Annotated in this window: 53 protein-coding genes (2 of these 53 cut by a window edge); 19 read left to right on the forward strand and 34 right to left on the reverse strand. The window is 55.5% G+C overall.

What is annotated here, in order from left to right:
- Together ACT3RQ_RS09055 and ACT3RQ_RS09060 are read left to right on the forward strand one after the other, a co-directional pair.
- On the forward strand, positions 1 to 923 hold the 3' portion of the coding sequence (locus tag ACT3RQ_RS09055) for an ABC transporter substrate-binding protein (protein WP_444621815.1). Its footprint begins 598 nt before the window's first position; the window shows 923 of its 1,521 coding nt (coding positions 599-1,521); its start codon lies off the left edge, out of view; its stop codon occupies positions 921 to 923.
- 13 nt (positions 924 to 936) lie between these two features.
- Entirely contained in the window at positions 937 to 2,700 is a 1,764-nt protein-coding gene (locus ACT3RQ_RS09060) for an ABC transporter permease subunit (RefSeq protein WP_193056462.1), read from the forward strand.
- Positions 2,701 to 2,789: 89 nt separating this feature from the next.
- On the opposite strand, the gene bfr is transcribed toward ACT3RQ_RS09060, so the two are convergent.
- The 5 genes from bfr to lptF form a co-directional block, all read right to left on the reverse strand.
- On the reverse strand, positions 2,790 to 3,275 hold the full coding sequence (gene bfr / locus ACT3RQ_RS09065) for a bacterioferritin (protein WP_172118571.1): 486 nt from the start codon (positions 3,273 to 3,275) through the stop codon (positions 2,790 to 2,792).
- A 180-nt stretch (positions 3,276 to 3,455) separates the two neighbouring features.
- Positions 3,456 to 3,662: a bacterioferritin-associated ferredoxin gene (locus ACT3RQ_RS09070; protein ID WP_087109929.1), complete on the reverse strand. Its 207-nt coding sequence runs from the start codon at positions 3,660 to 3,662 to the stop codon at positions 3,456 to 3,458.
- A 201-nt stretch (positions 3,663 to 3,863) separates the two neighbouring features.
- Positions 3,864 to 4,328 carry an RDD family protein gene (locus ACT3RQ_RS09075; protein ID WP_444621814.1) on the reverse strand — a complete coding sequence of 155 codons (465 nt, stop codon included), beginning with the start codon at positions 4,326 to 4,328 and terminating at the stop codon, positions 3,864 to 3,866.
- On the reverse strand, positions 4,321 to 5,385 hold the full coding sequence (gene lptG, locus ACT3RQ_RS09080) for an LPS export ABC transporter permease LptG (RefSeq protein WP_444621813.1): 1,065 nt from the start codon (positions 5,383 to 5,385) through the stop codon (positions 4,321 to 4,323). Before lptG ends, ACT3RQ_RS09075 begins: the two co-directional genes overlap by 8 nt.
- Positions 5,385 to 6,458, reverse strand: a complete 1,074-nt coding sequence (gene lptF / locus ACT3RQ_RS09085) for an LPS export ABC transporter permease LptF (protein ID WP_444621812.1) — start codon at positions 6,456 to 6,458, stop codon at positions 5,385 to 5,387. The genes lptG and lptF overlap by 1 nt, the downstream gene beginning before the upstream one ends.
- Before the next feature lie 122 nt (positions 6,459 to 6,580).
- On the opposite strand from lptF, the gene ACT3RQ_RS09090 reads away from it, so the two are divergent.
- The 6 genes from ACT3RQ_RS09090 to ACT3RQ_RS09115 all read left to right on the forward strand — a co-directional run bounded on the left by ACT3RQ_RS09090 (position 6,581) and on the right by ACT3RQ_RS09115 (position 15,145).
- Positions 6,581 to 8,098, forward strand: coding sequence for a leucyl aminopeptidase (locus ACT3RQ_RS09090; protein WP_444621811.1), 1,518 nt, complete (start codon positions 6,581 to 6,583; stop codon positions 8,096 to 8,098).
- 153 nt (positions 8,099 to 8,251) lie between these two features.
- Positions 8,252 to 9,361 carry a branched-chain amino acid aminotransferase gene (locus ACT3RQ_RS09095; RefSeq protein WP_193056458.1) on the forward strand — a complete coding sequence of 370 codons (1,110 nt, stop codon included), beginning with the start codon at positions 8,252 to 8,254 and terminating at the stop codon, positions 9,359 to 9,361.
- Positions 9,362 to 9,430: 69 nt separating this feature from the next.
- On the forward strand, positions 9,431 to 9,862 hold the full coding sequence (locus ACT3RQ_RS09100; RefSeq protein WP_441677904.1) for a DNA polymerase III subunit chi: 432 nt from the start codon (positions 9,431 to 9,433) through the stop codon (positions 9,860 to 9,862).
- Positions 9,863 to 9,941: 79 nt separating this feature from the next.
- Positions 9,942 to 10,979, forward strand: coding sequence for a PDDEXK nuclease domain-containing protein (locus ACT3RQ_RS09105; RefSeq protein WP_172118565.1), 1,038 nt, complete (start codon positions 9,942 to 9,944; stop codon positions 10,977 to 10,979).
- A 53-nt stretch (positions 10,980 to 11,032) separates the two neighbouring features.
- Positions 11,033 to 12,223, forward strand: coding sequence for an MFS transporter (locus ACT3RQ_RS09110; RefSeq protein WP_444621810.1), 1,191 nt, complete (start codon positions 11,033 to 11,035; stop codon positions 12,221 to 12,223).
- Positions 12,224 to 12,286: 63 nt separating this feature from the next.
- Positions 12,287 to 15,145 carry a valine--tRNA ligase gene (locus tag ACT3RQ_RS09115; RefSeq protein WP_444680351.1) on the forward strand — a complete coding sequence of 953 codons (2,859 nt, stop codon included), beginning with the start codon at positions 12,287 to 12,289 and terminating at the stop codon, positions 15,143 to 15,145.
- A gap of 76 nt (positions 15,146 to 15,221) precedes the next feature.
- Here the strand turns inward: ACT3RQ_RS09115 and ACT3RQ_RS09120 are convergent, their stop codons facing one another.
- Both ACT3RQ_RS09120 and ACT3RQ_RS09125 read right to left on the reverse strand, forming a co-directional pair.
- Positions 15,222 to 16,526, reverse strand: a complete 1,305-nt coding sequence (locus tag ACT3RQ_RS09120) for an NAD(P)/FAD-dependent oxidoreductase (RefSeq protein WP_444639763.1) — start codon at positions 16,524 to 16,526, stop codon at positions 15,222 to 15,224.
- A 43-nt stretch (positions 16,527 to 16,569) separates the two neighbouring features.
- Complete coding sequence (locus ACT3RQ_RS09125; protein WP_444639761.1) at positions 16,570 to 16,665, reverse strand: twin-arginine translocation signal domain-containing protein; 96 nt, start codon at positions 16,663 to 16,665, stop codon at positions 16,570 to 16,572.
- Between the two features lie 267 nt (positions 16,666 to 16,932).
- Here ACT3RQ_RS09125 and ACT3RQ_RS09130 point away from each other — a divergent pair, with 267 nt between their 5' ends.
- On the forward strand, positions 16,933 to 17,499 hold the full coding sequence (locus tag ACT3RQ_RS09130; RefSeq protein WP_444639759.1) for a TetR/AcrR family transcriptional regulator: 567 nt from the start codon (positions 16,933 to 16,935) through the stop codon (positions 17,497 to 17,499).
- A 256-nt stretch (positions 17,500 to 17,755) separates the two neighbouring features.
- Here the strand turns inward: ACT3RQ_RS09130 and ACT3RQ_RS09135 are convergent, their stop codons facing one another.
- Complete coding sequence (locus tag ACT3RQ_RS09135) at positions 17,756 to 18,226, reverse strand: META domain-containing protein (RefSeq protein ID WP_444639757.1); 471 nt, start codon at positions 18,224 to 18,226, stop codon at positions 17,756 to 17,758.
- A 19-nt stretch (positions 18,227 to 18,245) separates the two neighbouring features.
- Positions 18,246 to 18,686 (reverse strand): lactoylglutathione lyase, encoded by a 441-nt coding sequence (gene gloA, locus ACT3RQ_RS09140; RefSeq protein WP_087109952.1) that lies wholly within the window; start codon positions 18,684 to 18,686, stop codon positions 18,246 to 18,248.
- Positions 18,687 to 18,962: 276 nt separating this feature from the next.
- Between gloA and ACT3RQ_RS09145 the strand changes: the two genes are divergently transcribed.
- Positions 18,963 to 20,033, forward strand: a complete 1,071-nt coding sequence (locus ACT3RQ_RS09145) for a metal-dependent hydrolase (RefSeq protein ID WP_444639755.1) — start codon at positions 18,963 to 18,965, stop codon at positions 20,031 to 20,033.
- 53 nt (positions 20,034 to 20,086) lie between these two features.
- Here the strand turns inward: ACT3RQ_RS09145 and ACT3RQ_RS09150 are convergent, their stop codons facing one another.
- The 4 genes from ACT3RQ_RS09150 to ACT3RQ_RS09165 all read right to left on the reverse strand — a co-directional run bounded on the left by ACT3RQ_RS09150 (position 20,087) and on the right by ACT3RQ_RS09165 (position 22,679).
- Positions 20,087 to 20,812 carry an MliC family protein gene (locus tag ACT3RQ_RS09150; RefSeq protein ID WP_193055221.1) on the reverse strand — a complete coding sequence of 242 codons (726 nt, stop codon included), beginning with the start codon at positions 20,810 to 20,812 and terminating at the stop codon, positions 20,087 to 20,089.
- A gap of 41 nt (positions 20,813 to 20,853) precedes the next feature.
- On the reverse strand, positions 20,854 to 21,366 hold the full coding sequence (locus ACT3RQ_RS09155) for a DUF3087 family protein (protein WP_193056451.1): 513 nt from the start codon (positions 21,364 to 21,366) through the stop codon (positions 20,854 to 20,856).
- A gap of 69 nt (positions 21,367 to 21,435) precedes the next feature.
- Positions 21,436 to 22,521: a 3-deoxy-7-phosphoheptulonate synthase gene (locus ACT3RQ_RS09160; protein ID WP_226912044.1), complete on the reverse strand. Its 1,086-nt coding sequence runs from the start codon at positions 22,519 to 22,521 to the stop codon at positions 21,436 to 21,438.
- A gap of 2 nt (positions 22,522 to 22,523) precedes the next feature.
- Positions 22,524 to 22,679, reverse strand: a complete 156-nt coding sequence (locus tag ACT3RQ_RS09165; protein WP_172118479.1) for a hypothetical protein — start codon at positions 22,677 to 22,679, stop codon at positions 22,524 to 22,526.
- A gap of 25 nt (positions 22,680 to 22,704) precedes the next feature.
- Here ACT3RQ_RS09165 and ACT3RQ_RS09170 point away from each other — a divergent pair, with 25 nt between their 5' ends.
- On the forward strand, positions 22,705 to 23,067 hold the full coding sequence (locus ACT3RQ_RS09170) for a hypothetical protein (protein WP_444639754.1): 363 nt from the start codon (positions 22,705 to 22,707) through the stop codon (positions 23,065 to 23,067).
- 13 nt (positions 23,068 to 23,080) lie between these two features.
- Here ACT3RQ_RS09170 and ACT3RQ_RS09175 read toward each other — a convergent pair whose 3' ends face one another.
- Genes ACT3RQ_RS09175 through rho form a run of 3 tightly spaced genes read right to left on the reverse strand, consistent with a single transcriptional unit; the run spans position 23,081 to position 26,678 of the window.
- The gene (locus tag ACT3RQ_RS09175; protein WP_444639753.1) at positions 23,081 to 23,818 is read right to left on the reverse strand and encodes an NAD(P)H-flavin reductase; all 738 of its coding nucleotides are present in this window, start codon (positions 23,816 to 23,818) and stop codon (positions 23,081 to 23,083) included.
- Positions 23,819 to 23,873: 55 nt separating this feature from the next.
- Positions 23,874 to 25,370, reverse strand: coding sequence for a 4-hydroxy-3-polyprenylbenzoate decarboxylase (gene ubiD / locus ACT3RQ_RS09180; protein ID WP_444639751.1), 1,497 nt, complete (start codon positions 25,368 to 25,370; stop codon positions 23,874 to 23,876).
- Positions 25,371 to 25,418: 48 nt separating this feature from the next.
- The gene (gene rho / locus ACT3RQ_RS09185) at positions 25,419 to 26,678 is read right to left on the reverse strand and encodes a transcription termination factor Rho (protein ID WP_172118483.1); all 1,260 of its coding nucleotides are present in this window, start codon (positions 26,676 to 26,678) and stop codon (positions 25,419 to 25,421) included.
- A gap of 701 nt (positions 26,679 to 27,379) precedes the next feature.
- Between rho and ppx the strand changes: the two genes are divergently transcribed.
- On the forward strand, positions 27,380 to 28,924 hold the full coding sequence (gene ppx / locus ACT3RQ_RS09190; protein ID WP_444639749.1) for an exopolyphosphatase: 1,545 nt from the start codon (positions 27,380 to 27,382) through the stop codon (positions 28,922 to 28,924).
- A 22-nt stretch (positions 28,925 to 28,946) separates the two neighbouring features.
- On the opposite strand, the gene tilS is transcribed toward ppx, so the two are convergent.
- The 18 genes from tilS to rpsB all read right to left on the reverse strand — a co-directional run bounded on the left by tilS (position 28,947) and on the right by rpsB (position 49,741).
- On the reverse strand, positions 28,947 to 30,233 hold the full coding sequence (tilS, locus tag ACT3RQ_RS09195) for a tRNA lysidine(34) synthetase TilS (protein ID WP_444639748.1): 1,287 nt from the start codon (positions 30,231 to 30,233) through the stop codon (positions 28,947 to 28,949).
- Entirely contained in the window at positions 30,214 to 31,167 is a 954-nt protein-coding gene (accA, locus tag ACT3RQ_RS09200) for an acetyl-CoA carboxylase carboxyl transferase subunit alpha (RefSeq protein ID WP_444639746.1), read from the reverse strand. The genes tilS and accA overlap by 20 nt, the downstream gene beginning before the upstream one ends.
- Positions 31,168 to 31,302: 135 nt before the next feature.
- Positions 31,303 to 34,809, reverse strand: a complete 3,507-nt coding sequence (gene dnaE, locus ACT3RQ_RS09205; RefSeq protein WP_172118487.1) for a DNA polymerase III subunit alpha — start codon at positions 34,807 to 34,809, stop codon at positions 31,303 to 31,305.
- Positions 34,810 to 34,874: 65 nt separating this feature from the next.
- A complete protein-coding gene (gene rnhB, locus ACT3RQ_RS09210; RefSeq protein WP_172118488.1) occupies positions 34,875 to 35,492 on the reverse strand; it encodes a ribonuclease HII in 618 nt (205 codons plus the stop codon).
- Complete coding sequence (gene lpxB / locus ACT3RQ_RS09215; protein ID WP_444639745.1) at positions 35,482 to 36,654, reverse strand: lipid-A-disaccharide synthase; 1,173 nt, start codon at positions 36,652 to 36,654, stop codon at positions 35,482 to 35,484. The genes rnhB and lpxB overlap by 11 nt, the downstream gene beginning before the upstream one ends.
- 16 nt (positions 36,655 to 36,670) lie before the next feature.
- Positions 36,671 to 37,438, reverse strand: coding sequence for an acyl-ACP--UDP-N-acetylglucosamine O-acyltransferase (gene lpxA / locus ACT3RQ_RS09220; RefSeq protein WP_172118490.1), 768 nt, complete (start codon positions 37,436 to 37,438; stop codon positions 36,671 to 36,673).
- Positions 37,435 to 37,878, reverse strand: a complete 444-nt coding sequence (gene fabZ / locus ACT3RQ_RS09225) for a 3-hydroxyacyl-ACP dehydratase FabZ (RefSeq protein WP_087109982.1) — start codon at positions 37,876 to 37,878, stop codon at positions 37,435 to 37,437. Before fabZ ends, lpxA begins: the two co-directional genes overlap by 4 nt.
- A 133-nt stretch (positions 37,879 to 38,011) precedes the next feature.
- Positions 38,012 to 39,049 carry a UDP-3-O-(3-hydroxymyristoyl)glucosamine N-acyltransferase gene (gene lpxD, locus ACT3RQ_RS09230; protein ID WP_087109984.1) on the reverse strand — a complete coding sequence of 346 codons (1,038 nt, stop codon included), beginning with the start codon at positions 39,047 to 39,049 and terminating at the stop codon, positions 38,012 to 38,014.
- Between the two features lie 58 nt (positions 39,050 to 39,107).
- On the reverse strand, positions 39,108 to 39,614 hold the full coding sequence (locus ACT3RQ_RS09235) for an OmpH family outer membrane protein (RefSeq protein ID WP_087109986.1): 507 nt from the start codon (positions 39,612 to 39,614) through the stop codon (positions 39,108 to 39,110).
- 59 nt (positions 39,615 to 39,673) lie between these two features.
- Positions 39,674 to 42,025, reverse strand: coding sequence for an outer membrane protein assembly factor BamA (gene bamA, locus ACT3RQ_RS09240; protein ID WP_444639743.1), 2,352 nt, complete (start codon positions 42,023 to 42,025; stop codon positions 39,674 to 39,676).
- A 100-nt stretch (positions 42,026 to 42,125) separates the two neighbouring features.
- Positions 42,126 to 43,484: an RIP metalloprotease RseP gene (rseP, locus tag ACT3RQ_RS09245; protein WP_444639742.1), complete on the reverse strand. Its 1,359-nt coding sequence runs from the start codon at positions 43,482 to 43,484 to the stop codon at positions 42,126 to 42,128.
- A 78-nt stretch (positions 43,485 to 43,562) separates the two neighbouring features.
- Entirely contained in the window at positions 43,563 to 44,759 is a 1,197-nt protein-coding gene (gene ispC, locus ACT3RQ_RS09250) for a 1-deoxy-D-xylulose-5-phosphate reductoisomerase (RefSeq protein ID WP_172118493.1), read from the reverse strand.
- Positions 44,756 to 45,577: a phosphatidate cytidylyltransferase gene (locus tag ACT3RQ_RS09255; protein ID WP_444621798.1), complete on the reverse strand. Its 822-nt coding sequence runs from the start codon at positions 45,575 to 45,577 to the stop codon at positions 44,756 to 44,758. Before ACT3RQ_RS09255 ends, ispC begins: the two co-directional genes overlap by 4 nt.
- Positions 45,570 to 46,361 carry a polyprenyl diphosphate synthase gene (gene uppS / locus ACT3RQ_RS09260; RefSeq protein ID WP_441677861.1) on the reverse strand — a complete coding sequence of 264 codons (792 nt, stop codon included), beginning with the start codon at positions 46,359 to 46,361 and terminating at the stop codon, positions 45,570 to 45,572. Before uppS ends, ACT3RQ_RS09255 begins: the two co-directional genes overlap by 8 nt.
- 86 nt (positions 46,362 to 46,447) lie before the next feature.
- Positions 46,448 to 47,005 (reverse strand): ribosome recycling factor, encoded by a 558-nt coding sequence (gene frr, locus ACT3RQ_RS09265; RefSeq protein WP_444621797.1) that lies wholly within the window; start codon positions 47,003 to 47,005, stop codon positions 46,448 to 46,450.
- Positions 47,006 to 47,009: 4 nt separating this feature from the next.
- Positions 47,010 to 47,783 carry a UMP kinase gene (gene pyrH / locus ACT3RQ_RS09270; RefSeq protein ID WP_172118496.1) on the reverse strand — a complete coding sequence of 258 codons (774 nt, stop codon included), beginning with the start codon at positions 47,781 to 47,783 and terminating at the stop codon, positions 47,010 to 47,012.
- 121 nt (positions 47,784 to 47,904) lie between these two features.
- On the reverse strand, positions 47,905 to 48,774 hold the full coding sequence (gene tsf / locus ACT3RQ_RS09275) for a translation elongation factor Ts (RefSeq protein WP_193055205.1): 870 nt from the start codon (positions 48,772 to 48,774) through the stop codon (positions 47,905 to 47,907).
- 217 nt (positions 48,775 to 48,991) lie between these two features.
- A complete protein-coding gene (gene rpsB, locus ACT3RQ_RS09280) occupies positions 48,992 to 49,741 on the reverse strand; it encodes a 30S ribosomal protein S2 (protein ID WP_193055204.1) in 750 nt (249 codons plus the stop codon).
- A 369-nt stretch (positions 49,742 to 50,110) separates the two neighbouring features.
- On the opposite strand from rpsB, the gene map reads away from it, so the two are divergent.
- The 7 genes from map to ACT3RQ_RS09315 form a co-directional block, all read left to right on the forward strand.
- A complete protein-coding gene (gene map, locus ACT3RQ_RS09285) occupies positions 50,111 to 50,902 on the forward strand; it encodes a type I methionyl aminopeptidase (RefSeq protein WP_172118499.1) in 792 nt (263 codons plus the stop codon).
- A complete protein-coding gene (locus ACT3RQ_RS09290; protein ID WP_444621796.1) occupies positions 50,902 to 53,577 on the forward strand; it encodes a [protein-PII] uridylyltransferase in 2,676 nt (891 codons plus the stop codon). Before map ends, ACT3RQ_RS09290 begins: the two co-directional genes overlap by 1 nt.
- Positions 53,578 to 53,709: 132 nt before the next feature.
- Entirely contained in the window at positions 53,710 to 54,906 is a 1,197-nt protein-coding gene (dapC, locus tag ACT3RQ_RS09295; protein ID WP_444621795.1) for a succinyldiaminopimelate transaminase, read from the forward strand.
- Between the two features lie 39 nt (positions 54,907 to 54,945).
- On the forward strand, positions 54,946 to 55,293 hold the full coding sequence (locus ACT3RQ_RS09300; protein WP_193055201.1) for a Spx/MgsR family RNA polymerase-binding regulatory protein: 348 nt from the start codon (positions 54,946 to 54,948) through the stop codon (positions 55,291 to 55,293).
- Positions 55,294 to 55,402: 109 nt separating this feature from the next.
- Positions 55,403 to 56,428 (forward strand): 2,3,4,5-tetrahydropyridine-2,6-dicarboxylate N-succinyltransferase, encoded by a 1,026-nt coding sequence (gene dapD, locus ACT3RQ_RS09305; RefSeq protein ID WP_172118502.1) that lies wholly within the window; start codon positions 55,403 to 55,405, stop codon positions 56,426 to 56,428.
- A complete protein-coding gene (gene dapE, locus ACT3RQ_RS09310; RefSeq protein ID WP_444639741.1) occupies positions 56,415 to 57,587 on the forward strand; it encodes a succinyl-diaminopimelate desuccinylase in 1,173 nt (390 codons plus the stop codon). Before dapD ends, dapE begins: the two co-directional genes overlap by 14 nt.
- On the forward strand, positions 57,584 to 57,671 hold the 5' end (the start) of the coding sequence (locus ACT3RQ_RS09315) for a hypothetical protein (protein ID WP_444621793.1). It continues 302 nt past the right edge of the window; the window shows 88 of its 390 coding nt (coding positions 1-88); its start codon is at positions 57,584 to 57,586; its stop codon lies off the right edge, out of view. The genes dapE and ACT3RQ_RS09315 overlap by 4 nt, the downstream gene beginning before the upstream one ends.

Raw genomic sequence — 57,671 nt, forward strand, 5'->3', positions numbered from 1 at the left:
ATGGCACCACCAGCGCCACGCTTGACCGGTTTGATGATTACTGGGGCGAGCCCGCCGCCATTGCTGGTATCGATGCGGATTATGTCTCCGACGGTACGGCGCGCGCCGCTGCCCTGAGAACCGGCACCGCCGATGCGGTAGAAGCCATTCCGGTATCGCAAGTGGCGCTGCTGGACCAGGCGCTGGTGCACGAAGTGCCCATGCCGCGCACCAACACGCTGTATTTGAACACCCAATCAGGCCCCATGGCGGACCCCGGCCTGCGAGCGGCCGCGCGTGAAGCGATTGATCGCTCGGCCATTGTGAAGACCGTTTACGAAGGTCGTGCCGATATTGCCGAAGGTCTACTGGGTCCGGCACTGGCCTGGGCAAGCGACTACCGCACCTCAATAGACGACCGTACCGCGCCTGCCGCACCAGAGGGCATCGAAATCACTCTGGCGACCTTTACTGATCGCGCTGAGCTGCCGGAAGTCGCCGTCCTGCTTGAGCAGCAGTTGACCCAGGCTGGCTTCAAGGTGACGCAGGAAGTACGCGAGTACGCGCATATTGAATCCGACGCGTTAGCCGGTGAGTTTGATGCCTTTATCCTGTCGCGTGCCACTGTGCTGGATTCTGGCGACCCGGTGGCCTACATGTACAGCGACTTCGCCTGCGAAGGCTCTTTCAATATCGCCCAGCTTTGCGACCCGGCCGTTGATGAGGCGCTTGCCAACGCTTCACAGCAGCCCACCGGTGAAGCACGCCGCCAAGCGATTATCGACGCTGAAGCCGCTATTCTGCGCACCGATGCGGCGATCCCGATGCTCCACGAGCGGGTCATTCAGGGGGAATCAGCACGGGTTAGCAACGCCGAACGCGACCCGCGTGAACGCATGCTGATCACCGAAAAAACCGCTATCGATACTGATAGCGAGTCCTGAAGGCGCGCCACGCATGATTAACGCAACATCACAGCCCCTGTGGCGCCGCTTACGCATCGAGCCGTTTATTCCCCTGTTGTCACGCCTAGTGACACTGGCAGGCGTTGTGGTTCTGGTGGGGCTACTGCCTTGGCTTTCAGGCCGCGACCCGGCGCTCAGCATCTTGCGGGCGCGTTCTGCCGAACAGGAGGCAACACCAGAAGCACTGGCGGCCATTCGTGCTCAGTTGGGCCTGGAATCCGGGCCGCTGGAGATGCTGAAGCACTGGCTGCTGGGGCTTTTGCAGGGTGATGCAGGTAACTCATGGATTTCAGGCGCGCCGGTGCTGCCCGGCCTGCTAAAAAGCGCACAGGTATCCTTGCTGCTAATGAGCTTTGCTATGCTGGTGGCGGTGGTTACCGCAACGCTTATTTGCCTGCCAGTGGTGCGGCAAGGTTTGCGTGGCCAGATTAGCCGCTCGCCTGGCACCGTGGGCGCGGCATTAACGGCCCTGCCGGAGTTTCTACTCGCCTCGTTGCTTCTGGTAGTGTTTGCCGCCTGGCTTAACTGGCTGCCGCCCTATGGCTGGCGCGGCTTGAGCTACGCGGTGCTTCCCGCATTGGCGCTGGGGCTTCCCGCAGGCGGCTTGCTGGGCCGCTTGTTCAGCGATGGCCTCTCGGCCACCTTTACCGAGCGTTGGGTGGCCACCTGGAGTGTGGCGGGCTTCTCTCATCGCCGTATTACGCTCTCCGTTCTGCGCCGTACGCTGCCAAGCCTTATGCCCCAGGTGGGTATGGTCATGGTCGGCCTAACCGGCGGTGCGATAGCCGTTGAGCAGGTGTTTTCGATTCCGGGCCTTGGCCGGGCAACGCTGGGAGCGGCATCAGCCCAGGACATGCCTGCACTGCAAACCGGCATTCTTATTCTGCTGGTGATTGCGATTGTGCTGGGCAGCCTTGCCAATATTGGCCGCGCGCTGCTGCTCGGCCGGGCATTTAGGCTGGGCGCACTGCCCGTGACCCACACCGAGCAAAGCGTATCGCGGCGAGCGTGGATCGTCCCGAGCGTCGCGGTTCTTCTGCTATGTGTGCTAGTGATTGCAGGCATTACCCGCGACCCGTTTAGTTCGGCCTTTATGCGCCTGGAAACACCCAGCCTTGGCTTGCCGCTAGGGGCGGACGGCACTGGGCGCGATATTCTGGCCCGCGTGGCCCATGGTGCGCTCTCCACGATTGGCATGGCGGTTGCGGTAGTATTTTTCACGCTGATATTGGGGCTCTTGATTGGCCTGGCACCCAAGCTTGCCACCGGCCCCATAGAGATTACCAAGGCAACGCCGCCCACCATTGCGGGTCTTATCGTCGCCGGTTTGATGGGCCCCAGCACCAGCGGCGCCGTTATTGCGGTTACCGCGGTGGCCTGGGCCCCCCTGGCGGCGCATACAGCAGCGCTGGTCGCCGAGGCAAAAGCCCAGCCCCACGTGCGCATAACGCCCCTTCTAGGAGTGGGGCAGCTGCGCTTGATGGGCCGCTATATTCTTCCTGCGGTGATTGGCCCGGTATTTCGCCACGCCATGCTGCGCTTACCTGGGGTTGCGCTGGCGCTTGCGGCACTGGGCTTTTTGGGTCTGGGGCCACGGCCACCTTCGCCAGAGTGGGGGTTAGTGCTGGCAGAAGGTATGCCGTACATTGAGCGTGCGCCCTGGGCGGTGCTGATTCCTGCGCTGGCGCTGGTGCTGCTCTCGGTACTGGCGGTATCGCTTTCAAGTTTTGTGGGGTCAAGCAAGCCCGCCCGTTAGGCAATAGCACTCATGACAGGCAAAAAAATGCCCCCGACACTGTCGGGGGCATTTTTGTGAGCGGTCGTCAATAAGTGCTGGGCTAGCGCTTACTCGTGGTCGCCCGCCAGCTGCATTTGGCGCAGCATGTAGTTCTGAATACCGACCTGCTCAATCAACTTCAACTCGGTTTCGATATGGTCAATGTGCTCTTCTTCATCGGCGAGCAGGTCACGCAGCAAATCACGTGAAACGTAGTCTTTAACGCTTTCACAATACGTGATGGCTTCGATGTAGTCGTTACGGCCGTCGTGCTCAATACGCAGATCGCTTTCGAGCATCTCTTTAACATTTTCGCCAATGTGCAGCTTGCCCAAGTCCTGAAGATTAGGAATACCTTCCAGGAACAGGATGCGCTCAATGAGCTTATCGGCGTGCTGCATCTCTTCAATGGACTCGTCATATTCCCATTTGGCGAGTGCTTTTAGGCCCCAATCCTTGTACATCTTGGCGTGCAAGAAGTACTGATTGATAGCGATAAGCTCGTTACCTAACGCTTTGTTGAGATGCTGAATTACCTGGGGATCACCTTTCATGACGTCACCTTTTCGTTGTAATGCTGAGAGTTCATCTAAGCAATCAAACAGTTACGTTAACAAAGGAGTATAGGCCACGCAAAGGCATACTCCCAGCTTTCTGAGAGTATAAAGAAGAGATCAAAAAATTCAAACAAATCAGTTATTTGCTAACGATAACTCTAACAAGAGTGATTCGCGTCATACGGCGTAAGCGAGACTCATATCGGCTTCCAAACGGGCATTTTGTACCGCTTCACGCGTTAGCGATTTAGCCATACAAGCGCACTTGCCGCACTGGGTCGCACAGCCGGTGGCTTCACGTACTTCTCGCCAGCTGCGCGCTCCGTCGCTCACCTGCTGACGTATCTGATGATCGGTTACTCCCTTGCACACGCAAACGTACATGGCGACACCTCATTAATCACATGAGGTGAATGTAAATGATTCGCATATATCTTTGCAAGTAAAAAAAGATGCTCTTTAGCAGTGATTGCCCTTAGCATTTAGCTTTTATTATTCAATTCAGATTGTTAGTTATTTAGTTGCGAAACACCTAATACGAATTTTGCCCACGGAAACCTCTGATTAACGTAATGAGCACACTCGTTAGTCAGAGGTTTTCTGGCGTTTCGGTACTATTACCGTGCAAGTATGAGAGGCGATATCTGGCCAGCTGCGCCGCTGCTTATCGACAAGCACCCACCCATAGCCCATGCCCAGCGCCGCCAGCGAAAGCCAAGCCGTGACACAGCGAACAAGGCCTTGCTTAAGGGTGATTTTTTGCCCGCTCGGTGCTTGCACGCGCAGGTGCCATGCCTGCATACCCAGCGTCATGCCGCTACGAGACCAGAAAAAGCAGAAGAAAAAAGTGACGGAGACCAGTAACAGCGCGCGCAGGCTCCAAACCGATAGCGCAGAAGCCCCCACGGCTTCAACGGGCTGCCCCAACACCAGTCGAAAAAAAGCCAGATGGACGATTGTTACGGTCAGCCAGAGCGCCACTACCAACACACTGTCGTAGAGCAGAGCCCCCAGGCGGCGACCTAAACCAGCGCCCATGACGTCAGCCATTACGGCGCAGGAAGTAAACCCCAACAGCAGCGCAGGCGAGTGTTGGCACCAGCACTGCCCATACGGGCGAAAACCCAAAGATCGTCGACGCAGGCGCAAGCAGATCCTGCATATATTTAAATGACAGCCCGGTCACGACGCCATAAAAGACGCGAGTCCCTGCCGCTACAGTACGCAGCGGGCCAAACACGAAGGACGCCGCTATCAATACCAGCGATCCCATGGTGAGGGGCATTAAGACTTTTTGCCAAAAGTACAACAGCGGTTGATCCGCCGTTAAGCCTTGCTCTTGAAGGTAGCGTGAATACGCCCATAGCTCGCTGGGTGCCTGACTATCGACCGAGCGCAGCAGCCGCTCTAACTGCACCGGCGTAATCTGTGTTTCCCAAACAGCACTGGCCTGATAGTCGGATTCAGTGCGGTCATCATAGATACGTGTCGTGGTGATGTTTGCAAGCCGCCAGGCGCCCTCTTCCCAGTGCGCCCGGTCAGCGTGGGTGGCTTCCACCAGGCGGCGCCCATCAAACCGGTAGCGGGTTAAATCAAGCACGACCTCATCGGCCCGTATGGCACCAAATCGGTAAACGCTGTCGTCTTCAAACTGCCAGCCGCTACGGCTGGCGGGTTGAGCGCTTTCCCCCTGGCGCTGCTCAAGCCGCCACGCTTCGGCAAACTGCTCGGTGCGCGGGCTTACAAACTCAGCAACCAGTAGCACGGCCACAACCACCAGCAACACCGGTTTCATCACGCCCCAAACGATGCGCGCCAGCGAACGACCTGAAGCACGCATCACGGTCAGCTCGTTGCTGGAAGCCATACTTCCCAAGCCAATGAGCGCGCCTATCAGTACCGCTACGGGCGCGTATTGATAAAACCGCCAAGGCACGCGCATCAGCAGATAGAGAAACACATCAAGCGCGGTAAAATTCCCTTGTACATCGCTCAGGTCGCCAATGTAGGCAATGGTGATATCCAGCCCCAGCAGGACGAACTGCACAACGATAATTGCCCCCAGCACGTTGCGAGCGATGTAACGATCCAGACGATCAGCCAGCATTAGCGCATCCCCTTACGTTGTGAGCGCCACAAAAGCAGCAAACCGAGGCCTAAAAACAAGAGATGCACGGGCCAAACGCCAACCAATGGCGAGAGCTTTCCACTGCCAATCGCATCGACCGCTGCAAGCAGTAAGCTCAAATAAGCCACATACAAAAACACCGCCGGTAGTAGCTTGGCAAACCGGCCCTGGCGTGGGTTCACCCGAGAAAGCGGCTGGGCGATGAGCGCTAATACAAAGACCATGAACGGCAAACCGGTACGCCACTGAAACTGCGCCTGGGCGCGTGGGTTAGGGTCATCCCAAAGCGCCGCGGTGGTAGCGTACTCAATAGAATCAAACTCCTGAAGGCCGCGACTTAACCCCAGGCGCATCGTATAGCGTTCAAACGTTAGCCGCTGGGCATCCTGCTGTCCCGGCACCACACCGTAACGCTCGCCATTTTCCAATACTAAAAAGCGGCTGCCCGTTTCAGCGCGCGTTTCCTGATACCCCGAACCGGCCCGAGTAACAAAGCTATGTGGGTTTTCTGTATTAGGCCGTTCATGAACCAACACCTCCTGCATCTCGGTGCCGTCGCTGCTGAAATCGCTGATATAAGCGGTACGCCCACCACCGAAATCCTGGAATCGCCCGGGCGCCAGTACCGATACATCCAACCGGCTGCGCTGCTCTTCAAGCGTTGCTGCCGTTTGCAACGCCCCGGCGGGGGTTAGCCACAAGCTACAAAAGCCCACCAGCACCGCCACTACCGAGGCGGGCAGCAACGTTACCCGCAACAGCTGCAGAGGGCTCATGCCGCAGGCCACCATTACGGTGATTTCGCTGTTCATGTACATTTGGCCATAGGCCAGCAGGATGCCCAGAAAAAACGCAAGCGGCAGCACCAGTTCCATAAAGCCAGGTAGATGAAACACCATCAAGCTACCCAGAATGGTAACGGGGATATCTCCCTCCGCCGCGTCAGAGAAGTAACGAATAAAACGACTGCCCATAATGACCAGCAGTAAGATCCCTGCCACAGCCGACATGGTGAGTAACACTTCGCGAGTTAAGTACCGAAATAAAATCAATGCCCTCTCCGGCTAATCGTGCAGGATGCCATGCAATGCGCCCATGGCTTGGGTACACTAACCCAACACCCAGTACGGGGCATTATCCCGAATCCCTCGATGCTTGTCTTGTTGGAGACGTTATGGAATTTTCCGTTCAGACCGCCAATCCGGCCAAAACCGAAACGGCTTGTCTCGTCATCCCCATGTTTAAAGGTAGCGACTTGTTGCCCACGGCCGCCAGCCTGGACGACGCCAGTGAACGTTTAATCGGTCAGTTGCTTGAGCGCGGCGATTTCGATCCTGCTCTTGGCAACGTACAGATGATTCCTTTCGCGCCGGGGCTTTGCGCAGAACGGCTTTTGTTAGTAGGCCTCGGAGAGCGCGAAAAGTGCCAGGAAGGCGCCTTTTTAAAAGCGCTGGATGCGGCCATGGTGGCGCTGACCAAGCTGCCCGTCGACGAAGCAAGCATCGCGTTTAATGATGTTCCTCTTGAAAGCCGCGACAGCAGCTGGAAAGCGCGTAAGGTGCTGGAGGCCGCAGAACGCGCGGTTTACCGCTTTGACCAGTTTAAGTCGCAGCCAGCGCCTTTAGCACGCTTTAACGCACTCACGCTGTTTAGCGAGCCTGAAAACGCGACGCTTACCCAACAAGGCGCCCAGATTGGCACAGCGATTGGCCAAGGCATCAACTACGCCCGCACGTTGGGCAATTTACCGGGCAATGTGTGCACGCCAAGCTACCTGGCCCAACAGGCCGAGCAGTTGGGCAAGACGTCCAACGGCGCGTTAGAGGTGGACATTCTCGACGAAGAGGCGCTGGATGCCCTCGGCGCTGGCTCACTACTGTCGGTTGGCCGTGGCAGCCACGAACCTACGCGCTTGATTGTCATGAAGTACAACGGTGCGACGGAGAGTGAAGAAGCCCCCCACGTCCTGGTAGGCAAAGGGATCACGTTTGATACCGGCGGCATTTCGCTGAAACCCGGCGAAGGCATGGACGAAATGAAATTCGACATGTGCGGCGCCGCCAGCGTATTCGGCACCGTGAAGACCATGCTTGCGCTCAAGCCCAAGCTCAACCTGGTATTTATTGTCGCCGCCGCAGAAAACATGCCCGATGGCCTTGCCACCAAGCCTGGCGATATTATTAAAACGCTGAAAGGTCTAACGGTTGAAGTGCTTAATACTGATGCCGAAGGCCGCTTGGTACTGTGCGACGCACTGACCTACGCCGAGCGCTTTAAACCAGCAAGCGTTGTCGATATCGCCACGCTAACAGGCGCGGTAATTGTTGGCCTGGGCCACCACGCGACGGGCCTGCTCTCCAACGATGACGACCTGGCGCTCGATTTGCTGGAAGCCGGTGAAGCCTCCTGGGACCGCGCCTGGCATTTACCCTTGTGGGATGAGTACCAGGAGCAGTTGGAATCCAACTTTGCCGACCTGGCCAATATTGGCGGGCGCCCGGCAGGTACGATTACCGCCGCGTGCTTTTTATCGCGCTTTGCCGATCATTTCCCATGGGCGCACCTGGATATCGCCGGTACCGCCTGGCACTCGGGCAAACAGAAAGGCGCCACCGGCCGCCCGGTTGGCCTGCTTTCCCAGTACCTGCTAGACCGTGAAGCCGACGGCCAGGTAGAAATCAGCGCCAACTAATCGCACGGATCGTGCGCTCAATGGTTGCCTTTGAGTGCCACAACCGTTAAATCTGGAAGTATTAGCGTGTGCTCTATCGTTTATGGCACGCGCTACGCTAACGACACGCTTATATCGCCCTTCGGGGCCTGGCTCTAGCGGAGAAAACACGCCGTGCCCACTAGCTCTACGACTCGTTTTGAAATCCTGCCGTCCAATCAGCCAACGGCCGACAGCATTCGTGACAACATCCTGACCAACCCAGGTTTTGGCAAGCACTTCACCGACCACATGGTCAATATCCGCTGGACGGTCGATGCCGACTGGCACGGCCATCAGGTACGCCCCTACGGCCCGCTGACGCTCGACCCGGCCGCATCGGTCCTGCATTACGGCCAGGAAATTTTTGAAGGCATCAAAGCCTACCGCCATGCCGATGGCTCGGTCTGGACCTTCCGCCCGGAGAAAAACGCCGAGCGCTTCCGCCGCAGCGCCCGCCGCCTGGCACTGCCAGAACTCTCCGATGAAGACTTCATTGGCTCCATCAAGGCGCTGCTGGCTCAGGACACGACCTGGGTGCCCACGCCGTCAAGCGATGCCGACGAATGCAGCCTTTACCTTCGCCCGTTCATGATCGCTTCAGAAGCCTTTTTAGGCGTACGCCCGGCTCACGAAGTCGACTACTACGTGATCGCTTCTCCGGCAGCGTCTTACTTTAAAGGCGGCATCAGCCCGGTTTCCATTTGGCTCTCCTCGCACTACAAACGGGCAGCCCCAGGCGGCACCGGCTTTGCCAAGTGCGGCGGTAACTACGCAGCCTCATTGGCCGCGCAAAAAGAGGCCGAAGCTCACGGCTGTGGCCAAGTGGCCTTCCTTGACGCTGAGGAAAGCAAATGGGTTGAAGAGCTGGGCGGCATGAACCTGTTCTTTGTTTTCAAGGATGGACGCTTGGTGACGCCACGCTTAACCGACACCATTCTGGAAGGCGTTACCCGCAACTCGGTGCTCACACTTGCGAAAGACGAAGGTTTAACCCCCGAAGAGCGCCCAATCAGCATTGACGAGTGGCGCGAAAGCGCGGCGTCCGGCGAGATTACCGAAGTGTTCGCCTGCGGAACCGCGGCAGTCATCACTCCGGTGGGCGAGCTGGTGACGGAAAATGAGCGTATTCGCCTGAACGGCGACGGTGGCAACGAAGTGGCCATGCGCATTCGTAAAAAGCTGCTCGACGTGCAGTACGGGCGCAGTGAAGACAAACACGGCTGGCTCACCCGGTTGGTGTAATGCCTCCCTCCGCCGCCAGCCCTGGCGGCGGCACTGTTTTAAACGCGTTTTGAAAGAGCTGGAGCCGCTATGGCGCGCATCGATTTTTATATCCTCCCGGATACCACCCTGGAAGCGCGTTTGGCATTCGCCTGTAAGCTGGCCGAAACCATTTGGCGTAAGGGTTACCGGCTACACCTTCACTGCGAAGACAAGGCCTTGGCCGAGCAGGCTGACGCAGCCCTGTGGAATTTTCGCGAAGACGCCTACCTGCCCCACGCGCTTGAAGACAGTGAAATGGCGGCCAGCGTACCGATAACGCTGGGCTGGCAAACCCTGCCTACGCCCAAAGCAGAAACCGCGCTTCTCAATCTGCACCCCGATATTCCTGATGGCGTTGAGCGCTATGCGCGCGTTGCCGAAATTATCAACCAGCATCAACACGTTCTGGTCGCCAAACGCGCCTGCTGGCAGCGCTATAAAGAACTGGGCCACGAAGTGGTGCCGCATAAGCTTGGGTAATGCCAGAGCTCCGCGAAAGCGCCCAATCAACCCCCGAAGAACATAATTCAGGTCTTGTTGATCGAAAGGATCAAACGATATGAGCCAGCCCTCAACTCAGGATTCAATACTCCTGCCTGAGCTTCGCCAATTAATCGACATAGCAAGAGAGCGGGCAGCAATATCCGTCAATGCTGAATTAACGCTTCTCTATTGGCAATTAGGCAACCGCATTCATCGGGAAATTCTGAGGCAAGAGCGGGCCGGTTATGGTGAGCAAATTGTCTCTTCACTGGGGAGACAATTAACGAGTGAGTACGGCCGTGGATTTTCGGCAAAGAATCTACGCCATATGATCCGCTTCGCCGAGACATTTCCTGAAGAGAAGAAAGTCTCCGCACTGCGGAGACAGTTAAGCTGGACCCATATAAAAAGCCTGATTTATCTCGACGATTCGCTCAAGCGCGATTTTTATATCGAGCTATCTCAGCTTGAAGGCTGGTCGTCCCGTCAGTTACAGCAGCGCATCCAGTCAATGTTATTTGAGCGAACCGCTATTTCCCGCAAGCCGGATGAAACCATTCATCATGAGTTACAAAACCTGCGCAACGCTGGCCAACCCTCACCACAGCTACTGTTGAAAGATCCTTATGTGCTGGATTTTCTCGGCTTAAATGATCGTTACCTGGAGCGAGATCTGGAAGACGCTATCCTTCGCGAGATTGAGCAGTTTCTTCTGGAGCTGGGCGCAGGATTTACGTTTGTGGCGCGCCAAAAGCGCATTCAGATTGATGACGAGGATTTCTACATTGATTTGCTGTTTTACAACCGCAAGCTTAAGCGGTTGGTAGCGATCGACCTTAAACTGGGGCGCTTCAAGGCTGAATTTAAAGGCCAGATGGAGCTTTATCTGCGCTGGCTGGCTAAACATGAGCAAGAAGCTGATGAAAATCCGCCGCTAGGAATCATTCTCTGTGCCGGTAAGCAACAGGAACAGATTGAACTGCTGGAGCTAGATAACAGCGGTATTCACGTGGCGGAATACCTGACCGTCCTACCATCCCGCGAGGCCTTGCAGGCCAAACTGCATCAATCTATTGAAAGCGCTCGGGCTCGCTTATCGAGCGAACAGGAGTAGTTCTTTTTGGATACTCAGTTTTAACAACAATAACTCAACGCACGAGAGTACTAATGCAGACCTCCTCCAGGCTAACCCGCTACCCACTGGCAGTTATCGTCCTCGCTCAGCTGTTTGGCACCTCGCTGTGGTTTAGCGTTAATGGCGTTGGCTTGGCATTGCAGGAGGCGGAGGGTCTTAGTGAAGGTGATCTCGGTTTACTGACCATCGCGGTGCAGGCCGGGTTTATCACCGGTACGCTACTAATCGCCATTACCGGCCTTGCCGACCGCATGCGGGCAAGCCATCTGTTTGCGCTGTCAGCAGTGCTCGGTGCGCTTATCAACGCGGCATTTATTGGCGTTGCCGACAGCATAACGCTGGCGGCAGTGGCACGCTTTGCCACCGGCCTATGCCTGGCAGGCATCTACCCGCTGGGCATGAAGCTGGTGGTGAGTTGGACACCTTCGCATGCGGGCGCGGCCCTGGGCTGGCTTGTCGGCATGTTAACGCTAGGCATCGCCTCGCCCCATTTACTGCGCGGATTAACGTTGCACCTGCCCTGGCAATGGCCACTGCTATTGGCATCGCTGTTGGCACTGGTCGCAGCGTTGATGGTTTTCCGGTTAGGCGTTGGCCCCCACCTACCTGCCAAAGCCGGAAGCGGGCGCCCCTGGGCCGGACTTGGTGCGTTCAAGCAGCGCCCGTTTCGCAAAGCCGCACTGGGCTACTTCGGCCACTGTTGGGAGCTTTATGCATTCTGGGCGCTGGTGCCCTTTTTGGTTAGCCGCGAGCTTGAGCGGCTCAATGCGTCAGCAAGCCTGCAGCCGTGGCTAAGCTTTGCCGTTATTGCCCTTGGCCTGCCTGGCTGCGTGTGGGCTGGCCGGTGGAGCCGGAAAGCGGGTAGCGCCCACGTTGCGTTTGTGGCGCTATTAACATCGGGCGTACTTTGCCTGGTTTACCCGCTATTGGGCAGCCTTTCACCCTGGTTACTGCTGGCGATGCTGGGCGTTTGGGGCGTTAGCGTGATTGCCGATTCAGCACAGTTTTCGGCGCTGGCATCGGCCCACGCGCCAGCCGAACGGCTGGGCGCGGCCTTGGCCATGATGAACGCTATCGGCTTTGGTTTGACCATCCCCTCCATTGCCTTGGTAACCGCCCTTTGGGCAAGCCAGAGCGTGGTGGTTATCTGGTGGTTGTTGCCAGGCCCTGTGTTGGGTTTAATCGCGATGCGTGGGTTACATCTCCCCTCGGCAAAGGCCTGACGCTCTGCCTCTTATCGCGCTATACTTGTCACCATTTTTTTGCACGTTGTGAGCCGACTCCCCATGGAAAAGACCTACCAACCCGAACAGATTGAAACCCGCTGGTATCAGCGCTGGGAAGCCGATAACCGCTTTGCCCCTTCGGGTAAGGGCGCGCCTTTCTCCATCATGATTCCGCCGCCCAACGTCACCGGCAGCCTGCACATGGGCCACGCGTTCCAGGACACCATCATGGATACCCTGACGCGCTGGAAGCGAATGCAGGGTAACAATACGCTGTGGCAGGTAGGTACCGACCACGCCGGTATCGCCACGCAAATGCTGGTTGAGCGCAAGATAGCGGCAGAAGAGGGCAAAACGCGCCACGACCTGGGCCGCGATCCGTTTATTGATAAGGTTTGGGAGTGGAAGGAAGAGTCTGGCGGGCACATTACCCGCCAACTGCGCCGCATGGGCGCCAGCGTTGATTGGAGTCGCGAGCGCTTCACCATGGATGACGGTTTCTATAAAGCCGTTCAGGAAGTCTTCGTGCGCCTGCATGAAGAGAAACTGGTTTATCGTGGCAAGCGGCTGGTCAACTGGGACCCGACGCTGCACACGGCGATTTCCGACCTGGAAGTGGAGAACAAGGAGCAGCAAGGCAGCTTCTGGCACTTCCGTTATCCGCTGGCCGACGGCGTTAAAACCGCCGATGGCAAGGATTATGTCGTGGTGGCCACCACCCGCCCCGAAACCCTGCTGGGCGATACCGGCGTTGCAGTCAACCCAGAAGATGCGCGATACGCCTCGCTGGTGGGCAAGTTTATTGAGCTACCGCTGGTGGGCCGCCGCATCCCTGTAGTGACCGACGAACACGCCGATATGGAGAAAGGTTCGGGGTGTGTGAAAATCACCCCGGCCCACGACTTCAATGACTATGAAGTCGGCAAGCGCCAAAACCACTTACTGATCAACGTCTTTTCCAAAGACGCCACGATTCTTGAGCAGGCGGAAATCTTCAACCTTAAAGGCCAGCCCCAGCCGGAAGAAGACGCTAGCCTGCCCGCCAAGTACGCAGGCCTTGATCGTTTTGAAGCGCGTAAACAGATTGTCGCCGATATGGACGCACTTGGCCTGCTGGAGCAAGTCGAAGCCGTTAACAACACCCTGCCCTATGGCGACCGCTCGGGTGATGTGATTGAGCCGCTGCTGACTGACCAGTGGTTTGTGGCGGTTGAAAACCTTGCCAAGCCCGCTATCGAGGCAGTGGAAAAAGGCGACATCCAGTTCGTACCCAAGAACTACGAAAACATGTATTTTGCATGGATGCGCGACCTGCAGGATTGGTGTATTTCCCGCCAGCTATGGTGGGGCCACCGCATTCCGGCGTGGTATGACGCCGAAGGTAACGTCTACGTTGCCCGCACCGAGGCCGAAGCCCGAGAGAAGCACGGCCTGAGCGCTGATATAGCGCTGACTCAGGACGAAGACGTGCTGGACACCTGGTTCAGCTCAGGCTTATGGACCTTTGGCACACTTGGCTGGCCAGAAAAAACCCCGGAACTTGAAACCTTCCACCCCACCAGCGTGTTGGTGACAGGCTTTGACATCATCTTTTTCTGGGTCGCCCGGATGATTATGATGACGCTGAAGTTCACCGGCCAGGTGCCCTTCAAAACCGTGTATGTCCACGGCCTGGTGCGTGATGGGCAGGGCCAGAAGATGTCCAAATCCAAGGGCAACGTACTCGACCCAATTGATCTTATCGACGGCATTACGCTGGATGCACTGCTTGAAAAGCGCACCGGCAATATGATGCAGCCGCAAAAAGCCAAGGCGATTGCCAAAGCGACCAAAGACGAATTTAAAGACGGCATTGAAGCCCATGGCACCGATGCGCTGCGCTTTACGTTCCTCTCGCAGGCCACCACTGGGCGCGATATTAAATTTGATATGAACCGCCTAGAAGGGTACCGCAACTTCTGCAATAAGCTGTGGAACGCCTCGCGCTACGTGCTCATGAATGCTGAAGGCGAAGATTGCGGCATCGCTTCTCAAGGTCAGGGCAGCAAGGTGGAACTGTCGCTGGCCGACCGCTGGATCATTTCCGAGCTGCAGAAGACCGAAGCCCAGGTGACCAAGGCGATGGACGAATACCGCTTTGACCACGCCTCGCAAGCGCTCTACGAGTTTGTCTGGAATGAGTATTGCGACTGGTATCTCGAGCTTTCCAAACCAGTGCTGTGGGACGAAAATGCCTCCGCTGAAGCCAAGCGCGGCACACGGCATACGCTGGTGCGCGTGCTAGAAACCATTCTACGCCTGGCGCATCCGATGATGCCGTATATTACCGAAGAGATCTGGCAGCGCGTGTCACCCTTGGCGGGCACCTTGATGGGCGAAGGCGCCTCGCTGATGCTTCAGGCATGGCCGGAAGCTGACGAGAGCAAGATCGACGAGCAGGCCACCCGCGATATCGAGTGGCTGAAAGGTGTCATTATCGCTGTGCGTAACATTCGCGCCGAGATGAATATAGCCCCCGGCAAGCCGCTGGACGTGCTGTTAACCAAAGGCAAGCCGGAAGATGCCAAGCGCCTGGAAAGTAACCGCCATTTCCTGGCCAAGCTGGCCAAACTGGAAAGCGCGAGCTGGCTTGAAAACCCCAACGATGCCCCGCTTTCAGCAACGCAATTAGTAGGCGATATGGAAGTTCTGGTGCCGATGGCCGATCTAATCGACAAAGACACCGAGCTTGCTCGATTGAATAAAGAGATCGAAAAGCATGACAAGCTAATGGTTGGCATTGAGAAAAAACTGGGCAACCCCGGATTTATGTCTAAAGCCCCCGATGCCGTCGTCGAAAAAGAGCGCGGCAAGCTTGCCGAGTTCCAGTCGGCTAAAAAACTGCTGCAAGAACAGAAAACCAAGATTGAAGCGCTGTAGGTCCGCCGGGATACGACGACCCACCACCAACGCCACCTTAGGGTGGCGTTGGTGTTTCAAACAGCTGCTAGACACATTAGTGGCGGAAGACGTACTCCGAGCCATCGGTGAAGCGGCTGAAACGATAGATGGAGGGGTCGCAGGTCGTTTCTTCACCTGCAATCATTTCGGCGAGCATTTCCCCCGACGCCGGGGCCGTGGTCAAACCGTTGCCGGAGAATCCGGTGATCACGAAGAGCCCATCGTTGTCCGGTACTTCTGAAATCACTTGGGTGGAGTCTGGCGTGGCGTCGATCATGCCGGCCCAGCGCTCGCGCACTTGGGCGTTTTCATACTGCGGATAGGCGCGGCGCAGGTTGGCAAGCGCTGTGTTCACCTCGTTTTTATCCACACTGCCCGAGAGCATGCGCACTTGCTCGAAGGGCGTGATCTCGTTGGCGGACCAGCGCGAGGCCATATTGAGCGAGGCAAAGAAGTCGCTCGACAGGCGCACCTTGAGCAGATCGCCGGAGTGCTTCAGCGCCGGCATGAAATCCAGCAGCATGCGAAAGCTGTCGGTAGTGATGGGCGCGACGTTGGTCGACACGCCTACTGCGGTCTCCCCAGTGTCCATCTGGCGCCAGGCGAAGTCCGGCCCGTAACCGGCGCCGGGCAAGGCATTGTCGATTGGGCTCAGGCGCTGCATAGAAGAAGCGATGGTCAGTTGGGGCAGATGAACGCCCAGGTTGCCGGCAAACAGCGACGACCAGGCGCCACCTGCCAGCACTACCCGGGAAGCCTTGATATAGCCCTTCTCCGTATGCACGCCGACGATCCTGCCGCCTTGGCGGTCGATAGTACGGGCCGCACAGGGCGAGACGATCTGCACCCCTTCATTCATCGCCCCCCGCGCGATTCGCGAAACCGAGTAGCGTGGCTCGGCGGTGCCGTCGCTGGGTTGATGAAGTACCGCCTTGTATTGCTCCGCGCCATTGGGCAGCAGCCGCCCAAGCTCGGCGCCGGTGACCAGTCGCGCATCGGTCTGCGGCTGAATATGGCGCGCCTCGGCAAGCCACTCCCGGCTTGCGCTCACCTCATCGTCGGTGGCCAACAGCGAGAAATTGCCAGTCTGGCGAAAGCCTATATCCTCACCAAAGCGACCTGCAAAACCCTGCCAGATCGACTTCGAACGGTTGGCAAGCTCCAGCTTGCCCAGATCCCAGCTGTTGGAGTAAACCCAGCCAAAGGCACGGCTGGACTGCTCGCCCGCCACCACACCCTTTTCGAGTACCACCGTACTTAACCCCTTCTCGTTGAGAAACAGCGCCGTAGAAAGCCCAGCGATGCCACCGCCGATCACCACGACATCGGCCTCGGCGGGTAAGGTGTCCGACGTTGCCACCCCCTCCGCACGGGGAATCTGCGATTCAAGACGCCATCCAGGCCTAGCACCATAGGTGGCTCCCAAAAAAACCGCCCATTACGCCACCGGCAATACCGGTACCTGCACCTAGTAGAAAATTACGTCTGGATATTTTCATTGCTTGAATCCTTCAATGTCCTGCACGAAAGCGGCGTCTGGGGAGCCACGGAGTGAGTAAGAAATAAATTATGACTGACCAGTCGGAAAATAAAAAGTGGGCTTTCTTGTTGCAATCGATCAATGAAATGAAACGAAAGAAATAGACGTAACCGCCTACATGAACGGCTTGCGCCGCAACTTGGCGTGCATGAGGTAAAATGAAGTGAGATTCACCTGCCTCTCCACTCATTCACAGGGAGCGGCTTTCCACACAATAGAGAGCCCTATGGCACGCAAAAAAGAAATTTCACTTGATCGCATTCTGGATGCAGCCGATGCCATCATCATGGAGAGCGGCGGACGTCAGTTCACTCTCGACGCCGTGGCCGAACGAGCAGGTATCAGTAAAGGGGGGCTGGTCTATAGCTTTGCGACAAAAGATGACCTGGTAGCTGCTGTCCTGCAGCGCGAAATCGACCGCGTTCAACACGCCGTTCAAATACGGGCGGGAAACGATTGGGAACATAAACATAAGCGATTGCTTGCTTACCTGGATGAAGCCCTGACCGAGGATGACCGCCTTATTCGTCGCTCTGCCTACCTTATGACAGCCCTGCTTCAATCACCGGAAAAATCGCGCCCGGCAAGGGAGTATTATCGCTCAATTTTGGATCTATTCGATGGTGACAGCATGGCAAGTAAAGAGGTTCGCCAAGCCGTTCTAGCCATGGAGGGGCTGTTTCTACTGCGCGGGCTAGGCTTAGCGGACCCGTCTCCGTCAGAGTGGCGCTCAGTGCTTGCACACGCACATGCTACCGTCGCCAACGCTATAATCACCAGCAGCACAGATTAAACTCCCTTTAGAGCGTCGAGGGACGGATATCATAACATTGCTGATTCCACCGCTATTTTTAAACGCTTCGCAAGCATAACTTTTTCATTCATGCCCCCAATGTGAATAGATTATTCAACACTGGCTGAAGAGCGGTTCACTTTTTGATTGAATCGATAACTCAACTCCCTGTGTTTATGTGTGCCTAAAATAAAAGGGCCTGCGACACACCGGTATGACCATCGCGTATCAGCAGGCACTGTAAATGGCTACGTGTTTAGTTACCTTCGCGCCAGCCGCCAAGTACTCGGCTATCTGGGCCAAAAAAGACCAACCGGTCATGGTCAATGAGGTAGCGATAAGCACCTTCCAGCATATTCGTTACCTGCTGGGCATCCTCCATATTGGGACAAGCCATGCGCGTGCTGGCAAGCTGCTTAACATCGAAACGGTGCCCTTCCCCCAGACTTACCTGCCCCGAAAAGCGGTTGCAGCCGTCATAACCAGAGATCGTTCCATCGCTAGAGATTTCAAAAAACGGCGTTTCATTAAACGCTAACTTCTCATCTGTTCCGATCAACAGAAGATCCCAGCGCTGATCCACTATCGCTCCTGAAAGCTCCGCACTGCTCGGCGCTTCATGACTCTCTTGAGGCGCGGGCGAACTACTGCACGCGCTCAAAAGAAAAGCCGCCGATACACACAAGGGCAGCAAGCAATGACGCAGCGTTAACGTCTTCATGGACATAATTGTCACCTTATAGGTTTTACCAGTTGCCGCTGTTTTCCATGGAAGCCCATGGCTCTTGAGGTGCTAGCGTGTCGCCCTTTTGCAGTAGCTCGATGGAGATACCGTCAGGCGATTTAACAAATGCCATGTGTCCATCCCGTGGAGGACGGTTAATAGTAACACCGGCGTCCTGGAGCTTTTGACAAAGCGCGTAAATATCGTCTACCCGATAGGCCAGGTGACCAAAATTACGCCCGCCAGTGTAGGTTTCAGGGTCCCAGTTATACGTCAATTCAAGTTCGGGAGCGGAGAGCTGCGCTGAGCGCTCTTCGTCTTCGGGGGCGGCAAGGAAAATCAGCGTAAAGCGGCCTTTTTCATTCTCTTTACGGCGTACTTCTTTAAGGCCCAGCAGGTCACAGTAAAAGTGAAGCGATGCATCCAGATCGCTGATACGTACCATCGTGTGTAAAAACTGCATGTTATTTCCTTTTCATTAAGGCCGGTGAATGAATGTTAACGCGGATACCCATTATATGGATGGAAACAGAATAGGTCTTAACCAGCAAATCTTGTGCATATCAGATAGCGTATGCCCAAATGCTCGTCAAAGCTCATTATTCAGCCCGACCTACACCACTACCGGTTTAAATGACGGCCTGCTTTAACTAACCATTAGACAGATTTATTATACAAGGTCGAATTCAAAGAAAAATCTGTATAGTGCTATTTGAGGGCTATCTCAAAGGAGACGTTAGTGGACTCAATCACACAGGCGGCGTTGGGCGCTGCGATTGGTGGTGCGGTGCTGGGTCGGCGCTTGGGCCGTAAAGCCATTCTCATAGGGGCACTACTGGGCACGCTGCCCGACCTCGACGTAGCGCTGGACTATGGCGATGCGATCGCTAATGTGACCGAGCACCGTGGGTTTAGCCACTCGTTATTTGTACTGACCGGACTCGCAACGTTACTAGCCCTGCTTAGCAACCGTTTTGCCCCTGCACGAGATATTTCCTTTATCCATTGGTGGTGGTTTTTTACACTCACGCTAATCACGCACCCACTGCTTGATGCTCTGACCACCTATGGCACGCAGCTCTTCTGGCCGCTAGAAACATCACCGGTCGCCTGGCCGATTGTATTTATCATTGACCCGCTCTACACCCTGCCTCTTCTAATTGGTTTAATCGTAGGCATCGCGTCAAAACAGGTACAAAAGTACGCTACGGCCGCGCTGGCTGTCTCAAGTGTTTACTTATTGCTAGCAGCCGGAGCGAAGCTGAACATTGAGCACCGGCTGGCAACGGTTCTTGCCGAGATGGGGCTAGAGGAGGCGCCTTTACTGGTTCAACCAACCCCTTTTAACACGGTGCTATGGCGAGCTACCGTGGTCAATGAAGATCGCTATTATGAAGGTCTGATTAGCGTATTTGATGGCAAGCGTCAGCCACGTTTGGAACCGCTTCACCGCAATATAGCGCTTGAAGAGAGTGCGTTGTCGGGCCCGCTTGGCCAGCGGCTAATGTGGTTTACTGGCCCTTTTTTGCGCTATGACACCATCAATATTGAGGGACATGAAACATTAATTGCTACCGATCTTCGGCTGGGCTATCCCGGCTTTCACCCGTTCAGCTTCACCCTCGCAGCGCTGCAGGATGATACATGGATACCCGTGGATGTAAGCGAGCAGATCGAGAGCGCACGTGGGCTGCAGCTAAATATGCTGTCGCGTCTCGCAGCAAGGGCCGCTGGAGATACCATGGCGCTTTGTGCAAGCGACTTTATCTCGCCTGATTGGCGCGCTGACCCGCTTCAATATCACTGCTAGCGGTGGCCACCGCACCGCTAGCAGTGATGGCTGATAGGCGCTGAAATAAAAGCTTAGGGGGCGATTCCCTGCCCACAACCACTGAACTGCTCACCGCCGTAGCTGAGCGTTACCCGCGCAGGAAAGGGAAAACCGCTCATATTGTCAAAGCAAGCGCCCGCTTCAATACGCACCCGAAAGAAAGGCTCAACGCGGGCGTTTTCAAGCACCACTCGGCCCGCTTCGTTGTCCATCACGCTCACCATATAGGGCAGCTCAATACGCTCCTCGCCGTAGTTAAGCTCCAGAGTTAACGTGGGGGAATCGTGTGCGAGCGCGACCACCCAGCCTGGCTCATTGCCATGCCCAAAAAACATAACGCCAGGCCGCTCTGCACGAGTAAGGACTTTGCGCTCTTCGCCAAGGGTGCACTGCAGTTGGCCACGCGGTGTTTCCACCATGGCCTGGTTACCTCGGTTCCAAAAACTGATACTGCCATCCTGGTAGCGAGCCCCGTTAGCGACAACCGCTTGAGGCAGCTGCCAGGCACCGTGCAGCGACCAAAGCCGTAGGTCATTAGTATTCGTCGCTGTCACTAAATTCTGGTCAGCGGGCTGACAGTGCCAGCCCTGGTACTGGTCGGCGTTTCCAGCAAAAAGTACCGAGGGCAGCAACGGGGCACTGCTGTTAACGGTCATTGTCCCAGACTCGTCTACTGGTGAAGACGTAGAGGCACAGCCGGTGAGTGCCATCAAACAAGCACCCACAGCGGCTAATCGAAGAGGGGTAAAAAACGTCATCTATCAAGGCTCCCTGCGCGCGTGATTTATTGTGTAATGCACTAGCTTCGCTTAAAGGCGTGTAGATCCTGTGGATCAAAGGTATCAAACTTGGGCGGCAATCCCAATGCTGCCCGTTTTTCCGCCAAGTGATGCTTCTCGGCCAGCCACGTGGGGTCTTGAGAGGGCTCACGACCATTTAGCTCAGCTAGCTGCGTTATCCCTTGATGGTAAAAGGTCACGATATTAAGCGCGGCTTGATTATCATCTTCAAGTGCACGCCTAAGCGTAGGTAAATACCCCCTGATTTGCGACAGGTGTTGCTTTAACTGCCATACATAGCGCATCTCGGTCATCCAGGGCCGTTCGCGCAGCACCGCAAAGAGTGCGCTGGTGGCTAGAAGTCCCAGGAAGATACCTAGCGCGTAGAGCCATAGGCTGTTGCCCAAGGCAGAGGTCAGCAGCATGGAAAACAGCATTCCAAAAATGACCAGTTGGCCCGCCATCGCAAAGCTAATCATGCGCGCCTTACGACGGTAGCGTTGTACATCATGCGGCTCAAGGGTAAAAACCATGGCCAACCTCGCAATCCAAATGAGTGTTCTATGATACGGGGCTGACCAACGCAAACAAGCCTGAGTCGCTTAATGTGCGCTTAATCGCTCTGCGGCCATTTTTAACAACCGCTCGGTTGCCTCCCAGCCAACACAGGCATCGGTTACCGAGACACCGTAACGCAGTGCACTAGGGTTTAACGGCTGTTTGCCCTCAAACAGGTGGCTTTCAAGCATCAAGGCGACCAGATTGGCGTTGCCCGCCTGCCGCTGGGCCAGTACATCCAGCATTACTTCATTCTGACGACGATGATCTTTACGTGCATTGGCGTGGCTACAGTCGACCATTAAACGTGGGTTCTGACCTGCCTCATGCAGCGCCTTGATCGCCGCCTGAACATGCGCTGCCTGATAATTCGGCTCGCCATGCCCGCCGCGAAGCACAACATGCGTATGCGGGTTACCGGCTGTTTGCTGCATGATGGGGCGCCCATGACTGTCTTGAGCAAAGCGCTGGTGCCCATGAGCGGCAGCTTGTATGGCGTCAATCGCGACCTGCACATCACCGCTGGTGGCATTTTTGAACCCAACCGCCGCAGCCAGGTCACTGGCCAGCTCACGGTGCAGCTGCGACTCTGTAGTGCGCGCGCCAATCGCGACCCAACTTAAAAGGTCATCCAGGTAAGGCGCGAGCATGGGCTGAAGCAGCTCGGTGGCCACCGGTAGGCCTCGGGCGGCAACGGCATGCATCAATTCACGAGAGAGGGTAATGCCCTTGGGCATATCGCCACGACCGTCTAAATCAGGGTCATAGGCCAGCCCTTTCCAGCCAACCGTCGTACGCGGCTTTTCAACGTAAACCCGCATTACCGGTAAAATCTGCTCATCCACCTGCTCACTTAGCACCGCCAAACGGTCAGCGTACTCAAGCGCTGCGTCCGGGTCATGGATAGAACAGGGGCCTACCACCACCAATAATCTTTTATCCTGGCCACTTAATATTTTCTGAACCGCTTCTCGCTGTTGAGAAATTTGCTGGCCTAACCGAGCATCAACGGCAACGCTTTGGCGTAACTCGGCGGGTGTCGGTAAGTGATTAACAGGGCTGGGCGTACTGTCGCCAAGGGGGTTGGCGTTAGCATTCTTGATCGGGGCTAGGCTTGCCTGGGCATTCATCATTAACTCTCCGGTATCACATGACATCGTTGATTGGCGTTACCACCCAAACGGGCACGGTCGGAGGTGGCAGCTTGCACCGACCGCGCGTCGCTAAATCGCCAGCCATAGCCCACATAGCCGGTAGCGATAGTGACGTTATAAGCGCGATACATCATGGTGCAGCTCCTTAATGAAATTCCTATGGCAAAAGCCGTTAAACGCAAAAAGCCCCGGCGGGGTCACCAACCGGGGCTTGAAGATTCGGCAGGCAACCTGGAAGGTGTGCCTAGTAGCGCGACGTTAACCGTCGGCCGTGGGCACACCGTGGCTAAACCAATATCCAAAATAGGCCACAACGCTCATGCACACACTAACCGCCATAAAAGGCAGGCGGTTAGCAGTATGGAAAGGCGCTTGTGTGTGCATATTTTTCCTGATGACTGGCAAGCCAAGGGGCCGCAAAAAATCGTTTTAAAAAAGGTATATCTTTATCCTGCCCTTAAGCTTGGCAAATGGCAACTGTTGATTAACAATCAGCGCCATAGCCAAAAAGTGACAGACTAACGCCGTGGATCAATCACCCACGCGGCGCATAAGCAAATACGTCGGAAAAAACCCGCTCACTCACCACGCCTTTGGTTTCCAACACATCCAGGCAGGCGTATACCATGCCGGGCGAGCCGGAGAGATACACGTCATAATCGCTGAACGTCAGCGCCGCTTTCTCCAGTACAAGATCAACCCGGCCCTGATGGTGATGAATACGCTCGCCGCTTGCCAAAGGCTCAGTTAGCGGAAATTCGGTGACCGCTTTAAACGTTACATTGGGATAGCGCTGCGCCCACTCAGTCGCCAGGCTTTCAGCGTAAAGGTCGCGATGCTCACGGGCAGCCCACCAGAGTGAGATTGGCCGCTCAGGCTGGTCACGCAGGGTGGCCTCAACAATCGCTTTCATTTGTGAAAACCCTGTACCAGCAGCAATCAGCAGCAGCGGACGCTCGCTTTGCGCGTCAACCACACATTCACCGCCGGGCAAGCGCAGCGTTAGCTGATTGGCCACCTGGAGCAGATTTCGAAGTCGTACTGAATTATCGCGCTCAGGCCAGTGCTGAATATGCAGTTCAATGACGCCATCGCCCTGCTCGGCACTGGCAATTGAAAAGGGCACCCAGGTGCTGTCATCCAATTTAAGTTCTAGATACTGCCCAGGCGCATGCTGCATTGATTCTGCACGCCCTTTTAGCGTCACGCCAAATACGTCAGGATTTAAATCCTCAACAGCCGTTACCTGGCAGGTTAACGTCCTTGCGCTCATGAAAACCTCTATATGAAAAATCGATCAACGTGCGCCGCTAAACTTAACTGCCTTCTTAACCGCCATGCCGCTGTGCTGGCAGAGGAATACCGATTCCCAGCTCTTCCCACCGCTCGTCAACGCGATTTTTGACCGTCTCGTCCATCACGATGGGCGTGCCCCACTCGCGGTCTGTTTCGCCTGGCCATTTGTTGGTCGCATCGAGCCCCATTTTGGAACCCAAGCCAGAGACAGGCGAGGCGAAATCCAGATAATCGATAGGCGTATTCTCAACCATCACGGTATCTCGCGCCGGGTCCATACGCGTGGTGATCGCCCAGATCACGTCTTCCCAGTTGCGCGCATCAACGTCGTCATCCAGCACAATCACGAATTTGGTGTACATGAACTGACGTAAAAAGCTCCATACCCCCATCATCACGCGCTTGGCGTGACCTGGGTACTGCTTTTTCATGGTGACAACCGCCATGCGATACGAACAGCCTTCAGGCGGCAGGTAAAAGTCGACAATTTCAGGAAACTGCTTGCAGAGTATCGGCACAAACACTTCGTTAAGCGCCAACCCGAGAACGGCAGGCTCATCCGGCGGCCGCCCGGTATAGGTGGAGTGATAAATGGCATCACGGCGCATGGTCATGCGCGTTACCGTAAAGACCGGGAAGTGATCCACCTCGTTGTAATAGCCAGTGTGATCACCGTATGGGCCTTCAGGCGCCATATCATCAGGATAGATAACCCCTTCCAGAATAATCTCACTGGAGGCAGGCACCTCAAGGTCATAATGGCCGCACTTAACAAGCTCGGTACGCGAGCCGCGCAGAAGCCCGGCAAACGCATATTCGGAGAGTGAGTCAGGGACGGGGGTCACGGCCGCCAGGATCGTGGCCGGGTCAGCACCCAACGCTACGGCAACCGGGAAAGGCTCGCCAGGATGCGCTTGCTGAAACTCCTGGAAATCCAGCGCCCCGCCACGGTGGGAGAGCCAGCGCATGATCAAGCGGTTCTTGCCAATCTTTTGCTGCCGGTAAATCCCCAGATTCTGGCGTTTTTTATGCGGGCCGCGGGTAATGACCAGCGGCCAAGTGACCAAAGGCGCCGCATCGCCCGGCCAGCAGTGCTGGATAGGCAGGCGATCAAGATCAACCTCGTCATCTTCAAAAACGACTTCCTGCACTGGCGCCCGCTTAACGGTTTTAGGCCCCATACTAAGCACTTGTTTGAAGATAGGCAGCTTATCCCAGGCGTCTTTCAACCCCTTGGGCGGATCAGGCTCTTTTAAAAAGGCCAACAGCTTACCCACTTCGCGCAGCGCTTCGACCGACTCCTGCCCCATTCCTAGTGCCACGCGCTTTGGTGTACCGAAAAGATTGCCCAGCAGCGGCATATCATGGCCCTTCACATTCTCAAACAAGAGTGCCGGGCCACCGGCACGCAGCGTGCGGTCGCAAATCTCGGTGATTTCCAGGTAAGGATCGACTTCGGCTTGGATACGCTTGAGTTCACCGCGCGCTTCCAGCGCCGCGATGAAGTCGCGCAAGTCGTTATACTTCAAGACACACTCCCCGCTAGGCTTGCGCCGCTATAGTAATTCTCATCAATCCTAGCGGCGTTTCATCGCTTCAAAGAACTCAAGATTCGTCTTGGTATCCTTCAGACGATCAATCAGGAATTCCGTGGCAGCCGTGTCTTCCATCGGGTTGAGCAGCTTGCGCAAAATCCACATGCGCTGCATCTCTTCCTCAGATGCCAGCAGATCTTCACGCCGCGTGCCGCTGCGACGAATGTTGATTGCCGGGAAAACGCGCCTTTCCGCCAGCTTGCGATCAAGGTGCGCTTCCATATTACCGGTACCCTTGAACTCTTCGAAGATGACTTCATCCATCTTCGAACCGGTATCCACCAGAGCCGTGGCGATAATGGTCAAGCTGCCGCCCTCTTCGATATTACGCGCCGCACCGAAGAAACGCTTAGGCTTCTCAAGCGCATGCGCATCGACACCACCGGTAAGCACTTTACCGGAGCTCGGCACGACGGTGTTGTAGGCACGCGCTAAGCGGGTAATCGAATCCAGCAGGATAACCACGTCTTTTTTGTGCTCAACCAAACGCTTGGCTTTTTCGATGACCATTTCAGCGACCTGAACGTGGCGCGCCGGCGGTTCATCAAAGGTGGAAGCCACCACTTCACCGCGTACGGTACGCGACATTTCGGTCACTTCCTCCGGGCGCTCATCGATCAGCAGTACGATCAGATGGCACTCAGGGTTGTTGCGCGTAATTGAGGTGGCGATGTTCTGCAGCATCAGTGTCTTACCCGCTTTAGGCGGAGACACCAGTAGGCCACGCTGACCTTTACCAATCGGCGCAGTCAGGTCGATGATACGGGCCGTTAGATCTTCGGTGGAACCATTACCGATTTCCATCCGCAAACGGTCATTCGGGAATAGCGGCGTTAAGTTCTCGAAGAGAATCTTGTGCTTGGCATTTTCCGGACGGTCAAAGTTGATCTGGCTAACCTTGAGCAGAGCAAAGTAGCGCTCGCCTTCTTTGGGCGGGCGAATTTTGCCGGAAATGGAGTCGCCTTTACGCAGGTTAAAACGGCGAATCTGCGAGGGCGATACGTAGATATCGTCCGGTCCGGCAAGATAGGAGCTGTCGGCGCTACGCAGGAAGCCAAAGCCATCCTGAAGAATTTCCAGTACACCGTCGCCGTAAATGTCCTCACCGCTTTTAGCGTGTCGTTTGAGGATGGCGAAAATGATGTCCTGCTTGCGCGAACGGGCCAGGTTATCGATACCCATTTCGCGGGCGATATCGAGCAGCTCGGGAACGGTTTTTTGCTTGAGTTCAGTGAGATTCATCGGCGTGTTAGAAAGTTGCTCTGGAAGCTAGGCGCAAGGCGCCAGAATAAGACAGGAGGCGTAGCACGTACTGATATGGCTAGGCGCCGTGTGATGCGTTCAGGTCCCGATAAAGCACGTACTCGATGGTAAGCCGCTGGGCATGTGAAAACTCATGGCAGTGGTGCAATGAGGCAATGAGTTATTGCTCAGTTCGAGGGTACATGCAGTTGTTTGTTCTGATTGGCGTAAGGAAAGAACCAATCAGCGGGTCATCTGACGACTTGGAAATATGGCTGATGCTATCTGGATAAGCAGTATCTTGTTAACATGCTGGATAAGCGTTAGTTAGTCAATATACATAGCACAATCATCGCGTGCTTAGCCAAGGTAAGTACAGCATTAAATAAATACGACGTTCGATAAGTCCCGATAATACCAAGAAAGCCTAGCACCAAGAAAGCTTAACTAGGAAAGCCTAGCACCAGAAAAGCTTGGCAACCAAGACAACTGAATCGACACGCTATCAACGATCTCTTGTCAGCAGAGCTATTACTAGTAATTTTTTGGGTAATTTCTAGCAATCAGCCTTGTAGCAGGCAAGGTCGAGTCAGACCTGTCGTTCGATGGTAGTCAAGGCCCGCGATAAACGCAAGTCTTTGCCAATTGACAATAGCTCAAGCGCACCGCAACCTTGGCAAAGCCAATACGAAGGATAGCTCATGCCCAAGGACATTTCACCCCCCGTTAGCGCTCCTGTTAGCGAACTGGAAAACGCAGCACCACAGCGGCTAGCCGCCATTGACCTCGGCTCCAACAGTTTTCATCTTCTGGTAGCCAACTATCAAAATGAGCGTCTTCAAGTCGTTGCACGATTGGGTGAAAAAGTCCAACTGGCGGCTGGCCTGGATGAAGAGGGCAAGCTTAACGAAGCAGCCATTCAGCGCGCCCTGGACTGCCTGGGCCGCTTCGCGCCGTTTTTAAGTGATATTGAGAGCGCAAACCTGCGCATCGTGGGCACTAACGCCCTGCGTGACGCCCATAATAGCCAGGCGTTTATTGAACGGGCTGAAACACAGCTTGGTCACCCCATCGAAATTATTGCGGGCCGTGAAGAGGCCCGGCTTATCTATCTAGGGGCGGCTCATGCCTTGGCCGAAAACGGGCGCCGCTTGATTGTCGATATTGGTGGCGGCTCAACAGAATTTATCATTGGTGAAAAGTTTGAACCCAAGGCGCTGGAAAGCCTGCGCATGGGCTGTGTGACCTTTACCAGCCGCTACTTTCCTGACGGCGAGATGAGTGAAAAGCGCATGCGCCGCGCCGAACTGGCCGCGTTATCAGAACTTGCCCATATCCAGCGCCCCTACCTGCGCCTTGGCTGGGAAGACCCAGTAGGCTCCAGTGGCACTATTAAAGCAGTGGCTAGCGTTCTTCTCGCCTATGGTGACACACCCACTGAAGGTGTGATTACGCGCAGCGGGCTCAAAAAACTGCGTGAGCGCCTGCTCAAGTGCAAACAGTTGTGCAAAGTCGAACTCGACGGGTTAAAGCCTGACCGCGCACGAGTTTTCCCTGCTGGGGTGGCCATTTTAAGCGCTATCTTCGAGGCATTTGACCTGCACCAAATGCGTTTTGCCGACGGCGCCCTGCGCGAGGGTGTGCTCTATGATATGGCCGGACGCAATAGCGCAGAAGACACGCGCTCCAAAAGCCTTGAAGTACTCCAGCGCATTTACGACGTGGATACCCGACAGGCCGATAACGTGGCCGAGACCGCACTATGTCTGTTTAAGCAGGTGCAAGACGCCTGGTCGCTTACCCATGAGCACCGTTACTATCTGCAGTGGGCCAGCCATGTACACGAAATTGGCTTGGCTATTTCCCATAGCCAGTTTCATCGCCATGGCGCTTACCTGCTGGAAAACTCTGACCTGGCGGGCTTTTCACGCCCGGAGCAGCATCAGTTGGCCTTTCTAGTGCGTGCCCATCGGCGTAAATTCCCGCTCAAGGAGTGGCAGGCGCTCCCCAAGGCGCAGCACGCGCACAGCATACGGCTTGCCCTATTGTTGCGCCTGGCGGTACTGATTAACCACTCACGCCCCGAAAACGCCCCGCCCTTGCCGAACATTAGTGTTGATTCCGACAGCTTAACGCTGGCACTGCCCGCCAGCGATGAACCAACGCTACTCAGCACCGATATTGAGCAGGAGCAGGCGTATATGGATGCCGCAGGCTTCACGCTGAACGTCATACAGGAAAGCTAAAAGAGACAGACGGGCGCACCGCCTACGAGACAAACCTTACGTTAGCCGCTTTCCAGAGCACTCTGGCTGGCGGCTGAACCACGCCAAGGCAAGTGTCTTCCGCCATGACCATCACCAGCCGCTCGCGCTCCCATGGGGGAATTTGGGCCTCCTGAAGCAGCCTTTTAACGTCTCGGCGCCCTCGCTCGGCAAGCGCAATCACTTCTCCTCCCTGGCGCCAGCGCAACGTTAGCGGCGTATCGGACTCCAACGAGAGTTCCAGCGCACCTAACGGTGTTGCCTGCCCTGCCCTGCCATCCCAGGCACACTGCCAGGCCGGTAGCGGCTCCAGCGGCGCCATTAGATAAAGCCGCTGTTGCCACACCCGAGCCTCCGCTCCTGGCCACGTGACGTGCACACTCGCGTCCGGTGCGGCCGTTAATTGATCAAGCAGCGTCTCCAAACGACGCTGAGGCGGGGTCGGCAATAATCGCTGCTGGCACCAGGAGCGTATCAGCAATCGCTGGCGAGGCCGTGAGCGCGTGGCCAACGCGAGGGCATCAATACACTCCAGGTCGGCGCTGTTAGCATCTGTGCGAAGCGCCTCCAACTCCGCTTGGGCATACTCACTAAGCAGCGCATCCGCTTCCCCGGCATGCTTAGCGCTATGGGAAAACGCGCCAGCCATGTCGGGCCAGCGCGCTTTGAGAAGAGGCAACACGTCATGACGCAGGCGGTTACGATCAAGCGTGACATCGCTATTAGTGGGGTCTTCGCGCCATTCAAGGCCGATTTGGTAGGCTCGCCCCTCCAGGCAGCGCCGGGCAATCGAGAGCCAGGGCCGAACGAAGGTAAGGCCGTGTGCATGACGGCAGTGTGGCATTCCCGCTAACCCACGAATACCGCTTCCCCGCAGTGCCGCCAGCAGAAAGGTTTCCGCTTGATCATCCTGATGCTGGGCCAGCCAAACGGTGTCTCCCGTGGGAACATGCTCATGAAACGCAGCATAGCGCGCCTGACGCGCTGCCGCCTCAATACCGCCAGCGGCGGCGTCGACCGTAACGCGCACCACACTAAGCGGCACGCCAAGCTGCTTGCAAAGCGCTTGGCAGTGCTGTTCAAAGTCATCGGCGGCGGCCTGCAAGCCGTGATGAATATGGATGGCGCGCAGCGGGTGATTGGCCTGGCGGCAAACAGAAGCTGCCAGCGTCAGCAGCAATGCGGAATCAAGCCCTCCGGAGAGCGCGACCCAAATAGAGCGCCCCGGTGGGGTTTCCACCAGGGCGTCGTTTAACAGGCGTTCAAGCTGATTAGGCAGTTGGGGCGCCATAGCTCATTAAGCGCTTATAACGGCGCTCCAGCAGGGCATCGGTATCCAGTGCCTGAAGGCGCTCAAGGCCCTCGGTGATGGTCTCTTTCACACGCTCCGCCGTCGTCATCGGATGACGATGCGCACCGCCTAGCGGCTCTTTAATCAGCCCATCTACAAAGCCAAGCTCTTTTAAGCGCTCTGCGGTGATCCCCATTGCCTGGGCCGCATCAGAGGCTCTTTCGGCACTTTTCCAGAGAATAGACGCACAGCCTTCTGGCGAAATAACCGAGTAGGTGGAGTATTGAAGCATGTACAGCTCATCACATACGCCGATCGCCAATGCCCCACCGGAGCCGCCTTCGCCAACAACCGTTGATATAATCGGTGTTTTCAGGCGCGACATGACCGCCAGGTTGTAGGCAATCGCTTCACTCTGGCCACGCTCTTCCGCGTCAATGCCTGGGTAAGCACCGGGGGTATCGATAAAGGTTAAAATCGGCATTTTGAAGCGTTCGGCCATTTCCATCAGACGACACGCTTTACGATAACCTTCCGGGCGAGGCATACCGAAGTTACGGCGCACCTTCTCTTTAACATCGCGCCCTTTCTGGTGGCCGATCACCATTACCGGCTTATCATTCAAGCGCGCAACGCCGCCTACCAGGGCAGCGTCATCAGCGAAGTTACGGTCGCCATGTAGCTCGTCAAAGTCGCTAAACATATGCTCAAGATAGTCGAGCGTATAAGGGCGCTGAGGATGACGCGATAGCTGAGAGACCTGCCAGGGCGTCAAGTCCTTGAAGATCGATTCGGTCAGCTTACGACTTTTCTCCTCCAGCCGGGATATCTCATCGGAGAGATTAACGCTGTCGGAGCTAACCAAACGTAGCTCCTCAATTTTTGCCTGAAGCTCGGCAATGGGCTGTTCAAAATCGAGATAATTGGGATTCATCGGCTCTGCCTGTAAGCTGCCTATAAAAAGGCCTTGTCGAAACGAGTATCTAATAGACGTATTATCGCATCCTGACCCTGCCACGCAAGGCAGGGTCTGCTCAACGACACTACCCAACCGTCTTACGGTCAGGTTTTAGCGGTAACGTAGCTGAACCCCCGCCTGCCCTTCCACATCGCGCAACGCAAGCAGCAAGTCATCACTGGGCGCGACTTTCCATTCACCGGCAAGCTCCAGCCAGCCGACGGCTTGGGCATGGCGATACTGCAACCGCACCGGCAAACCGCCATTATCCCGGTAGGGCGCTAAGCTATCGCGCAGACTCTCGACCAAGCGGCCATTGATACGCTCGGCGTCCAGTGCAAGCTCAACGGCATCGCCATAGCGAATACGGGCAGTGACCATAGGCGTTACATCTTTTCCACGCAGTCTCAGCCCACCCGAGAAATCGTCACTGGAAACTTCGCCTTCAACAATCAATACCTGATCAGCCTCTATCTGACCACGTAACTGGTCGAATAGCTCACCAAACAACGATGCTTCAATACGCCCGGTGCGATCATCCAGGGTGATAAACGCCATGGTATCGCCACGTTTGGACTTCATGGTACGCATCGCAACCACCAGCCCGGCCACCCGCTGAGGTTCGCGGGAGGGTTTTAAATCGCTAATACGTGTTGATACAAAGCGTTTTAATTCACGCTCATATTCATCAATCGGATGCCCGGTAAGATAAAGCCCGAGGGTATCTTTTTCACCTGAAAGGCGCTCGCGGTCGGTCCATTCTCGCGCACCGAGGTACTCAGTGTAGACGTCGAGCGCTTCGTCTTCGGCATCAGCAAAAGCCTCGCCGAACATGTCCAGCATGCCCAGGCTCTGGTTGGTGTGGTTCTGGGCGGCGGCCTTCAGGGCATCTTCCATAGAAGCCGCCAGCACGGCCCGGTTAGGGCCAAGGTTATCCAGCGCCCCTGAGCGAATCAGCGCTTCCAGGGTGCGCTTGTTCATACGCTTAGGGTCAAGCCGACGGCAGAAATCGAACAGGTCGGTGAACGGCCCACCCGTCTGGCGCGCCTCGACAATTGCCCCGATGGGCCCCTCGCCCACCCCACGAATCGCCCCCAGGCCGTAAACCACGCGCCCTTCGGTATCCACGGTAAATTTGTAGCCGCCTACGTTAACGTCCGGCGGAGTAACGGTCAGCTTGAGGTTACGGCACTCCTCGATTAACGGCACTACCTTATCCAGGTTGTCCATCTCGGTGGACATAACCGCGGCCATAAATGGTCCTGGATAATGGGCCTTCAGCCATGCAGTCTGGTAAGACACCAGCGCGTAGGCGGCAGAGTGCGACTTGTTAAACCCGTAACCGGCGAACTTTTCCACCAGGTCGAAGATATTACCGGCAAGATCCTTATCGATCCCATTGGCCGCGCAGCCTTCCATAAAGCCTGAACGCTGCTTGGCCATCTCTTCGGGCTTTTTCTTACCCATCGCCCGGCGCAGCATATCGGCCTGGCCCAGCGAATAACCGGCCATTACCTGAGCGATCTGCATGACCTGCTCTTGGTAAAGGATAATACCGTAGGTAGGCGACAACACCGGTTTTAACAGCTCGTGCTGGTAATCCGGGTGTGGATAAGATACTTCGGCACGGCCGTGCTTACGGTTGATAAAGTCATCGACCATGCCTGACTGCAGCGGGCCGGGGCGGAACAGCGCCACCAGAGCGATCATGTCGTCCAGCGAATCCGGTAGCAGGCGCTTGATCAGCTCCTTCATGCCGCGAGATTCGAGCTGGAAAACGGCGGTAGTTTCAGCACGCTTGAGCATTTCAAACGTTTTGCCATCATCCAACGGAATCGCATCGATGTTCAGCGGTTCCTGGCCGTTCACGCCGCGAACCTTATCGACCATCTCAAGCGCCCAGTCGATAATGGTCAGCGTACGCAGTCCCAAAAAGTCGAACTTGACCAGCCCGGCGTCTTCGATATCGTTTTTATCGAACTGAACCACCAGCCCATTGCCGCTTTCATCGCACAGTAAGGGCGAGAAATCGGTCAGCTTGGTGGGCGCGATGACCACGCCACCCGCGTGCTTGCCGGTGCCACGGGTCGTGCCCTCAAGCTTGAGGGCCATTTCCCAGATCTCTTCAGCTTCTTCGTCGTTAGCAATGAACTCTTTAAGCGCAGCCTCCTGCTCAATCGCCTTGCCAAGCGTCATGCCCACTTCAAACGGGATCAACTTGGAGAGCTTGTCACCCAGTGAGTACGGTCGCCCCTGAGCGCGTGCCACATCGCGTACCACGGCTTTGGCCGCCATGGTGCCGAAGGTAACAATCTGCGATACCGCGTCACGCCCGTAGCGCTCGGCCACGTACTCGATCACCTTGTCGCGTTTTTCCATGCAGAAATCGACGTCAAAGTCGGGCATGGAAACACGCTCAGGGTTCAAAAAGCGCTCAAACAGCAGGTCGTAGCCGATGGGGTCAAGGTCGGTGATCTTTTGCGCGTAGGCAACCAGAGAGCCCGCACCGGAACCTCGCCCAGGCCCGACCGGTACGTTGTTATCCTTGGCCCACTGAATGAAGTCCATGACGATCAGAAAGTAGCCGGGGAAGCCCATCTGAATAATAACGTTGAGTTCAAACTCCAGCCGGTCGCGGTAACGCTGGTCAATTTCCTTGTATTCGTCGCTGTCGCGCGGGTAGCGCTCGACAGGAAACAGGAAGTTCAGGCGATCCGTCAGGCCGTCGTGGGAGACCTTGCGGAAAAACTCATCCAGGGTCATTCCCTCGGGGATTTCGAACTCAGGCAAAAATATCTCACCCAGACGTACATCCACGCTGCAGCGCTCGGCAATCATCACGCTGTTTTCCAGCGCCTCGGGGATATCCGAGAACAGTGCTGCCATCTCGTCCGGGCTTTTTAAATACTGCTCTTCAGTGTAGCGGCGTTCACGGCGCGGGTCGTCCAGCGCCTTGCCTTCACCAATGGCGACACGCGTTTCATGCGCCCAGAAATCCTCCCGCTCAAGAAAGCGTACGTCATTGGTAGCCACCACTGGCGTGCCGGTATCGATGGCAAGCTTGACGCTGGCATGCACGCACGCCTCTTCAAGCGGACGCCCGGTACGAATCAGCTCCAGATAGAAACGATCCGGAAAGGCAACCTGCCACTCTTCTAGCAGTTGGCGCGCTTCACGTTCATGGTCGGAAAGCAGATGGCGGCCAATTTCGCCCTCCCGCGCACCGGAAAGCGCAATCAGGCCTTCACTTTGTTCAAGCACCCAGCGCTTATCCAAAATGGCCCGCCCCTGACGCTGGCCGTGGGTCCAGCCCTTGGAGATCAGCTCGGTCAGGTTGCGATAGCCGACATCGTTCATCGCCAGCAGCGTTATACGGTAAGGATGTGACTCATCGTGGGGATTAAAGAGCCATAAGTCGCTGCCAATAATGGGCTTGAGTGCGGCCCCTTGAGCGGCCTTGTAAAACTTCACCAAGCCGAACAGATTTGTTTCGTCGGTTAGCGCCAATGCCGGCATACCGCGATCAAAGGTAGTGCTGACCAACGACTTAAGTTTTACCAAGCCGTCGACCAGGGAGTATTCACTGTGCAAACGTAGATGAACAAACGGTACCGTCATGACACTCTCGGTAGAATCTCGGTAAAAAGAAATGAAATAACGTTAATTTAACGTAGCGACAGCACTTAAATGAGGGCTAATTGGCGCTGAACGGGGGCGAAGCTTCGGCGGTGCTCTTCAAGCGGCCCGTGAGCGGATAGCGCCTCAAGATGCTCTTTCGTTGGGTAGCCTTTGTGACGTGCAAAGCCGTACTCAGGATAGCGCATATCCAGCGTAACCATCTGGGCATCGCGCGCGACCTTGGCAAGAATCGACGCCGCAGCAATGGCGGGATGGCGCGCATCGCCTTTGACTACGGCTTGCCCCGGCAAACTATGTCCCGGCAAACGGTTACCGTCCACCAGCAAGTACTCGGCCGCAGGGGCTAAACCATCAATCGCACGACGCATTGCCAAGTGCGTGGCGTGGTAAATATTGAACTGATCAACTTCGGCAGCGCTTGCCTCAGCGACTACAAAGGCTAACGCCTGTTCGCGTATCAGCACGTCTAACGCTTCACGCTTACGGGCGGTGAGCTTTTTAGAGTCAGTCAGACCGTCAATGGGGCGTGCTGGGTCCAGAATCACCGCCGCAGCCACGACGCTACCGATTAACGGCCCACGCCCAACCTCGTCGACCCCCGCCAAGCGCTCGCCCACATAGGCGATTTCAAGCGGCGGAAAATCGCCTGATTTAGCGGGCATTGTGCTGCTCCAGTGACTGGCCTAAGGCGATAGCGGTGATTGCCTCAGCGGCGCGTCGACTGGCGTTGCGCTGCAAGTCGGCGTGCATCGTTGCAAAGCGTGCCTCTAACGCCAAGCGTGCTTCGTGATTGCTAAGCAACTCATAAAGCTGGTCTGCGATAGCTTCCGGTGTCGCCGCGTCCTGAATAAGCTCAGGCACCACGCTTTGCTGCGCGATCAGATTGGGTAGCGATATCCACTGGGTTTTCACCATACGCTTGGCGAGCCAATGCGTGGCCGGCGCCATCTTGTACGCAACCAGCATCGCCCGGTGACACAGCATGGCTTCAAGCGCGGCGGTCCCGGAAGCCAAGAGCACCACATCACTGGCGACCATTGCCTCTCGCGCTTGGCCATTTAACAGCTGCACACGCTCGGCAAGCGTTGGATAGTGAGACAAGAGCGCCTGAATTTCATCATGACGCAGTGCTGAGGCAGCCGGAATCAAAACCCTTAGCGTGGCATGGCGCTGGCACAGCAGTTCAGCGGCGGCTAAAAACGTATGACCCAGGAAACGTATTTCGCTGCTGCGCGAGCCTGGCAACAAAGCAAGCACCGGCGCATCTTCATCAAGACCTAGTGCCTGTCGCGTTGCGATGCGGTCATTTTCAAGCGGCAGCTCATCGGCAAGCGGATGACCCACGAACACGACAGGAACACTGTGGTGCCGGTAAAAATCGGCCTCAAAGGGCAGCAGAGTGAGCATTCCATCAACGGATTTGGCAATGCCTTTCACACGCCCCTGTCGCCACGCCCAAACAGAAGGACTGACGTAGTGGGCCGTTTTGATTCCGGCATTACGTAGTTGCTTTTCCAGGCCGAGCGTAAAATCAGGCGCGTCGATACCCACCATGATATCCGGCTGCCAGGCGAGCGCTTCGCGACGCAGCGTGCGGCGCACACCTACCAGCTCAGGCAGGTGTTTGATGACCTCAACCAGCCCCATCACAGAAAGCGTTTCCAACGGAAAGCGGCTTTGCATCCCCTCAGCGATCATGCGAGGCCCGCCAATCCCACGAAACTCAACCTCTGGATGGCGCGACTTAAGCGCACGCATCAAACCAGCCCCAAGGATATCCCCCGAAAGCTCGCCAGCCACCAGATAAACACGCTGCAAGGTCATAAGCGAATGGACATGGTTAGCGCGTAATGCCGCGGGTCGAACGTTCGATAGAGTCAGCGAACTCCGTCACTTCCTCTATATCAAAGCGCGCACGCATCTCTTCAAGCGCTTGCTCGACGGTAAGCCCCTGGCGATAGACCAATTTATAAGCAACGCTCAGTGCATTAATCGCCTCACGGCTAAAGCCACGGCGTTTTAAGCCGACCAGGTTCAGACCACGCGCTTCTGCCGGGTTGCCGTTAATCATGACATAAGCAGGCGTGTCTTTAGTGATAATAGAGCCACCGCCCGCCATGGCATGTTCACCAAAGTGACAAAATTGGTGCACGGCAGACAGGCCACCCAGGATAGCGTAATCACCCAGCGTTACGTGCCCGGCGAGCGTTACCTGGTTGGCAAGGATACAGTCATTGCCGATGACACAGTCATGGCCCACGTGTACGTAGGCCATAAACAGATTGCGGGAACCAATCGTCGTTTCACCACGGTCTTGTACCGTACCACGGTGAAGCGTCACGCCTTCACGGATAACGTTATCGTCGCCCATGACCAGACGAGTAGGTTCACCAGCGTACTTTTTGTCCTGACAATCCTCACCTACCGAGGCGAACTGAAAAATACGCGTGCGCTTCCCCAACACAGTGGGTCCTTTGACCACTACGTGCGGGCCGATTATGGAGCCTTCGCCGATCGTGACGTTAGGCCCAATAACACTAAAAGGGCCAACCTCAACGTCATCTGCGAGCGTTGCCGTTGGGTCAACCAGTGCAGTAGGATGTATCAAGCAACCTTCCTCTCAGCACAAATAATTTCTGCTTCACAGGCAAGCTCTCCGTCAACCGTGGCGCGACACGCAAATTTCCAAATGCCTCGCTTGCCACGAATTACGTTAGCCTCCAGTTGAAGCTGGTCACCAGGCATAACCGGGCGCTTGAAACGTACATTGTCGCTACCCACCAGGTAGTACACGTAGCCATCCGCTGGCAGCTTGTTAACTGTTTTAAAGCCTAAAATACCGCAAACCTGGGCCAGTGCTTCGACTACCAGCACACCCGGCATAATCGGATGATGTGGAAAGTGGCCGTTGAAAAATGGCTCGTTAATACTAACGTTTTTGAACGCAACGATGGATTCGCCCACAGTTAATGCTGTCACTCGATCCACCAATAAAAACGGGTAGCGGTGGGGCAAGTATTCGCGAATTTCGTTAATATCCATAACCATCGTAACGACCTCAAAATGAAAAACGCCTGATAGGCATCAGGCAAATACCAGCACTTCGTCTGGTTAAAGGGCAAGGAATTATACCCTGCCGCCCTCTCGTCTCAAGCTACTTACTTAGTAAACAATATGGCTTTTAGGCGTCACGCGTCGTTTTTTCCAGCCGAGACAACCGCTTGGCTATATCATCCAACTGCTTAAACCGCACCGCATTTTTACGCCACTGCGAATTACTCATTGCCCCCGTACCTGACGAGTAGACGCCGGGAGTATGAATCGAATTGGTCACAAGGCTCATTCCGGTGACCTGAACGCCATCACAAATCGTTAGGTGGCCTGATAATCCAACCCCCCCACCCAACATGCAGTGCTTGCCTACTTTGGTGGACCCTGCAATACCGACACAGCCCGCCAAAGCGCTATGGGCACCAATAGTGACGTTATGAGCGATTTGTACCTGACTATCGATTTTAACGTCATCGCCAATCAGGGTATCGCCTAGCGCACCACGGTCAATGCTTGAGCAACTGCCAACTTCGACATTATCACCCAGCACAACGCCACCTAACTGGGCAATTTTGTGCCAACCTTCACCGTCGTGGGCAAACCCAAAACCGTCTCCACCAATCACACAACCACTTTGTAAAATGACCCGCTTGCCAATAATCACGCCATGACACACGGTCACATTGGCATGCAGCCGAGTATTTTCGCCGATAACGCTATCAGCCCCAACGACACTCCCAGCGCCCACCACAACGTGGTCACCCAGTGTTACACCCGCTTCTACTACGGCGTGGGCCTGGATCGAGACGCCTTCACCCAGCGTTACGCTGTCGGCAACGACCGCGGTGGGATGGATACCGGCCTTATCACGTGCAGGCAGTGGGTCAAATAGCTGAGAGAGTTTGGCATACCCTAGGTAGGGGTTTTCCATCTCAAGCTTTGGCACCGGGCAACTCTTGCCATGCTCAGGGTGAAGCAGCACGGCTGCCGCCTGAGTGGTGGCCAAATCCTTGAGGTAAGCGCGATTTGTTAAAAAGGCCACTTGATCAGATGTGGCCTCTTTAAGTGTTGCTAAACCACGAATGGGTAGCGCGGCATCACCTTCAAAGGTGACCCCTAAATGGCGAGCAATGTCCGCAAGTGTAAGATGGTGAGATGCGTGCGTCATGGGAGCCCAATAAAGCAATAGTGCAGCACAGCTACACCAACAGTCATTAAAAAATTAATTACATCGAATCAAATATTTGCGTAACTTCATCAGTCACATTAGGCAAATCAACCGAGGAATGAAGCACTCCTTGAGGTTCAACCAATACATCAATATTGTGACGGTTCAGCACTTGCTCCACCGCTTGCTCAAGCTTGAGTTCCGCACCTTCCAGAAACTGCTGCTCTGAACGCTGCTGAGCCTCCATAACATCACGACGTAACTGCTCAAAACGCGAACCTTTCTGCTGCAGCTCAGCGATCAGTGTTTCGCGCTGCGACTGAGACATCGTTTCGCCTTCGCGCTGCAAGCGTTCTTGCAACTGCTGTAACTCATTTCCCAGGCTTTGAGCTTCACTCTGCTGACTGCCAATCTGGTTTTCCAGCTGATTTAGCGAGGTTTGAGCCGACTGGGTATTCATCAGCGCAGCTCGCCAATCCAGCACGGCAACCTCTGCAGCTTCTGCTGCATGAACCGGTAAAACAATCGCACCAAATAAGCACACGGCCGCTGTCAGTTTACGCATCGAGTCACTTCCTTATCATCAAGCGGGGGCGCTACCAAGGGCGCGCCCCTTTAGCAAAGTTAGAATGTTTGTCCCAGCGAGAACTGGAAGAACTGTGTGTCATCACCGCTTTTGTCTTTAAGCGGCTCCGCGATGCTAAAGGTCAGCGGACCAACCGGTGTTAACCAGGAAAGGCCAACGCCCACACTATAGCGCAAATCGCCCAGGTCGACGCCAGAACTACACTGCTGACGACCCACATCAGCTTCTAATACCTTGTAGCAGGAGTTCAAGAACGTATTACCGGCATCCAGGAACAGCGAAGGCTGCACAGAACGCTGGTTTTCTACAAAGGGCATGGGGAAGATAACTTCAGCACTACCTTCCACCAACACATTACCGCCCATTGTGCGATCACGCCCCCCTTCAACTCCCGGCGTGGTAGGTTGCCCCAATGTATTGGATGTAAAGCCTCGTACCGATCCTAAACCACCTGCGTAAAAATTCTCATAGAAGGGAAAAGGATCGTTTGAATCAAACGTATTGGCATAGCCAAGGTTACCGCTAAACTTAAGCGCCCAACTCTCATCGTTATTGAGCGGATATAGCTGCTGAGCCCGAGCGCGCAGCTTATAGTACTCTGCATCGCCGCCCGGCACGCCGGTTTCAAGCGACAGGCGCTGATAGTTACCGGCTGTCGGCATCACGCCTCGGTTAAGGTTGTTACGCGTCCAGCTCGCCGTGAGTTTAAGGCTTTGAGCGCGCTCCCCTTCGTCATCCACATAGCGATGAATTTCTGACGCCGTATCGTTGTAGGTTTTAATTTTAAGTTCTTCAATACTCGCCCCGAAGTTGAGGCGAGACAGTTCACTTACCGGATAGCCGAAGTTGATACCCGCGCCGTACGCATCGGTCGAGTAGGTAGAGATATCCGAGTCGGCATAGTCCGTTTCACGGTAAAATATGTTGTAGCCGCGAGAAATACCGTCAAGTGTCCAGTAAGGATCCGTGAAGGCAAAGTTGACGCTGGTGAAGGTGTCGCTGCGCTGCGCGCCAACATTGACCCGGTTACCCGTACCCAAGAAGTTGTTTTGTGCCAGTCCAACCCCGTAGATTACCCCGGCACTTTGCGAAAAGCCCACGCTGGCAGACACCGAGCCTGAGGGCTGCTCTTCCACACTGTAGGTGACGTCCAACTGATCAGGCTGACCTGGTACCGGCTGGGTATCCACTTCTACCTGGCTAAAGAAGCCAAGCCGTTCAAGGCGCTGGCGCGACTGAGCAATTGAGTCGGTCGATGCGGGGGCGCCTTCCATTTGAATCATTTCCCGACGCAGCACTTCGTCCTGGGTGGTGGTATTACCATAAAACTCAATACGTCGAACATAAGTGCGCTGGCCAGGTTCAACCGCGATGACCAGGTCAACCGTTTCACCGTTATCCGCCATTTCAGGAATACCCTGAATATCGGCGAAAGCAAAACCTTCAGCGCCCAAACGCTGGCGTAGCGCTTCGGTCGATGCGTTCACCTGACCACGAGAGAAAATGTCTCCGCTATGGATCTCCATTAGTTGGCGTGCTTCGCTTTCGCTGATTTGCATATCACCCACAAAACGGACATCACCTACTCGATACTGGTTACCCTCATCAACATTAAGCGTAACAAATATTTCGGACTTTTCAGGTCCAATAGAGACTTGCGTGGAGGTAACATCAAAATTTACATAGCCACGATCAAGATAGAAGGTGCGAAGGCGCTCGATATCGCCCGATAACGCTTCACGCGAGTACTCATCACTTGAAAACCAGCCAAAGAAGCGCCCCGGCTTGTCGTTCAGCTCAAAAACATCGCGCAGCGTTTCATCGTCAAAATCTTCATTGCCAACAATATTAATCTGGCGAATCTTGGCAACCTCGCCTTCATTAATATTGATATTGACCTGTACACGCCCTTCATCAACCTGTTCAACCTCGGTCGTAATGCGAGCACTGTAGCGTCCCTGAGCCTGGTAAACACCTTCAAGCTCACGCTGAATCTCTTCAAGGGTCGAGAGTTGCAGCACTTGCCCTTCCGACAACCCTGATTGACGTAAGCCGTTACGCAGGTCCTCTTCTGAAATCTGCTTATTGCCAGTGAGGTTCAAGCGCGCGATGGTCGGTCGTTCAACTACCTGAATAACCAATACATCGCCTTCACGAGCTAGCGAAACATCTTCAAATAAACCAGTGGCAAACAAATCGCGTGCGGCTGACGCTAGCTGCTGCTCGCTAACCCGATCATTCGTACTGACAGGAAACGCATTAAAGACCGATGCAGCGGACACCCGCTGTAGTCCTTCCACTCGAATGTCCGAAACATCAAAGGATTGTGCCTGGGCGCCGCTAGCGCCTACCAGCAAGAGTGCTGCCATTCCAAGGGTCTTGATTTTCATGCTGTCAGTTCGCTCGCGTTGGTCTGCCTATCACGTTAGATAAGCACCATATACATTTGTGCAGGCAGATGACAAGGCATCCTGCGCGCTACACGCGTCATTACCAAAGGCGCATCAGATCAAAATACAGAGCCATCACCATCAGACCGCCAACCATGGCAAGCCCAATGCGTAATCCAATGGCTTGGGTTTGTTCAGAGACCGGCCGCCCACGTACGATTTCCAAAAAATAGTAAAGCAAGTGTCCACCATCGAGCACCGGAATAGGCAATAAATTAAGCACGCCAAGGCTGATGGACAAATAGGCTAAAAAGCCTACAAAGGCTTCCATTCCGGCACGGGCCGAATCACCCGAAATTTGCGCAATCGTAATAGGACCGGAAAGGTTGGAAGGTGAAATCAAACCTACCAACATTTTACGAATCGCATCAACGGTTAATAAAATCATATCACCGGTACGCGATAGCGCTTGTCCAACCGCTTCGATAGGCCCATAACGAATTTCGCGCTGTAGCGACTCAGGCCACGTTACCGACTCAACGCCTGCACCAATGTACCCAACCTCACCGCCACTCTCCAGCAGATTGCTACCCGGCGTTAGTGTTAGTGTGCCCTGCTCGCCATTTCGCTCATAGGCTACGCTAAGCGTTTCACCCGCACTACGGCGGATCATCGTGACAAACTGCATCCAATCTTCCACCGGCGTGCCGTCAATCGCAATAATATGATCGCCTGCTTGCAACCCCGCGTTGGCGGCAGCTTCGCCATCGACCACCAGGCCTAATACTGCTGGGAATTCTGGCTGCCAAGGCGTCATACCCAAGGATTGCAGTGGCTGGGGCGGGTCCTGGCGGGCCAAGTAGTTATCGACCTCCAGCGCGTAAGCTCGTTCACTGCTACTGCCCTCAGGCAACACATTGATGGTTAGCGAGCCACTAAAACCAATCATCGAGATAAGCTTTAGGTTGACCTCCTCCCAGGAGCGTACGGCATCATTTTGAATAGCGATAATTTCATCGCCGTGGGCAAGGCCTGCTTCAGCTGCCGGTGAATCAGGCAGCACATCTCCCACCATGGGAGCGACCACGGTCGTCCCGGATACAAAGAGCGCCCAGTAGGCAACAATAGCCAACAGGAAGTTTGCCAAAGGCCCAGCGGCAACAATGGCGATACGCTGCCATACCGTTTTGCGATTAAAGGCCTGGTCAAGCTGATCTTCCGGTACCGGCGCTTCACGCTCGTCCAACATTTTGACATAGCCGCCCAGCGGAATGGCCGCTATCGCGTACTCCGTCCCCTGGCGGTCGACGGTGGACCAGAGCGGTTTGCCAAAACCCACCGAAAAACGTAACACCTTGACGCCACAGCGGCGCGCCACCCAAAAGTGGCCAAACTCGTGAAAGGTGATCAACAAACCCAGCACGACGATGATCGCTAAAATGTTTTGTAACAGGCCCACAATAAACTCCCTGGCACCCTGCACATCAGCCGATGCTTAAGTGACCTACTTGCTTCTCAATATTCGGTACGGCAGTGTCTAGCCTGCTTGTAACATGACCCTTTGCGCTGCCTGCTGACGCGCCCAGTGGTCTGCAGCCAAGATATTTTCAATCGTATCGGCGCTGCCTGCATAGGGCTGCGATACAACCTCTTCAACCACGTTGGCTATTTCACCAAAGCTGAGCCTTTCCGCCAGGAACGCCTCAACAGCGACTTCATTGGCGGCATTGAGAATCGCCGGCGCGGCACCGCCCTTCTGTATGGCTTCACGGGCCAAGCGTAGGCAGGGAAAGCGCGCTTCATCCGGTGCTTCAAAATCCAGCTGCGCGATCTGGAACAGATCCAGGGCTTCTACACCGGCCTCAATACGCTCGGGCCATGCCAGTCCATAGGCAATGGGTATACGCATATCCGGGTTGCCCAGCTGGGCGATGACAGAGCCATCAATGTAAGCTGCCATGGAGTGAATCACACTCTGCGGATGCACTACCACCTGAATTTGCTCGGGCGTTGCATCAAACAGCCAGCACGCTTCAATTAATTCAAGGCCTTTGTTCATCATGGTGGCGCTATCAACCGAAATCTTGCGCCCCATCGACCAGTTAGGATGGGCGCAGGCCTGGTCGGGCGTCGCATTGGCAACCTTGTCCGCACTCCAGGTGCGAAAAGGCCCGCCAGACGCTGTTAGTAGCAGCTGTCGAACGCCGTGACGCTCAAGCCCGCCGCGATGTTTTACCGGCAGGCACTGATAGATAGCATTATGCTCAGAATCGATAGGCAACAGCGTGGCGCCAGAGCGCTCAACCGCCTGCATGAACAGCGCGCCGCTCATCACCAGCGCTTCTTTATTAGCAAGTAGTACACGCTTGCCCGCTTCTGCAGCGGCCAGCGCAGGCAGCAGCCCCGCTGCCCCAACGATGGCGGCCATAACGGCATCGACACACGCCTCACGGGCAACCTGGCAGAGTGCTTCACGACCCGCCAGCACGACGGTCGGTTGGTCAGCGTCATCAAGCGCTTGGCGAAGCCATTGCGCATCGTCACTATGATCGAGTACCGCGATACGGGGATGATGGGCCAGGCACTGTTCCAGAAGCACTTCCCTGGAGGTATGTGCCGTCAACGCATACACCCGATAACGCTCGGGATGACGGGCGATGACATCCAGGGTGCTCACCCCGATAGAACCGGTTGAGCCCAACACGGTAATCCACTGGCAGGACGATTGACTCATAAGACAGGCACCTGCCCTTGAAGAACGGGCAAATAGAGCAGCGCAAAGAGCGGAATCGCCGCCGTCAAGCTATCAATCCGGTCCAGCACGCCGCCATGGCCCGGTAGCAGCTGGCTTGAGTCCTTGATGTCTCGGTAGCGTTTGAGCATGCTTTCCAGCAGATCACCCAGCACTGAAATAAGCGTGACAATAACGGTGACTACCACCAAGCCAACAGCTACACCCGGGGTTAACGACTGCCAAAAGGCGAAGACAAGCGCCAGTAGCGTGGTGGCAACCAACCCGCCAATAACGCCTTCCCAGGACTTTCCGGGACTAACCCTTGGGGCGAGCTTGCGCTTACCAAAACGACGCCCGGCAAAATAGGCGCCGATATCCGCCGCCCACACCAGCAGTAATACAAATAACAGCCATACGCCGCCGCTATCGCGCAGAATATTAAAGCCGACCCAGCAGGGCAGCAGCACCCATAGCCCCATCGCCAAGCGGCGCGGTGTTGACTGCCACTGCTGCCCTTTCTCCGGATAATGGGTCACCCAGTAAAGATTAGCCAGCCAGCCAAGGGCGGCGCACCATAAAGGCCATACTGCAAACGCGGCACCGGTGAGCCACATCAGTAGCATCACCACCGCAAGCCCGGCGACCAACTGAACACGCTGACGCTGCCGGATAACGCCTGCCAGGTTCGTCCACTCCCAGGCCCCAAGCAACACCATCAAAGCGGTAAAAAGCGCAAACGCGCCACCTTGCAATCCAAACAAACCCACCAGCACCAAGGGCGCCAGCCAGGCTACGGTTATAATCCGCTGTCTAAGCACCTTGCGCCTCTATTTGTTCGTCGGTCATGCCAAAACGTCGACGCCGCTGACAAAAGTCGTACAGCGCGCTGTCCAGCGCATCGGCACCGAAATCGGGCCAGAGTAAGGGCGAGAAATGCAGTTCAGCATACGCTAACTGCCACAGCATAAAATTCGACAATCGCTGTTCGCCACTTGTTCGGATACACAGGTCAACAGGAGGCACATGGTCTGCTTCCATTGCCCTGTCAAAGCAGGCTTCATCGATATCGCCAGGCTGTAACTCACCGGCGGATACCTGCTCAGCCAAATGTCGCGCTGCACGTGCGATGTCCCACTGCCCGCCGTAATTGGCAGCGATCACCAGGTGCATGCCGGTATTATCCGCGGTCAGCGCTTCTGCACGCTGTATATACTTCTGAATGGCGTGAGAGAAGCCACGCCGCTCACCAATAATCGTTAGCCGAATATTGCGCTCATTAAGCTTTTTAACTTCGCGCTTGAGCGCCATCAAAAAGAGCTCCATCAACGCATTCACTTCAGCCGCTGGACGTTTCCAGTTCTCGCTTGAAAAGGCAAACAGGCTCAGCGTATTTACCTGGCGCTCGGCTGCGCGCTGAATGACCGCTCTGACGGCTTCGACGCCTGCACGATGACCACGTACGCCAGAGAGGCCGCGGGCCTTTGCCCAGCGATTATTGCCGTCCATTATGATCGCGACATGCGACGGCAGTGCTTCACCCAGGCACTTGGGTGGCGTGCTTGCGTCGTCCGGCGGTTCTTGAGGAAACTGCGGTGACGTCATGAGGTCTCGCACAAAAGCTCAGTCATAGTAAAGCCATAGGCCTAGCGGGCAGCCTGGCTACCCGCAGCTAAATAAAAGGCAGGTGCTTATACCTGCATCAAGTCCTGCTCTTTCGCGGCAAGCGCTTTATCGATTTCGGCAATATATTTGTCGGTCAGCTTTTGGATTTCATCTTCACCCTGACGCTGATCGTCTTCGGTAATCTCTTTGTCCTTTAGCAAGGATTTGAAATCACCGTTGGCATCGCGACGCACGTTACGCACAGCCACGCGAGCATTTTCAGCTTCGCTACGTGCCTGTTTGATATAGCCCTTACGCGTCTCTTCAGTCAACATGGGCATCGGTACACGGATCACATTACCCGCGCTTGAAGGGTTCAAGCCCAGGTCAGAGGTCATGATAGCCTTTTCGATTTTCGGCACCATGCCCTGCTCCCAAGGAGCGACCGCAAGCGTACGCGCATCTTCAACGTTAACCGATGCCACCTGGCTAAGCGGCACCTGGCTGCCGTAATAATCGACGGTAACAGCATCCAGAATACTGGGGTGTGCACGCCCGGTACGGATTTTGTTGAAGTTGCTGTTCAGCGCTTCAACGCTTTTTTTCATGCGAGATTCAGCGTCTTTCTTAATATCATTAATCACGTTCTTACCCTCTATCTATTAGCGTGCCTTCCTTGCCCCCTACTACCAGGTTCAGCAGGGCGCCAGGCTTATTCATATCAAATACCCGCACCGGCATATCATGGTCACGTACCAGGCAGATAGCGGTCAAATCCATAACGCCTAGCTTTTGGTCCAGAGCGTCATCGTAAGAGAGCTGATCATATTTTACGGCATCAGCATGTTTTAGGGGGTCCTTGTTATACACCCCGTCCACTTTGGTCGCTTTAATGACCACATCCACGTCCACTTCAATACCGCGTAAACAAGCGGCCGAGTCGGTTGTGAAAAATGGATTACCGGTTCCTGCCGAAAACAGTACCACGTCTCCTGACGTTAAATAACGGATGGCAGTGCGGCGGTCATAATGCTCTACCACACCACTCATGGGAATCGCCGACATTACCCGCGAACGAATATTTGAACGCTCCAGTGCATCGCGCATGGCCAACGCATTCATGACCGTTGCCAGCATTCCCATGTGGTCGCCTGTGACCCGATCCATTCCGGCTTCGCTGAGCGCCGCACCCCGAAACAGGTTGCCGCCTCCAATCACGATCCCGACCTGCACACCGATACCCACCAGCTGGCCGATTTCCAGCGCCATACGGTCTAACACTTTAGGGTCAATACCAAAATCGTGCTCTCCCATTAGCGCCTCGCCTGAAAGTTTCAGCAAAATACGCTTGTATTTTGACTTCGACTTTTCAAGCTTATGGGGCACAACAAGCGGGGTAGGCTCTTGAACATCTCGTGACATGGCATCTCTCCTGAAGCAGACTTGGACACAGGTGGGCGAAGCAACCCCCTATTTAGCAGGGGCCGGATACACGAAGGCGTGCGCTTACGCGCACGCCATCTTCTGACTAGAACGTCTGACCTTAACGACGGCCAGCCTGTTCCATAACTTCTTTAGCGAAGTCGACTTCTTCTTTCTCGATACCTTCACCCACTTCAAAGCGCGTGAAGCTAACCACTTCGCCACCGGCTGATTTAACAAACTCAGCAACGGATTGGTTCGGATCTTTAACAAACGGCTGCTCGGTCAGGCTGTTCTCTGCCAGGTACTTCTTCAGGCGGCCTTGAACCATTTTCTCAGCAATCTGCTCAGGCTTGCCTGCCATGTCCGGCTGACCCAGGATGATGGCTTTCTCTTGATCCAGCTGCTCTTGCGGCATATCGGCCGGGTGAGCAACGGCTGGGTTAATAGCTGCCACGTGCATAGCAACGTCTTTCGCTGCTTCTGCAGTACCGCCATTAAGTACGGTCAGAACGCCAATGCGGCCACCGTGAACGTAGGCACCGACCAAGCCGCCGTCAACGGCGTTGACAACTACCGCGCGACGTACGCCGATGTTCTCACCGATTTTCTGAACCAGCTGCTCGCGGGCAGCTTCAAGGTCGCCCGCCATAACGGCAGCAACATCTTCGCTTTTCGCGGCAAAGAAAGCGGCGGCGATTTTGTCAGCGAACGCAATGAAATTGTCATCACGCGCAACAAAGTCAGTCTCGGAGTTGATTTCAACCATTACGCCGTAGCTACCGTCTTCTGCTACACGGGTAACAACAACACCCTCTGCAGCAACACGATCGGCTTTCTTCGCGGCTTTTAAGCCTGAATTTTTACGCAGGTTTTCGATCGCGACTTCAATATCACCGTCGGTTTCGGTGAGTGCTTTTTTACACTCCATCATGCCGAGACCAGTACGTTCGCGCAGTTCCTTGACCTGAGAGGCGCTGATAGCTGCCATGAGAATTCACCTCGGAAATGGTTCTATGAGAGTTAAACGCCCTACAGAGTATAGCCACGATAAATGACTATCATATATCACTTTGAAGGTCGCTTGCCGGTGCTTGGTGTCCGGCGTAATCGGCCCACCCGGATGTTCATCCAAAGCGGGAAAAAGGGGGCATAGGCCCCCTCTTCAACACGATGCGGCTTAACTATCCGCCGCAACCGCTACTATCTTACTCAGCAGCAGCGTCAGTGTCGGCTGAAGCCGCTTCTTCGGTCACTTCAACGAACTCGTCCGGACGACCTTCTTTCGCACGACCACACGCGTCAGCAATCGCTTTCACGTAGATCTGAATAGCGCGAATGGAGTCATCGTTACCCGGGATAACGTAATCAACGCCATCAGGGTTAGAGTTGGTATCAACCACGCCAATAACCGGAATACCCAGCTTGTTGGCTTCGTTGATCGCGATGCGCTCGTGGTCAACGTCGATAACGAACAGTGCGTCCGGCAGGCCGCCCATGTTCTTGATACCACCGATAGAACGCTCAAGCTTATCTTGCTCACGCGTTGCCATCAGGACTTCTTTCTTGGTCAGCTTGTCGAACGTGCCGTCTTCGCGCATGGTTTCAAGTTCGCGCAGACGCTTGATAGACTGACGAATAGTCTTGAAGTTAGTCAGCATACCGCCCAACCAGCGATGGTTGACGAACGGCTGACTAACGCGATTCGCTTCTTCTTTGATGATCTTGCTAGCGCTACGCTTGGTGCCAACAAACAAAATTTTGTTGTTGGATGCCGACATCTTCTCAACCACATCAACGGCTTCGTTCAGCGCCGGAAGAGTGTGCTCAAGGTTGATGATGTGAATCTTGTTGCGTGCGCCGAAGATGAATTTGTTCATCTTCGGATTCCAGTACTTAGTCTGGTGACCGAAGTGAGCGCCTGCTTTGAGCAGGTCACGCATATTAACGTGAGACATGGTAAAACTCCTGAAACTCGGGTTAGGCCTCCACGCACCCCATGGATCCGACCATTGACCACGTATAAAACGTTATCAGCGGCACCCGGGACCATGTGTCGGTGCATGTGTGTTTTCAAGGCTTGCTATTTAAGCAGCGTCTTCAAAGTGAACCCGCTGCGGGTTGTTCGCCTTGCCATGATCGCCGACTCACCACAAAGAAGCGAGCGAGCGATTGCAGGAAAGCGCGCGGCTTTATACCATAGATCATTACCAAGATGAAGTCACAGCCCGTGTTACGATGTTTATTTGTCACTTAATACTGTCGCTTTAACGCTGTCATTTAATGCTGTTACTTACTACCTCAGCCTGAACCCATATCGAGAATTCATGAACGTTCCTATCAAGACACCTTCAGAAATCGAGAAAATGCGCGAAGCCGGGCGCCAAGCCGCCAGCGTGCTGGAAATGATTGCTCCTTACATACAAGAAGGCGTAAGCACCGGCGATATTGATAAGCGTTGTCACGACTATATTGTTAACGAATTGGGCTCGGTTCCCGCTCCGCTCAACTATCACGGTTATACCCACGCCACGTGCATCTCGCTCAACCATGTGGTCTGTCATGGCTTTCCGGATTTTAATAAAAAGCTCAAGAAAGGTGACATCCTGAACCTGGACATTACCGTTAAAACCCCTGACGGCTATCACGGTGACTCCAGTGCCATGTTTATCATCGGCGAAACCATACAGGGCGAGCGCTTGTGCCGGATTACCCAGGAGTGCTTGTATAAAAGCATCGCGCTGGTAAAGCCAGGCGTACGCCTTTCAGAGCTTGCGCGAGTAATTCAAAAGCACGCCGAAGGCCATGGCTACTCGGTCGTTCGCGATTTCTGCGGCCACGGTATTGGGGCAGGCTTTCATGAAGACCCCCAGTTCCTGCATTACGATGGTTACGCACCAGACGCTGATATCGCTTTAGAGGCTGGCATGTGCTTTACCATCGAACCCATGATCAACGTGGGTGGCTACAAAACCAAAGTCTTGCGCGATGGCTGGACCGCCGTTACCAAGGACAAGAGCCTTTCAGCGCAATGGGAGCACACCTTGCTGGTCACCGAGACCGGGGTTGAAGTACTGACCGCGCGTAGCGATGAAGACTTTAGTTTTTTAGATAACTAATGCTCCTCCACCACCACCGGTTCGAGCCGGATACGTCGCTTTACGACCTTGAGGCTTTTCGTACAGAGCTATCCGGCTCGCGCTCACCCATAGCGCCGTTTAAAACGGCGCTTCGTGAGCTCCAGGCCAAGCTGGATGACCGGTTTCGTGCGGGCGCCGATATACGCGACCTGGTGCGGGGGCGGGCTTGGTACTTGGATCAACTGCTCGCCATTGCCTGGGCGCAGCACGCCTGGCCAGATGACGGCGTCGCACTGATTGCTGTTGGCGGCTATGGCCGAGGGGAGCTACACCCCCATTCGGATATCGACCTTCTGCTGCTGCTTGAAGATGACGACGACACCGCTTACCGCGAACCGCTCACTGCCTTTATCACTTTTTTATGGGATATCGGTCTGGAAATCGGTCACAGCGTACGCTCATTAAACGACTGCGAGCGTGAAGCCAAGGCGGATGTCACCGTCATCACCAACCTGCTTGAGTCCCGCCTGATTGCAGGCCCTGCATCACTGCGCGAAAAAATGCGCGAGCGCTTAAGCGCCGAGCACATTTGGCCGGCCGACCGATTCTTTGAAGCCAAATGGCAAGAGCAGATTGCTCGCCACTACCGTTACAACAATTCCGAATACCACCTTGAGCCGAATCTGAAGAGCTCACCTGGCGGCCTACGCGATATTCAGATGATTGGCTGGGTCGCTAAGCGCCACTTCGGTACGGAACAGTACACCGACATTGTCGCCAACGGTTTTATGAACGATGCCGAATTGCGTATCTTAAGCCAGGGCCAGGCATTTTTGTGGCAGGTGCGTTATGCGCTGCATATGTTGACCGGCCGCGCCGAAGACCGCCTGCTGTTTGATCATCAACGCACGATTGCTGAGCTGTTTGGCTTTAAAGATACGCCCGAGCGGTTAGCCGTTGAGCAGTTCATGAAGCGCTACTATCGCCACGTAACGGCACTGGCCGGGCTTAACGACATGCTGCTTCAGCACTTCGACGAAGTGATTTTGCGCGGCAAAGAGGCGCTGGAAACCATCCAGCTCAACGAGCGCTTTGAAACCAAGGGCGGCTATATTCAAGCACGCTCGCGCACGCTGTTTCGCGAGCAGCCTGAAGCCATGCTGGAGCTTTTCCTGCTCATGGCCAGGCACCCGGAAATTGAAGGCGTACGGGCGGACACCATTCGCTTGATTCGCGACCACCGCCATCAGATTGATGATCACTACCGCGATGATCCTCACCATCAGCGGCTGTTTATGGAAATACTGCGCGCCCCCGGCAACGTACCGCGCCAGCTACGGCGCATGAACCGCTACGGCATACTGGGCAAGTACCTGCCCGAATTTGGCCGAGCCGTAGGATTGATGCAGCATGATCTGTTCCATATCTACACCGTGGATGCGCATACGCTGCGCCTGCTGAAGTTTTTACACGGCTTTCGCAAACCCGATGCCAAAGACGACTTCCCCGTGGCGGCTGCGCTCATCCACCAGCTTCCCAGGCTGGACATTTTGTGGATAGCGGGCCTGTTTCACGATATCGGCAAGGGTCGCGGGGGCGACCATTCGGAAATCGGCGCCAAAGACGTTACGCATTTTTGCCAGCACCACCATATTTCAACCCACGATACAAAGCTTGCCAGTTGGCTGGTCGAGCACCATTTACTCATGTCGATGACCGCTCAGAAGCGCGACATTAGCGACCCTGACGTGATCCGCGACTTTGCACTGATCGTGCGTAACGAAATGCGTCTGGATTACCTGTATGTGCTCACCGTGGCCGATATTAACGCCACCAACCCCACGCTTTGGAACGGCTGGCGGGCATCGCTTTTGCGCCAGCTATATGCTGAAACCAAGCGCGCCTTACGCCGCGGGCTAAAAAACCCACCGGACCGTGATGACTGGGTACGGGAAACACGCTCTGAAGCACGCTCGCTACTCCAGAACATGGGGCTTGGGCGCGCGCAGATTGATGCATTGTGGGAACCGCTTGGGGAAGACTATTTCCTCCAGTACGCGCCCAGCGAGATTGCCTGGCAAACCCAAGGCATCCTGGCGCATAACGCCTCCCCCTTGCCGCTGGTATTAATCAGCGCACCGACGCTTGATATGGCAGAGGGCGGCACTAAAGTGTTTATCCACACACGCTCGGTGGATGACCTGTTTGCCGCCACCGCCGCCGCCATGGAGCAGCTCGGGCTCTCCATTCATGATGCCCGCATTGCTACCTCGCGCAATGACTGGACGCTAAACACCTTTATTGTGCTGGATAGCCACGGTCAACCGATTCGCGACACGGCGCGTATCGAAGAGATGCGTCAGCACTTAATCGAAGAGCTGGATGACCCAGACGACTACCCAGAAATTGTGACCCGTCATACGCCGCGCCAGTTAAAGCACTTCAAGGTACCCACCGAAGTGCTGATTGAGCAGGACCCGGCTAACGAGCGCACACTCCTTGAGCTAACGGCCCCTGACCGACCAGGGCTGCTGGCCCGCGTAGGGCGTATTTTTATGGAGCAGGGCATCGCCCTCTCGGCGGCCAAAATCGCCACGCTGGGCGAGCGTGTTGAGGACGTTTTCTTTATCACCACGAAAGCAGGCGAACCCTTAACCGACCCAATACGCCAGCAAGAGCTGCGCGAGCGATTAATTGAGGTGCTGGGCGTGTAAACACGTAAAGACGCCGCGCCCCGTGGTTAAATTTGAGCCCAACCCCGAGGCTTGCTTATAATCGGCGCTTAGCCTGCCGTTTAATACGCCTGCAGGGCATGCTCTCAATAGAACGCTCTCAACGGATACGCCATGAATTCTGATCTCACCGCCCTACACCCTTATCCGTTTGAGAAACTGGCCGGCCTCAAAGCTGACCTTACGCCGCCTGCCCATTTGGCGCATATTCCCTTAACCATCGGCGAGCCGCAGCACGCGCCCTACCCTGCAGCGCTTGATGCGCTGGTAAAGCATCAGCTTGATATGGCGCGTTATCCGGCCACCAACGGCCTGCCAAGCTTGCGTGAAGCACTCGCTGAGTGGGCGACCAAGCGCTTTAAGCTTGCGGGCCTTGATGCCGAGCGCCAGGTACTGCCGGTTAATGGCACGCGTGAAGCCATTTTTGCGTTTGTACAGGCCGCACTGGATCGTACTCGGCCAGCCAGGGTGATAGTGCCCAACCCGTTTTACCAGATTTATGAAGGTGCGACGCTGTTGGCTGGCGGTCAACCGGTGTATTTAAACGGCACGGCCGAGAACGGCTTTCGGCCAGATTTTGCCAGTGTCAGCCCCGATACCTGGCGTGATGTGCAAATCGTATTTATCTGCTCACCAGGCAACCCGACCGGCGCGGTTACGTCAATGGATGAGTTTAAACAGCTGATTGCGCTGGCCGACGAGCACGATTTCATCATTGCTTCTGATGAGTGCTATTCCGAGCTTTACCTGGATGAAAACGCGCCCCCGCCGGGGCTATTACAGGCTTGTGCTGAGCTGGGTCGTAACGATTACCGGCGCTGCGTCGTCTTTCACTCGCTCTCCAAGCGCTCCAATCTGCCGGGCTTGCGCTCAGGCTTTGTGGCAGGCGATGCGGACATTCTTACACCGTTCAAGCGCTACCGTACCTATCATGGCTGCGCCATGTCGCTGCCGGTTCAACATGCTTCAATAGCAGCCTGGCAGGATGAAGCGCACGTACGCGCCAATCGCGATGCGTACCGTGAAAAATTCAGCGCCGTGGTGGAGGTACTGGCCCCGGTGATGGACTTCCCAACGCCAGAGGCAAGCTTTTACCTGTGGCCCGCGGTACCAGGGGGGGATGATATCGGCTTCACCCAGCGGCTTTACACCGAGCAACACGTGAGCGTGCTGCCCGGCAGCTTGATGGGCCGCCCTGATGCTCAGGGCATTAACCCAGGCACAGGGCGGCTGCGCCTAGCCCTGGTGGCGGAGCTTGCCCCCACCCTGGAAGCAGCGCAGCGTATCCGCCAGCTTATTGAGCGCGGTTAATTCACCTTTTACGGCACCAACAGCTCGAAAGGAGATACCATGTTTACACTCTATGTCATTGATACCTGTGATACGTGTCGTAAGGCGCGCAAAGCGCTGGAAGCGAACGGCGTGCCTTTTAAAACCCATGATTTGCGTAAAGATGGTCTTTCGGCGAGCCTGCTTGAGCATCTTTTAGAGCGGGCACCGCTGTTGGAAGTCGTCAATAAGCGCAGCAAGACATGGCGCGACCTTCCCCAGGAAGACAAAGACAGCCTGGATGCCAACTCTGCGCGCCAGCTGTTGCTCCAACACCCAACACTGCTTAAACGACCACTGCTGGACACCGGCAGTGACGCCTTAAAAATAGGCTATCGCGACGGCGATTACGATAAAATCAGTGGCTGATCCAACGCCACTATTTTGCTTATTTTTGAATCAACACTTTGTTATTCCGCCGCTTTTACGTTAGCTAATGACCCGGTTAACAACGTTATCAACAACAGGATGAACTTTTATGCTGAGCTTTGCGCTTGGAATTGGCACGCAAAACACTCAAGGCGATTGGCTGGAAATTTACTACCCGGCACCGCTCTTCAGCCCGCAGGAAAGCCTGATAAATGCGGCCAAACAAGCGCTTGATGCGCCGCAGGGCAATGTCGCCGTTAGCTTTTTGCCAGAAGACTGCACCCGCTTAGCCAAAGCGCTTGAGGCAGCCGGGCACCCTGAACAGGCTGAGCTTGCTGAGGCGCTGGCCACCAGCCAGCGCCCATTAGTGGCCATGTTCCTGGAAACGGATCAGGCTCCGCAAACGGCGCCAGAGGTCTATCTTAAGCTGCACCTGCTATCGCATCGCCTGGTCAAGCCGCATGGTCTTGACCTGACCGGCATGTTTGGCCTGCTGCGCAATATTGCCTGGACCAATGAAGGCGCCATCGATATCGAAGAGCTACCAGCGCGTCGCCTGAAAGCCCGCCTCGCCGGCCGTGCGCTGTCCGTCGACTGTGTCGATAAATTCCCCAAAATGACCGATTACGTTGTGCCGGCCGGTGTACGCATTGCCGACACGGCGCGGGTACGCCTGGGCGCTCATTTGGGTGAAGGCACCACGGTAATGCATGAAGGTTTTGTTAACTTCAATGCAGGCACCGAAGGCCCCGGCATGATTGAAGGCCGTATTTCAGCCGGCGTGATGGTCGGCAAAGGGTCTGACCTGGGCGGTGGTTGCTCCACCATGGGCACGCTGTCAGGCGGTGGCAATATTGTTATCAAGGTCGGCGAAGGCTGCTTGATCGGCGCCAATGCCGGTATCGGCATTCCGCTGGGCGACCGCTGCACGGTGGAGTCCGGCTTGTATATCACCGCAGGCACCAAAGTGGCCTTGCTGGACGACCAGGGCAACGAAGTGAAAACCCTGGCGGCGCGTGAACTAGCGGGCCAAAACGACCTGCTGCTACGCCGCAACTCTAAAAATGGCCGCGTCGAGTGCCTGACCAATAAAAGCGCCATCGCGCTAAATGAGGCGCTGCATGCCCATAACTGAGCCTGACACGCTGTCGCCCACGCTACAGCTTGCCTTTGAGCTGCTCAGCCGCCCGTCAGTGACGCCGGATGATGAAGGCTGCCAGGACGTAATGATCGAGCGCTTAACGGCGCTCGGTTTTCATATTGAGCGCATGCCGTTTGGCGATGTACAGAACTTCTGGGCAGTGCGGGGCCACCACGGCCCAGTCATTGCCCTTGCGGGTCATACCGATGTCGTGCCCAGCGGGCCACCAAATGGCTGGGAATTCCCGCCGTTTGCTCCCTGTATTGACGATCACGGCATGCTTTGTGCCCGTGGCGCCGCCGATATGAAGGGCAGTCTGGCCGCTATGCTAACCGCTGTGGAGCGTTTCGTGGCTCGCTACCCCGACCACGATGGGCGTATTGCGTTTTTAATCACCTCCGATGAGGAAGGCCCTGCAGTGGATGGCACTCGCGCCATGGTCGAGCAGTTGCGCGAACGCAATGAGCGGCTTGATTACTGTATCGTCGGCGAACCCTCCTCTACCGAACACCTTGGCGACGTGATCAAGAATGGTCGCCGCGGCTCGCTGGGCGGCGTTTTACGTATTCAGGGGATACAGGGGCATGTGGCCTACCCGCACCTGGCGCGTAATCCCATTCACCAGGCGATGCCCGCGCTGGATGCGCTCATCAATGAGCACTGGGATGAGGGCAATGATTTTTTCCCGGCCACCAGCTTTCAGATTTCCAACCTGCGAGCGGGCACTGGGGCGACTAACGTCATCCCCGGCGAAGTAGAAGCAGTATTCAACTTCCGCTTCTCGACAGAAGTGACGCATGAGCAGCTTAAGGCGCGTACCGAGGCGATTCTTGACCAGTACGGCCTAGCGTATCAGCTGGACTGGACGCTGAACGGCGAGCCGTTCCTAACCGCAGAAGGCGAGCTTGTTAACGCGGCCGTACGCGGTGTTGAAGCCGTGACCGGCAAGCGCCCCGCGCTATCCACCAGCGGCGGTACTTCTGACGGGCGTTTTATTGCCACCTTGGGTGCTCAAGTGGTGGAACTTGGCCCGCTTAACGACACTATCCACAAAGTGAATGAGCGCGTACGCGCTAGCGACCTGGATGATTTGAGCCGCATCTATGAGGCAACGCTTCAGGCCCTACTCACGCTTGATGAGGTCAACGTATGATGGAGCGCTACCCGGACATTGAAGTGTATGTCGCCAGCATTTCACTGGAAGCGCTTAACGCATGGCTTGCCTGTGCGCTTGCTG

Source organism: Halomonas sp. AOP43-D1-4 (genome assembly GCF_052446175.1).
Classification (GTDB): Bacteria; Pseudomonadota; Gammaproteobacteria; order Pseudomonadales; family Halomonadaceae; genus Vreelandella; species Vreelandella citrativorans.

Bases quoted from the DNA above. Each gene is read 5' to 3' on its own strand.
- lptG (WP_444621813.1), bottom strand. From the start codon at position 5,385: ATGCTGGCTGATCGTCTGGATCGTTACATCGCTCGCAACGTGCTGGGG.
- ACT3RQ_RS09165 (WP_172118479.1), bottom strand. From the start codon at position 22,679: ATGATGTATCGCGCTTATAACGTCACTATCGCTACCGGCTATGTGGGC.
- ACT3RQ_RS09060 (WP_193056462.1), top strand. From the start codon at position 937: ATGATTAACGCAACATCACAGCCCCTGTGGCGCCGCTTACGCATCGAG.
- uppS (WP_441677861.1), bottom strand. From the start codon at position 46,361: ATGACGTCACCGCAGTTTCCTCAAGAACCGCCGGACGACGCAAGCACG.
- rnhB (WP_172118488.1), bottom strand. From the start codon at position 35,492: ATGCCCGCTAAATCAGGCGATTTTCCGCCGCTTGAAATCGCCTATGTG.
- ACT3RQ_RS09150 (WP_193055221.1), bottom strand. From the start codon at position 20,812: ATGACGTTTTTTACCCCTCTTCGATTAGCCGCTGTGGGTGCTTGTTTG.
- ACT3RQ_RS09135 (WP_444639757.1), bottom strand. From the start codon at position 18,226: ATGTCCATGAAGACGTTAACGCTGCGTCATTGCTTGCTGCCCTTGTGT.
- accA (WP_444639746.1), bottom strand. From the start codon at position 31,167: ATGAATCCCAATTATCTCGATTTTGAACAGCCCATTGCCGAGCTTCAG.
- dnaE (WP_172118487.1), bottom strand. From the start codon at position 34,809: ATGACGGTACCGTTTGTTCATCTACGTTTGCACAGTGAATACTCCCTG.
- ACT3RQ_RS09290 (WP_444621796.1), top strand. From the start codon at position 50,902: ATGCTCCTCCACCACCACCGGTTCGAGCCGGATACGTCGCTTTACGAC.
- ACT3RQ_RS09090 (WP_444621811.1), top strand. From the start codon at position 6,581: ATGGAATTTTCCGTTCAGACCGCCAATCCGGCCAAAACCGAAACGGCT.
- ACT3RQ_RS09160 (WP_226912044.1), bottom strand. From the start codon at position 22,521: ATGAATGCCCAGGCAAGCCTAGCCCCGATCAAGAATGCTAACGCCAAC.
- ACT3RQ_RS09125 (WP_444639761.1), bottom strand. From the start codon at position 16,665: ATGAAAATATCCAGACGTAATTTTCTACTAGGTGCAGGTACCGGTATT.
- ACT3RQ_RS09175 (WP_444639753.1), bottom strand. From the start codon at position 23,818: ATGAGCGCAAGGACGTTAACCTGCCAGGTAACGGCTGTTGAGGATTTA.
- lpxD (WP_087109984.1), bottom strand. From the start codon at position 39,049: ATGACGCACGCATCTCACCATCTTACACTTGCGGACATTGCTCGCCAT.
- rho (WP_172118483.1), bottom strand. From the start codon at position 26,678: ATGAATCTCACTGAACTCAAGCAAAAAACCGTTCCCGAGCTGCTCGAT.
- dapD (WP_172118502.1), top strand. From the start codon at position 55,403: ATGCTGAGCTTTGCGCTTGGAATTGGCACGCAAAACACTCAAGGCGAT.
- dapE (WP_444639741.1), top strand. From the start codon at position 56,415: ATGCCCATAACTGAGCCTGACACGCTGTCGCCCACGCTACAGCTTGCC.
- lpxB (WP_444639745.1), bottom strand. From the start codon at position 36,654: ATGACCTTGCAGCGTGTTTATCTGGTGGCTGGCGAGCTTTCGGGGGAT.
- ACT3RQ_RS09070 (WP_087109929.1), bottom strand. From the start codon at position 3,662: ATGTACGTTTGCGTGTGCAAGGGAGTAACCGATCATCAGATACGTCAG.
- rpsB (WP_193055204.1), bottom strand. From the start codon at position 49,741: ATGTCTCACGTTAATATGCGTGACCTGCTCAAAGCAGGCGCTCACTTC.
- bfr (WP_172118571.1), bottom strand. From the start codon at position 3,275: ATGAAAGGTGATCCCCAGGTAATTCAGCATCTCAACAAAGCGTTAGGT.
- ACT3RQ_RS09115 (WP_444680351.1), top strand. From the start codon at position 12,287: ATGGAAAAGACCTACCAACCCGAACAGATTGAAACCCGCTGGTATCAG.
- dapC (WP_444621795.1), top strand. From the start codon at position 53,710: ATGAATTCTGATCTCACCGCCCTACACCCTTATCCGTTTGAGAAACTG.
- pyrH (WP_172118496.1), bottom strand. From the start codon at position 47,783: ATGTCACGAGATGTTCAAGAGCCTACCCCGCTTGTTGTGCCCCATAAG.
- ACT3RQ_RS09170 (WP_444639754.1), top strand. From the start codon at position 22,705: ATGGCAAAAGCCGTTAAACGCAAAAAGCCCCGGCGGGGTCACCAACCG.
- ACT3RQ_RS09235 (WP_087109986.1), bottom strand. From the start codon at position 39,614: ATGCGTAAACTGACAGCGGCCGTGTGCTTATTTGGTGCGATTGTTTTA.
- ACT3RQ_RS09130 (WP_444639759.1), top strand. From the start codon at position 16,933: ATGGCACGCAAAAAAGAAATTTCACTTGATCGCATTCTGGATGCAGCC.
- ACT3RQ_RS09300 (WP_193055201.1), top strand. From the start codon at position 54,946: ATGTTTACACTCTATGTCATTGATACCTGTGATACGTGTCGTAAGGCG.
- fabZ (WP_087109982.1), bottom strand. From the start codon at position 37,878: ATGGTTATGGATATTAACGAAATTCGCGAATACTTGCCCCACCGCTAC.
- ACT3RQ_RS09155 (WP_193056451.1), bottom strand. From the start codon at position 21,366: ATGGTTTTTACCCTTGAGCCGCATGATGTACAACGCTACCGTCGTAAG.
- bamA (WP_444639743.1), bottom strand. From the start codon at position 42,025: ATGAAAATCAAGACCCTTGGAATGGCAGCACTCTTGCTGGTAGGCGCT.
- ACT3RQ_RS09105 (WP_172118565.1), top strand. From the start codon at position 9,942: ATGAGCCAGCCCTCAACTCAGGATTCAATACTCCTGCCTGAGCTTCGC.
- map (WP_172118499.1), top strand. From the start codon at position 50,111: ATGAACGTTCCTATCAAGACACCTTCAGAAATCGAGAAAATGCGCGAA.
- ACT3RQ_RS09075 (WP_444621814.1), bottom strand. From the start codon at position 4,328: ATGGCTGACGTCATGGGCGCTGGTTTAGGTCGCCGCCTGGGGGCTCTG.
- gloA (WP_087109952.1), bottom strand. From the start codon at position 18,686: ATGCAGTTTTTACACACGATGGTACGTATCAGCGATCTGGATGCATCG.
- ACT3RQ_RS09100 (WP_441677904.1), top strand. From the start codon at position 9,431: ATGGCGCGCATCGATTTTTATATCCTCCCGGATACCACCCTGGAAGCG.
- tilS (WP_444639748.1), bottom strand. From the start codon at position 30,233: ATGGCGCCCCAACTGCCTAATCAGCTTGAACGCCTGTTAAACGACGCC.
- ACT3RQ_RS09110 (WP_444621810.1), top strand. From the start codon at position 11,033: ATGCAGACCTCCTCCAGGCTAACCCGCTACCCACTGGCAGTTATCGTC.
- ppx (WP_444639749.1), top strand. From the start codon at position 27,380: ATGCCCAAGGACATTTCACCCCCCGTTAGCGCTCCTGTTAGCGAACTG.
- tsf (WP_193055205.1), bottom strand. From the start codon at position 48,774: ATGGCAGCTATCAGCGCCTCTCAGGTCAAGGAACTGCGCGAACGTACT.
- ispC (WP_172118493.1), bottom strand. From the start codon at position 44,759: ATGAGTCAATCGTCCTGCCAGTGGATTACCGTGTTGGGCTCAACCGGT.